This window comes from Streptomyces venezuelae (assembly GCF_008642315.1).
In the GTDB taxonomy this organism is placed as follows: Bacteria; Actinomycetota; Actinomycetes; order Streptomycetales; family Streptomycetaceae; genus Streptomyces; species Streptomyces venezuelae_D.
The window spans coordinates 561,184-618,854 of record NZ_CP029192.1 but is presented as its reverse complement, the minus strand read 5'-3'; the positions used below and the strand labels follow the sequence as shown (position 1 = coordinate 618,854).

The window sequence follows — 57,671 nt, the reverse complement described above, 5'->3', positions numbered from 1 at the left end:
GCTGGGAGACCGGCCTGATCGAAACCGCACGCGACGCGGGCGCCAGCTGGGCCGACCTGGCCTCCCCCCTAGGCGTGGCCAGCCGCCAGGCCGCCGAACGGCGCTACCTGCGCGGCCGCCCCGGCGCCGCGGGCACCACCGGCGAACAGCGCGTGGCGGCCACCCGCCAGGCCAGGGCCGCCGATCGCGCCACGGCCACCTGGGCCCGGACCCACGCCGCCGACCTGCGCCGCCTCGCCGGGCAGATCACCGCACTCGACGGTCTCGCGCCCCGAGCGCGCTCGGCCCAGACCGCCCTGCACGCCGCTCTCGGCGCCACGGACGCCGCCGAGCTCGTCGGGGCCCTGGCCGACATGCGCCCCTACCTCGATGCCCGCCATGCCGGCCTGGCGGCCTCCCTGGACGCCCTCGAAGACCGACGCACGACTACAGCCCCCGACGACGGACAGTGATCCGTCCCGGCCCCCAGTCCCACCCGTTCATGACCGCCTTACAGATAAAAGCAGCGACACAGTTACACGGTCACACAGGCTTGAAGGAGAAAGAGAACCCCATGGCTAACAGTGTCGAGACGATGGAATTCCAGGCCGAGACCCGCCAGTTGCTGCGACTGGTGATTCACTCGATCTACTCGAACAAGGACATCTTCCTGCGCGAGCTGATCTCGAACGCCTCCGACGCCCTGGACAAACTTCGGCTGGCATCGCTGACCGAAGACGGTCTCGCCGATATCGACACCACCGACCTGCACATCGCGCTGGAGGTCGACACCGACGCCCGCACGCTGACCGTCCGGGACAACGGGATCGGCATGACCCGGGACGAACTCGTGGAGCTGATCGGCACGATCGCCAAGTCCGGCACCGCCGGCCTGCTGGAGAAGATGAAGGAGGCCAAGGACGCCAAGGACGCGGTCACCGCCGAGAGCCTGATCGGGCAGTTCGGCGTCGGCTTCTACTCGGCGTTCATGGTCGCCGACAAGGTCACCCTGCGTACCCGACGTGCGGGCACCGAGTCCGGCACCCAGTGGGAGTCCGACGGCGAGGGCACCTACGACCTCCAGACCGTCGACGGCCTGCCCACGGGCACCTCGGTGATCCTGCACCTCAAGCCCGCCGACAGCGAGGACGGGCTCGCCGACTACCTGTCCGAGCCGAAAATCCGCCAGATCGTCAAGCGGTACTCGGACTTCATCCGCTGGCCGATCCGGATGGCCACCGAGCGCACCGATGCAGAGGGCGCCACCACCCGCGACATCGACACGCTCAACTCGATGAAGGCCCTGTGGGCCCGTCCGCGTACCGAGGTCACCGAGGACGAGTACAGCGAGTTCTACCAGCAGATCAGCCACGACTGGCAGGCTCCGGCCGAGACGATCCACATGCGTGCCGAAGGCACCTTCGAGTACGAGGCGCTGCTGTTCATCCCCTCGCAGGCACCCTTCGACCTGTTCTCCCGCGAGACCAAGCGCGGCGTACAGCTGTACGTCAAGCGGGTGTTCATCATGGACGACTGCGAAGCGCTCATGCCCAACTACCTGCGCTTCGTCAAGGGAGTCGTGGACGCGCACGACCTGTCGCTCAACGTCTCCCGCGAAATCCTTCAGCACGACCGCCAGATCCGCGGCGTCCGCAGGCGCCTGATCAAGAAGGTCCTCGGCGCCCTCAAGTCCGTGCAGTCCAAGGACGCCGAGCGCTACGCGAAGCTGTGGGAGCAGTTCGGCCGCGCGCTCAAGGAAGGCCTGCTCGAGGACACCGACAACACCGAGACGCTGCTGGAGCTGGTGTCGGCCGCCTCCACCCACGACCCGGAGAAGACCACCACCCTGCGCGAGTACGTCGAGCGCATGAAGGACGGCCAGGACGCCATCTACTACCTGACCGGCGAGAACCGCGCGATGGTGGAGAACTCCCCGCACATGGAGGCCTTCGCCGCCAAGGGCTACGAGGTACTGATCCTCACCGACCCCATCGACGAGGTGTGGGTGGACCAGGTCCCCGCCTTCGACGGCCACCGCCTGCAGTCCATCGCCAAGGGTCAGGTCGACCTCGACGACGACGCCGACGGCGAGAAGGAAACCGACGCCGACAAGGCCCAGCGGGAGCAGGACTTCGCCACGCTGCTGCCCTGGCTGACCACCACCCTGTCCGAACACGTCAAGCAGGTCCGCCTGTCCTCACGCCTGACCACCTCGGCGGCCTGCATCGTCGGCGACGCCCACGACGTGACCCCGACCCTGGAGAAGATGTACCGGGCCATGGGCCAGGAGATGCCCCCGGTCAAGCGGATCCTGGAACTCAACCCCGCACACCCGCTCGTCACTGCCCTGCGCACCGCGCACGCCGCGAACGCCGACGACCCCGCGCTGGCGGAGATCGCCGAGCTGGTCTACGGAGGCGCGCTGCTCGCGGAAGGCGGCGAACTGCCCGACCCGGCCCGCTTCACCCGACTGCTCACCGACCGTCTGACCGGCACGCTGTAACGACGATCGCGGCCCGGTAGAGCCCCAGCGCTCTCGGCTCCTATGCCTGCCTCGGCTCATGTGTCTGCCTGCTCCGGCGCCCTGCACGGGCCGACGGAAGCAGGCAGACGCATGCGGGCTGCTCACCTCCGCTTGCCACACCCTCGATGTGGGGGTGCGTCTCATGAGCGGAGTCGGTCTTCCGGGCCAGAAGGGCCGGAGCCCCCGGCTCGCGCGGTGGCTGCCGCCTGCAGCAGGGTCCAGCCGTCGATCTCCACCGCTTGCCGCCCCTCGGTCTGCCATCCGCGGGTTGATGCCGCGTCGAGCAGTGCTCGGACGGCGCCGGGTTCGTGCAGGTTCAGGGAGGCGCCCCGTACGTATCCCACATCTCCGGAGCCCAGGGGCGCCCCGCCCGGGACGTACCGGCCTTGGCCTTCGGCGAAGACGATACGCAGTGGCCCGCCCGTGCCGGTCGGCTGCGGGTACAGCGTGAGGGTCTCGCAGCATGACCGGTCGCCGCCCGCCACGCTGTGGCTGTGACGGAGCGTCCACAGATACGCGCGCCCGTCGGCGACCAGGCGACGAGCCTTCCTCGGATGGCGGGGCACGGAGCCGAGGGTACCCGGCCTGGTTCAGAAGCCCCCAGCGGCGCCCAGACCGGGTGATGCGGGCTGGGCCGTCAACTCCGTCGCCTACAGGGTCGGGAGAGCCCCGGCAGGGGCAGGGACCAGCGCGTCAGCACGGGATGAAATTGATGGCCAGACCGCCGCGCGAGGTCTCGCGGTACTTGGCCGGCATATCGGCTCCCGTCTGCTTCATCGTGGCCATGGCCTCGTCGAAACCGATGCGGTGCTCTCCGGTGCCCCGCAGAGCCAGACGCGCGGCCGTGATCGCCTTGACCGCGGCCATGGCGTTGCGTTCGATGCACGGGATCTGGACGAGACCCCCCACAGGGTCGCACGTCAGGCCCAGATGGTGTTCGAGGCCGATCTCGGCGGCGTTCTCCACCTGCTCCGGACTGCCGCCGAGGACCTCGGCCAGGCCAGCCGCCGCCATGGCGCAGGCCGAGCCGACCTCGCCCTGGCAGCCGACCTCGGCACCGGACAGTGAGGCGTTCTCCTTCAGCAGGAGGCCGAAGGCGCCCGCCGTCAGAAGGAAGCAGGCCATGACGTCCTGCCGTTCGTCGGCGCTCAGCCCGTCGGCGGCGAAGGTCAGGAAGTAGCGGCCCACAGCCGGCAGGATGCCCGCGGCGCCGTTGGTGGGAGCGGTGACCACTCGGCCGCCGGTGGCGTTCTCCTCGCTGACGGCCATGGCGTACGCCGTCGCCCACTCCATGGCGTGGGTGTTCTGGTCCCCCTCGGCGCGCAGCTTGCGGGCGATGGAGGCCGCCCGGCGCCGGACGTTCAGACCACCGGGCAGGATGCCGTCGTGGGCCAGACCGCGGTCGATGCCGTCCTCCATGACCTGCCAGATCCGCGCGAGGCGGTCGCGGAGCTCGGGCTCGCTGCACCGCGTCAGCTCGTTGCCGAGCATCAGCGACGAGACGGGCAGTCCGGTGCGCCGTGCCGTCTCCAGCAACTGGCGCCCGGTGTGGAAGGGATACGGCAGGGTCTCGGGGGCGGGCCGGTGGTCGGGGTCGGCGCACGCCTCGTCCTCGTCCAGGACGAACCCGCCACCGACCGAGTAATACGTCCTCTCCCACAGCAGTACGTCCCCGTCACCATGGGCGAAGAACCTCATCCCGTTGGCGTGGAACGGAAGGGACCGGTCCTGATGCAGCACCAGAGCTTCCGCGGGAAAGTCGATCTCCCGAGTGCCCTGGAGGAGAAGACGGCCGGTGTCGTGCACCTTCTGTTCCCGCTCGCGCGCGGCCTGCGGGTCGACGGTCTCGGGCAGGTGCCCCATCAGACCCCACAGGACCGCGCTGGGGGTGTGGTGCCCGCGCCCCGTGGCGCCCAGGGAGCCGAAGAGCTCGACACGGACATGTGTCGTACGGCTCAACAGTCCCTGATATTTGAGCTGTTGGACGAATATCCCGGCGGCGCGCATCGGCCCCACGGTGTGGGAACTGGAGGGGCCGACGCCGATGGAGAACAGATCGAGGACAGAGACAGACATGGGGACCCCTGTACGTGGGAGGAAGTGGCTGGGCGGCCGTCAGTGGGCGGCCCGTCAGCGCGCGGTCGTCAGCGCGCGGCCGTGCCGACCGTCGGCGGGGCCGCAGGCTGTGCTTCCTCGGGCGTATCCGCCTCCACCAGCCCCCTCCGGTGTGCCGCTCGCCCCGCCCGCTGGGCCCAGGCGTAGAAGCCGAGTGCGGAGAGCGCCACGAGCGCGATGTCCAAGCCCCCGGCGATCACACCCGCGCCGCCGAAGTCCTCGCTGCCCAGCGCGGACACGACCGTCATCCAGATCAGGAAGCACACCATCCACCAGGCGGGGGCGAGCTGCGCCCGCAGATCGGTCCTGGTGCGGCGGCGCAGCACGACCGCGGCGACGGGAGCGGCGATCAGCGTGAGCAGCACGCACAGCCCGGTGTTGGGCCACTTCGACCAGTACAGGGCGCAGGCGGCGCAGGCGAAAGTGATGGGGCACAGCACCTTGGCCGCCGGGAGGCGGAACGGGCGTGCCATGTCCGGCCGGGTCTCCCTGAACAGGCCCACCGCGATCGGCCCGATGAGGTAGGAGATGACCATCGCGGCCGAGACCACCGCGGACAGCGCGTTCCAACTGCGCCCGGCGGCCAGCAGCAAGGCCACGGCGAAGACGAGGTTGAGCCACATCGCCGGGCGGGCGGTGCCGTACACCGGGTGGACCTGGCGCAGCCTCTTGGGGAAGAAGCCGGTCTCGGCCAGGCTCTGCACCATGTACGAGGCGGAGGCGACATTGGCGATGTTGGAGCCGGCGGGCGAGACGAAGGCGCCGAACTGCAGCATCGTGACCACCCAGTGCAACGCCAGGACCTTGGCGAGGTCGACGAACGGCGAGTCGTAGTTGATGCCCTGCCAGCCGGTCTCGGCCAGCTGCTCGGGGGGTACCGCGCCGATGAAGGCGATCTGCAGCGCGAGGTAGATGACGAGGCCCAGCCCCAGGGCGCCGACCAGAGCCAGCGGGATCGACCGCCCCGGGTTCCGGGTGGAGCCGCCGAGGTTGACGATGGCCTGGAAGCCGTTGAAGGCGAAGACCACTCCGCTGGTGCTGATGGCGGTCAGCACAGCGGTCCACCCCTCGGGCGCGAAGCCCCCGGCGCTGGTGAAGTTCGAGCCGTGGAACCCGGAGGCCATCAACGCGGCGACGGTCAGCAGAGGAATCAGGAATTTGAACAGCGTGAGCGCGATGTTGATGCGTGCGAGCAGTTGCACGGACCAGTAGCAGACCAGCCAGAGCGCCACGGTCAGCAGCAGCGCGACCGCGGTGCCGGAAAGGGTGAGTTGGTGCGACTGGGTGTCGAAGAGCCCAGAGGCCCAGCCGAAGTTCCAGGACGCCATGTACTGCGTGGCGGCGATGGATTCGATGGGGATCAGCGCGGCCACCGCGATCCATACGGCCCAGCCGGTCATGAAGCCGAGCACCGGCCCGTGCGAGAGGTGTCCGAAGCGGGCCATGCTGCCGCGGGACGGAAGCGCCGCACCGACCTCCGCGTACGACATCGCGATGAGGCCCATGAAGATCGCGCCCAACACCCAGGCGACGACAGATGCCGGACCCGCGACCTGAGCCGCGGACCCGGCACCGAACAGCCAGCCCGAACCGAAGATCGAACCGATACCGATCATGATGAGGGCGAAGAGGCTGATCTGCCCCTTGCCGCTCGGTCCCATATCCATTTGCATCCCATTCGCCTTTGAACCGGAAGTTGATCTAGGTCAACATTCGCGGTGGACGCACGGAACTCTTAGCGGGGAAAGGCCTTTTCTGGGGGTATGGAGGGCCTCGATCCGAGGGGGACGAAGGGCCCGGGAGCGGTCAGGTCGGGGTTGTGCTCGACGAAGTCCTCCGGGGGCGTGATGGTTCTGTCCGTGCGCGGGCGGCTACCCGGCTTGAACCCGGACCACGAACCCGCCGCACCGGCCGGTCACACCAGCCCGCCTGGAGCACGGCCGAGTGCTGCTGTTGATCACCGACGGCCTGACGGGACGCCCCCTCCGGGACGGCACGACCGAAAGTGAAAAGTACCTCGATCGGATCGATAAGTGACATGACGCCACAACCAACGGTGCATACGCTGGTTCCGCCGCACGCATCCCACTCGCACGTCACGGACGCCCAAGCGACCCCACGTACCTCGGGAGCTTCCAGTGAGAAGTGCAAGAATTGCGCTTTGCGCTCTGCTCGTCAGCGGGGCCGTCGGCCTTTCGCCGACCACGGCTTCGTCGAACTCGCCGACGCCGTCGGCAACCCGGAGCGCGTTCGCCCTCTCCAGTACCGCGTTCGCCGACGGTGGCGCCATCCCCAAGGTCCACGAGTGCACCAGCGGAGGCGGAAGCGACCCCGGCAAGAGGAACGAATCCCCTCCTCTGACCTGGTCGGGGGCTCCGGCTGCCACCAAGAGCTACGCGATCGTCATGCGCGATCTCGACAACTCCAACCTCATCCACTGGGTCATCTACGACATCGCGGCGAGCACGACCTCACTCCCTCAAAATGTCGACCACGCATACCGGCCCTCGACCCCGGCGGGAGCCAGGCAGGTCTACTACCGTGGCAGTGCGAACCTCTACGGCTACCAGGGGCCGTGCTCGCCCTCGACCGTGAACACGTACGAGTTCGTCGTCTACGCGCTCAACAAGGCATCGCTGGCCAACCTGAACTCCAACTCGTCTACGCGGACCGCCGCCAGGGAGATCGGCGCGGCGGCGATCGGATCGGCCAGAGTCACCGGCGAGTCGTAGCGCTGCGGCGCCGGAACGCTCGCCGCCCTGCCAATGGCAATCCGCCTCCGCGCGGGCACGGCGGATCGTGCGGGTTCGGCGACTGTCCCGGCTTTGGGCCCGGCCGGCCTGCTCGACGCCTCGGGCACCGCCAGGTCTGCGGCCTGGCACCAGGACTCGACCGGCGCCCGGGCGCGGCGGAAGTCAGCGACGAGTTCGGCTCGGCGCTGGCCCTGGGGGACTATGGCGGAGACGGGAACGGCGATGTCACCGTCGGCGTCTACAACGAGGACGGCCCCGGAGTACGACCAGAACCGGAGCACGGGTGGCGTGTGGCCCCCCCCGAACGGTGCCGGCACGGGGTCCAAGGCGCTGACGGCACGGTCGCTCGGCCTGCGCGGCGCGCTGTACTACGGGCGGATACCGGGCCGGTGAGTGGTCGTTGACGCGGAGTCGAGCTGACGGTGAGGGAGCGCGCCATGGATGGTGCCCGGGTGTTCCGCGAGGCGTGGATCACTGCTGTGAAAACGCATCATCCGGGGGAGCCGGAGGCGTCTTTCGTGGCGCCGTGGGCCGAGACTCCGGAGTGGGAGCGCGAGGCTGCCGGTGCCGTGTACGAGCAGATCGTTCAGTTCGTTACCGTCTCGGACGGCGCCACTCTGTGGCTGACGAAGGAGGAGAAGAGCCGGTTCGTCGACATCGCGTGGACCGCGCAGTTGTACAAGTACTTCGGCGCGCCCGAGCCTGCCGACGTCTTGGACTACGACGATCTGCCCCCGTGGCAGCGCGAGATGTACACGGACATCTTCGAGGTCATCGAGCACTGACCGCTCACCGAGCACAGACCGCTCACTGAACACTGCGCTTTTACCGGCACCGGCCGCTCATCGAGCGCCGAGCAATCACCGTGGGTTCCGGGGGTCTGCTGACGCAGGCCGGCGCGGTCCGGACCGTTTACCCGCCGCCTGTTCACTCGGCGGTGCCTGCCCCACGGGTAGCAGTTCCAGGCCGAGCGGTGTGCAGGAGTGCCAGACGGTCTTGCCGTCGCGATGGGTGCCGATGAGTCCGTGGCCTGGCTGATGGACCTAGCATTGCGCGACGTCACGGGGGCCCTCGACCCGCGCACGCCGAAAGGCCCCGAGGAGTAGGGCGCACCGTCACACGCCCACGCACCGCTCCGGCCTGTCGGGGGGAAAGGCGACCGCGGGCTCTCACCTCTTGTGCGACTCCACTCGGGTCACGATCAGGTTCGCCACGATCCCGAGTACGGTTGCCGCTGCCGCCGGGAGCCATGGGTTGGTGGCGTGCAACCCCGGAGTGAATGCAAGGACGAAGAGGGCGGCCAGGAACGTCGTCAGGCACGAAGTGACTTCCTCCGCTGCGCGTTTGGTCCGCTCCGCGAGCGTGCTGAGCCGTAGGAGAAGGCGCACCGGAGCGGTGAAGAGACCGGCGAGGATCCTTGCCATCATCTGGCCGACGTTCGTCGCTCATGGTTGGCCTTCCTTGCGCAAGTCGGCAGTTCCGGAGGCAGGCCGCGCCCTCGCAGGTCAAGCAGGACAAGGTGGCGCGGCCCGACGCTCATGGGAATGGCTCAGATCGCGACGAGCATGAGTGTCGGAGCGCGACTCCGCAGGTGACGCCGACTGTGGCGGCTATGCGCAGTCCCTTGCGGTTCACGCAGGCTCCTTGAACCAAGGTGAAGTGGATGTGGGCGTCAAGAGTGCATCTGGGCTTGCTAAACCTGGGTCACGCTGTCCCGGCGGGACGGCCTTCACTTGTCTCGCCTTCCGTCTGTGCTCCCGCGCGCTCAGTTCGGCCGCTCGTATTCGTCGACGGTCCCGTCTCCGTTGTCGTCGTACATGTAGTCGTATGCGTCGCCGTAGTTGTGTCGGTAGCGCATGCACGTGCCCTCGGCGCGGAGTTCGGGTTCGCCGTCGTAGTAGTCGAGGTGGAGGGTGACCCGGATGCCGTCGTCGAGGGTGGTGGTGATGCCGTTGTCGACTTTCTCGACGGTGTGGCCGTCCTTGCGCCAGGCGGTCCGGAGGGATGCCAGTGCGGCGCGGAAGTCGTCGTCGCGGGCGAAGTCCAGGTCCCAGGTGAGGATCGGCTCGTCCCGGCTGACGCCGGTGTCGTCGAAGCCGAAGTCGTCCACGCATGAGGAACTGCCCTCCCGGGAGGCGTACGGCTCCTTGGCCGGTGCGGGGGACAGTGAGCGGTAGGTGTCCTCACCGGCCCGGTTGGTGGCCCGGACGTGGTCACGGAACTCCTCGGTGCTGTGAACGGGCCCGCCTTGTACCGTCTCGCATGCCTTGGCCGCCAGCCCGAGGAGAGCGACCAGGGTGACACCGAGCGCGGGGACCACGATCTTCGACTTCATGTCGTCGATCAAAGCCGCGGGGGCGGTAGGCGGACCAGCGCTCTGCTACTCAGCCGGTCTGAGCACCAGCACCCAGACTGGGCTGCCCGGACACGGCGACGCGCGTTTCTGGAGAGGTCGAGACGGGATTCAATCGGAAACCCGGGGGGGGGGCACTCTGAACCCCCATGACCCGGGACGGGAAGACGTACCTCTACGTCACCTACGCGCTCGGCTCCGTGTTCGCGTTCGCGTTCGAGCCCGGGCAGAAGGTCAATACGTACCCCTATAAGGGCCTGGTGCAGGTGGCGAAATTCTTGGCGCGGTGGGTGGCTGGTGATGCAGGCAGTCACCCACCGAAGCAGGAAGGAAGGCTGTAGTGAGCATCCCCATACAGGCAATCGTACCTTGGGACCCGCTCATGCTCTCGCCGTTCACTTACGGTGTCGCTGGCGGTACCGGCGCACGCCAGCGAGGCGAGGAAACGCAGGTGCCATCTGCACCCCTCACGGTGCCTACTGCTCCCTCCTGCGCCGCAGATAGTTGCGAAAGCTCGCCGACTGCATCCAGCCGCCCAGAATCACCACCGCAACAAAGGCCACAACAACCGGGGAAGATCTCCTCGATGTGCTCCCCGAGCTCCCGGTCCTTCTCGTAGTTGTCCTTGCCGCCCACTCATCGTTCGCCGGACGGGCTGCATCGTGGGAGTTCCGTTTCTCAGGCATCGACAGCCAACTATCTGCTTGTCGCAACAAGTACCCGAGGCGTACCGTCCTGGACACCTTGATCAGCACCATGCCCGGGGGGCCTTGATGAGCAGTGCCGCGGTGAACGGCGCCACGCTTCAGTACGACGACATCGGCCCGAAGACCGGTCTTCCCGTCCTCCTGATCCACGGCCACCCCTTTTACCGGTCCCTGTGGTCACCGCAGGCGGCGGCGCTCGCCGATGCCGGGTACCGGGTCATCACGCCTGACCTGCGCGGCTACGGGGACAGCTCGGTGGTCGACGGCCCGGTGTATCTGTGCGACTTCGCCGACGACCTCGCCGGGGTCCTGGACCACCTCGGCATCGAACGGGCTGTGGTCGGTGGCGTGTCCATGGGCGGGCAGATCGCCATGGAGATGCAGCGCAGCCATGCCGGACGCGTGCAGGCCCTCCTCCTGTCGGACACCTCAGCGCCAGCCGAGACGACCGAGGGCAAGGCATTCCGTAACCGGCTGGCCGACCGTCTCCTGGCCGAGGGCATGGAAGGCTACGCGGACGAGGTGATCGACAAGATGCTCGCCGCCTACAACGTCACCGCTATGCCCGAAGTCGCCGCCCGGGTCCTGCGCATGATGCGGGCCACCGACCCGCGCGGCGCCGCCGCGGCCCTGCGCGGCCGTGCCGAACGCCCCGATTACCGGGACACCCTGGCTGCCACACGCTGTCCGGTCCTCATCGTCGTCGGCGCCGACGACGTCTACACCCCGCTCGCCGACGCCGAAGCCCTCCGCCAGCTCGTCCCGCACGCCACTTTGCACGTCATCGAGCAGGCCGGGCACCTCCCGGGCGCCGAGCAGCCCGCGCACTTCAACGCGGCCCTGTTGGACTTTCTCCGTACGCAGGTGTCCCCTTCCACGACCGGCTTGGCGGGCTGACGCAGGAGCAGCGCGTCGGCAAGGTCTGCCCGGTGTCGGGGGTACCGGGAAACGGTCCTTCATCGGGTTACCGGGCTGCGTGAAAGCGCCAGCCAGGCACAGCAATCGCACCTAGTCATCTGAACTGCTGGCCGCCTGAAACGGGTCGTCCGCTCGAAGGAATGGCTCCGTACGGTGACCCTCGAGTGTGGCGGGCCTGCGAGGAGGAGCCCCGGGAATGGCAGCCGCCTGCGCGTGGGGCCCCGGCCCGGCCCCGGTAGATCGCCGGGAAGGATCGCCGCTCTAGAGGCCCTCGCGGTCCTCAGAGGTCCTCCTCCCGCTCCGGCCGCCCCATGAACCAGTACGAACCAGCCACAAGCAGCCCGCCACCGATCACATTCCCCGGCACCGTGAAGAGGAGGTTACGCCCGAGATCGGTGAGACCCGCGCCGCCGTCGAGGATCGCCAAGGAGAAGAGCGCCATGTTCGCGACGCAATGTTCGAAGCCGACCGCGACGAAAACCAGGACCGGTATCCACAACACGAAGATCTTCGCGCCGTCGCCCTTGGCCCGGTAGAACATCCAAATCGCCAGGCAGACGAGGAAGTTGCAGAGCACCGCGCGCCAGAAGAGCTGACCGCCGTCCAGCGCCTCCTTGCTCCGCACCATGCCGGTGAGCATCTCCCGCGCGGCCGGCGCCGACGCCACGCCCGAGGCCTGCACCATGGCGCCGAAGACGAAAGCACCGACGAGGTTCCCCGTCAGCGACAGCCCCCAGCTGCCCACCAGGTCTCGTGGGCCTGTGCGCCCCGTCAGTGCCCCGATCAGCATCACCATGACATTGCTGGTGAAGAGCTGCGCGCCCGCGAACATCACGATCGTCAGCGCGATCGGGAAGACCGCTCCCTCCAGTAGTTTGACCGCCGGCGAGCCCGCCGCCACGAACGGCGACACGGCCACCAGGAGCAGCACCTCGCCCACTCCGATGTACGCGCCCGCAAGCACCGCCGAGACGAAATAGCGCGGGGCGCTTCTGAGGGCGTGCGCCTTGTGCACCGCCTGCTCGGATGTCTCCTCAACGTTTTCCGCAATGCTGGTCACGCGTCGACGCTAATTCCCCTTACATGTCTCTACCCCCGGAAAAGGTCCCTCAGGAGGGGACCGCCGCCCCGCCCGGCCAGGACCTTCTACCTGGCTCTTGCTCTGGCTCGGCAACTGAGCGGTAGGTCCTGTAGTGGGGGATCTGGTTCCGCAGGGGCAGGATTCGCGCCAGTCGGGGGTGGTTTCGCCGGTGAGGCGGCGGGTCATGAGGTCGATCGTCGCCAGGTGGATGGGCAGGCCGTCCCGCCCACGGCGTCGCTGACCGGCGGTATGCGCTGCCGACCGACCGCGGTACGACCCCAACATCCACCGGCGTCGGCGCCGGCTCTGACAACGCGGTACTCGGATGACGCGGCCCCTCGTACGGGGAGTCGTCAGCGTACGAGGGCCGGTGTGATCAGCACGGCGGGGTCAGCCTTCCGCGGCTACGGACACGTCAGGACGGAGACCCCACGGGCGACGACGGCCCGAACCTGCACACCGAGACCCCGCGTAAGCGCGGTAACGGGTTGCCGGCCCTCCAGTCTTCCTGTCCGCCGACAGCCGGACGAAGACATCACGCACCGCGGTGGGGGACGGCTGGCGTCGCACCAAGGTCGAGCGGACCACCACGACGTACGCCCGCAACACCAAGACCAACCTGGTGATGCGGCCCGGCCTCGGATTTGGCGTCGGCTGCCTGCGGCAGGACATTCGCGGCTTCATCGCCCGCGCCGGCGGGTTCGGCTGCGACCAGGCCGCGGCGATCCTGCACGACGGCTACCAGCCCCACACCCGAACTCCTGCCCCCTCGGGTACGCGGTCGGCGCTCAGCCCCAGCGGACCGGCAGGCGGCGCGGGCCGCGGATGAGCATGCCGGTGCGCCACGACAGGGCCCCGGCATCGGGGTCCAGGGCCAGAGCGGGGCAGCGTTCCAGGAGGGCGCGGACGGCGATACGGGCCTCCAGCCGGGCCAGCGGGGCGCCCAGACAGTAGTGGATGCCATGGCCGAAGGCGATATGGCCGCGGGCGTCGCGGGCGATGTCGAAGCGGTCCGGGCCGGGGAAGCGGGCGGGGTCACGGGCTGCGGAGGCGAGGGAGATCAGCACGAACTGCCGATCGGGGACGAGCGTGCCGGCGATGTCCACAGGACCGTCCGTGAAGCGCCAGGTGGCTGCCTCGATCGGCCCGTCATAGCGCAACACCTCCTCCACGGCCCCTTCCAGGAGGCCGAAGTCGGCTCGCAGGGCCGCCATTTGGTCAGGATGGGCGAGCAGCGCCCGGATTCCGTTGGCGATGAGGCTGACCGTCGTCTCGTGGCCGGCGACCAGTAACAGGCCGGCCATGCCGATCAGTTCCTGCCGCGAGAGGCGGTCGGGGCCCCGGCCACTGCCGTCTCGGTCACCACTGCTGTCTCCGTGACCACTGCCGTCTCCGTGACCACTGCCGTCTCCGTCGCCACTGCCGTCTCCGACCCCCTCCCCGCTCCCGCCCCCGTCGCCACTTCCGTCCGCGATGTGGACCAGGGCGCTGAGGAGGTCGCCGCCCGGCTCCCGGCGCTTTCTCTCGATCAGGCCGTCGAGGTAGCCGGCCATGGCTCGGGCGGCGGTCTGCGCGGCCTCCTGGCCCGTCGGGGCGACGATCTCGTTGGACCAGCCGCGGAACACGGCCCGGTCCATGTCCGGGACGCCGAGCAGTTCGCAGATGACGATGAGCGGGAGCGGGAAGGCGAGTGCCTCGACGAGGTCGGCACGGCTGTCATCGGCGGCGAGCATCGTGTCCAGCAGCCCGTCGGTGATCTGCTGGACGCGGGGGCGCAGGGCCTCGACCCGTTGGGTGGTGAACTCCCGTGCCACCAGCTTGCGCAGGCGGGTGTGGTGCGGCGGGTCGAGCTCCAGCATGTTTCTGGACAGTGGGGTCTGTTCCTCGCGCACTTCCCACCTGCCGGTGCCACGCCAGTCCTTGGCGAGCCGTGGATCGGCGAGCGCGGCCCGCGCCGCATCGTGGTCGACCACCAGCCACGCCTCCCGTCCGTCGGGCAGCCGCACCTGGTGCACCGGGCCGCGGGCGCGCAGAGCGGCGTAGTAAGGATACGGATCGGCTGTGAAGTCCTCGCCGTACGCGCCCAGATCAACGATGTCGGCCATGGCTGCCCGCCCTTCCGGCCCGGCCTCCGTCGTGGTCCGGGGCCGCTGTTCGGTCTGACTCGACCGTAGTCGCCCCGCGCCCGGGGTAGAGGAACCGACGAGATACGGTCCGAGAGTCGACGGAAGTGCGCTATGTGGGGTCGGCCGAGCCGACGATCCGTTCCGTCATCGCCAGAGCCGACTTCGTGCCGGTCCACGTGGCGGGACGCGGGGGCAGGAGCGCTGGGCGGGCAGTCAGGAGCGGACGCGGCCTGACACGGAACGTGGCCCGAAGGAAATCTTCTCGGGCCGCAGTTCGGAATGTGTATACGCTTTCGCAACCGGTCTATGCGCCGGCCTCAAGCCGGGCCCGGCCCGGGACAAACAAGGGGGACGAGATGACCATTACGAAGACGTCAAGCGCGGCAATGTCAGGGCCCGGCCGTACGCCGGGCACCACCGGCGGTCTCTTCAGCGACGAGGCGTCCGTGGTGACGAGAGCCGTGCCCGGCACGGCCCGGAACCTGCCGCGGCCACTGGACACCCTGACCTGGCAGGAGCCCCCCGCCCTGGAGCATGCGGACGACGACGTGAGATGATCGCCTGGTCCGGGCACGTCGACTCTCGCAGTTCGCCTGATCCGGCCGGGCGCCCCACCGCGGTCGGTGGTCGTGCCAAGCAGGGTGATCCTCGTCCTACTGGTTCCGGGCCAGGGCTTGCTTCGCTTTTGAGCTCACACTTTCGGTGCGCGTATGAGTAGATGGCAGGGGTTGATGAGTAGTTGCGCTCATGTGGTCATCCGGTAGCTGGCTACAGGCTGGCATCCGTGAATGTCACCCGAAACGTCAAGCCTCGCGACCTGGCCGACTGGCCGGCCTGTCGGTACCTCGCGCTGTTCTTCTGGAGCTGGACGGCGCTGATCACGTTCGGGCATGTCTCTCTTGTGGCTGTGGTGGCCGTTGCCTGGGCGCAGCCTCTGACGTCGGTGGTCCCGGCAGTGGAAGTGACACTGATTCAGATCGGTCTCACCGTCGCCGTGCTGACACCTCTCCATTTCGCTCCTGGCGTCCGCCGTCTGGCTCGCTCTGCTCGTTACGCACTGCTGGGTCCGCTGGCCACGGTCATAGTCCTCGCTGTGTTCCTCTGTGTCGGCGGCGCGTGATGGGACCTTCGATGAGCCGTGACCCTGGTCGCCATGTCGGTTTCTGCGTGTGTTGTGAAGCTGAGGCTGCCGCCGGGCGACGGCGGACATCGGCGGGTTCTGGCTGTGCGGGCCGTGCCGGTCTGTCTGAACGCGGAGTGGCGGGGGGGCGTCGGGGGAGCGGCGCGTGCGGGGCGTGTGCCCACCGCGTGAGCGAAACGTGAGCGAAACGTGAGCGTCGAGACACAAGCTGGACCGTGTAACGCCCCGCTCTGGACAGGAGTCCCATGCTCGGCCCCACCCCCCGCGCCGGATCGCGCAGACGGCCCCGCCCGCTGGCACATCTGATGACGGTCTGCGTCGCGCTCGGCGCGGCGCTCCTGACCCCGACCGCCGCCGAGGCCGCCGGGTCGACCAATGATGACGCCTACCGCAACCTCGGCGCACCGGACCGGAACGAGTGGATGTGGGGCGTCGCGAGCGACACCAGGCTGTCGGACATGTCCATCCCGGGGACTCACGACACGCTGTCCATTCACGGTGGTAACTACGTGGAGACGCAGGAGAACTACGGCGACAGCGGGCAGACGCTGCGGGCGCAGTACGACAGCGGGATCCGCGCCATCGACATCCGGGTCCGCTCCATCGGTGGCAAGTTCACGATCCACCACGCGTCGTACTACCAGAAGGCCAACTTCGACGACGTACTCAGGAAGACGCGGGACTTCCTCAAGGCCAACCCGCACGAAACGATCGTCATGCGGCTGAAGGCCGAGTGCCTTTACCAGGGTGAGAAGGGCGCCCTGACCGACTGCAAGAACGAGCCGGACAACGTGACCAAGGAACAGATCCGGTCGACCTTCGACACTTACGTGAAGGAGTACCCCGGCCTCTTCTACGACGCGTCGGTGAAGGGGAACCGCAAGGCGGGCATTCCCGTGCTGGGGGACGTCCGCGGCAAGCTGGTCCTGGCCAGCTTCGACAACGCGGAAGCCGATGGATATGGCATCGAGGATTTCAACTCCAGAACGGAAGACACCTGGAACGCGGCGGACCTCGGCGTAAAGTGGGACTACGTCAAGAAGAACGTCAACAAGGCGATGGACAGCCCTTCGCCCCGTGACCTGTTCACGACCTACACGTCCGCATCCACCGTCCCCCTGGGCTTCGCCCCGTACGAGTACGCCGGCGGTCGTGTGTACTCGAACAAGCCCCAGACGGGGGGCGTCAACCTGTGGCTGATGCAGCACCTCAACGACCGCAAGGCCGGGCGGGTCGGCTTCGTCATGATGGACTACCCCGGCTGGGGTCTGGTGAACGCGATCATCGACCACAACGCGGACAAGTTCGTCTCAGGCGGCAACCGGATGTTCTGGACGGTCAGCAAGGACAAGACCTACGTCAACAGCCTGTACGGCCGCTGCATGGTGCGGGGCCCCGAGTTCGACGACTCCAAGACCGGCGGTCTGGTCACCCAGCGCGCGTGCCAGTCGGACGCGCCCAGCAGCCACCAGTGGGAAGCCTCGCAGCCGAAGTCGTTCGACCCCAAGGGCCACTTCTGGATCAGGGCGAGCAACGGCAAGTGCCTGACGGTCCCCTACAACAACGGCAACCCGCCCGGCTCCGGCACCCAGCTGTTCTGGTGGGACTGTGAGACCCGCTGGTTCTCCGGCAGCCAGATGTGGAACATCGTGCCGACCAAAATCGCCACCCCGACCGGCTCCATGGACGGCTTCAAGTTCATCAACAACTGGACGGGCATGTGCCTGTCGATGGACCCGGCCACCGCCGACAAGTCGGGCGGCAAGGTAACCCAGGAGACCTGCCCGAAGAAGTAACCCCCGGCACGCTCCCAACACTTCCGACGTCCAGGCCGCCCCTCCTTCCCGGAGAGGCGGCCTGGGCGCGTTCGACCCTGCGGCTCCGAGCCGTTCTCCTGTGCTGGCCACCCGCGCCGGTCAAGGGGATGGGGCGGGTCGAAATCGAGGGCGCTGTGCGACGGTGGCAGGAGAGCACCTCAGTCCACGCGGGACAGCGGCTGGGTGGAGCAGCGAAACGAGCCGCCGAAGCTGCGGGTGATGGCGAAGTCGACGTACTCGACACGTACGCCGTGGCGTTCGAGCTGGTCGCCGATCCGGGAGAACGCGGGGTCGGTCACGTACACGTCGGAGCTCAGCGGCAGGCCGTTGGTGGCCAGCGCTGCCGCCTCGTCCTCGCTCACGCTGATGCGGTCCCATGCGCGCAGCGCATCCGGCAGGCCCGCGACGAGCCGGTCCTCGCAGACGAGCAGCAGGCCCTGGCGGACGAGCCCGAGTGCGCAGTCCAGGTGCAGCACCTGCGGCTGGAGCGGCACCTGTTCGACGGTGAATCCCCGGGGCTCCAGGAACTTGCGCAGCCAGGCGAAGCCCGCGTCGTCGGAGGCCAGGCCGGAGCGGCCGACGAGGACGTGGGTGCCGAGGACCAGCACGTCGCCGCCCTCGATGAAGGGGCCGGGCCCGTCGGGGTTCGCGGCGTCGCCGAGTTCGGGGGTCGGCACGGCCACGTACGCCGCCGTGCCGGGCAGGACGTGTTCGCGCAGGACGGGGCGGCTCGGCAGTACTTCCAGGCGGCGGTGGGCGAAGCGCAGGGCCCCTTCGATCACGTTGGCGCCCACCGTGAACCAGGGGTCCCTGGTGAAGAAGTTGCTGTATCCGGCGGCGCCGGTGGCCCGCTTCTCCGCGTCGGTCAGCAGCCGGGGCCGCAGAACCTCGATGCCGTGGCGCTCCAGGAGTGCGCGGAAGGTGTCGCGCTCCTGTTCCCAGGCGCGCTGACGCCCGGGGTCCGCGTCGGCGAGGTTCTTGCCCTGAAGGGCGAGCGTGGCGTGGCGGTGCTGCGGGGTCAGGTGCCGCAGGACCGGGTCGTCGGGGTGGAGTACGTCGGGGGCACGGAACTCGCTCCGGGCCAGGACCACCGTCCTCAGACGCGCGAACTCGCTCTGTACCTGGACAGGGTGCCCGGCCATTCCCGTTTCCTCTCGCTGGACGTGCCTCGAAGTGTTCCGGTGGCGGCAGCACGCAAGAGAGCGCCATTCTGCTCATTTCGGTGCATTACGGCCGCCTCTCGGATTGTCACACGGGGCGGCCCTCGCACGCGTCCAAGCGGTGTCTCCTGGGGTCTTCCGGTCGGGGCGGTCAGTTGAGTCAGCCCTGTAACAGGGAGAACAACGTCTTGATGGCTCGTGCCCGCCCCGCTCCACCGTCCGGGCCGTCGCCCTGGTCGCGGCCTCCGGCGTCCTGGCGACGGGCTGCCCGCGCCAAGCGGTCGCAACCTGCGAACAGACCATCACTGCGTGCGCCGCCGGCATGCTCGCCGAAAAGGAGGCAGACGAACTGCGCATCGCTATCGCTCAGGACCGGGACTGCGCCGACATCGCCGCGGTCACCCGCCGCCGCGTCCTGATGCGAGGTGGTATAGGCATGCGGCGATGCAGCAATAAGGCGATGCAGCGATAAGGCGATGCGGCGAGCACAAACGGATGATCCCATTCTCTCCCGCTTCATGGTTTTTGCTTCTACGATCACAGTCGGTCTCCAGGGGGGAGATCCGTACGATCATGGAGGGGGAAGTTCGACATGTCCGGAGTTTCCAGACGAGCCCTGTTGGGTTATTCGGGCAGTGCCGCCGCGGGTGCGGCACTGGCCTCCGCGGGCACGGCCCAGGCCGCCGACCCCGCACCTGCCAAGGCGGACGGCGCGGACAAGTCCGCGGCGGGGGCGCAGACCGTAGAGACGGCAGACGGCACGCAGTTCACGGGGAGCACCAGCATCGGTGACATCGACGCGATGATGGACATCTCCTTCAGCATCAGGATCGAGAACGCTCCCGCGGCGAAGCAGATCAGCCCGCTGGAGATCGCGGAGGCGCTCAACAAACTCGCGGCTTCCCGCGGCTGGCCCAGGGTGACGTTCTACTACCAGACGTCCGCCGCGCTGAACTGATTCCGCCCGCCTGCCCGCCTGCCCCGGGCAGGTGGGCAGCAGGCTCTCACTCGGTGCCGGGCGGGAGCTTGCTGCTGCCTGGGCCAGCAAGCTGACATACGGGTTGCAGGTTGCAGGTTGCGGGTCGCGCGTTGCGGATAGCACCGGGTCGACATTCGCGAATCGTGCCACCATCGGGCCGCAGGTCGGGCCAGACTGTCAGCAGGGAGCGCGACCCGCGCGCACCGCGTTGAGGTTTCCGTGGTGAGACGGTGCCGGCGTGTGGCGTTGACGACGGGGTTCTTCTCCAGGCCAATATCCGCCCGCGACTGGGACGGCAGCCCGGATGTTCCAAGCACTCGGCGACTCGGCGACCCGGCGCGCCACTTGGGTTTACTACCGGACGGAGTCCTCTGTCCCTGCGGCCATGGGGCGGTTGCTGACCCTGAGCCCGGCGGCGTCCTGACCGCGACCACCTCTCCAGGAGCACACGGCAGTGAGCAGAAGTACGCCCGGCATGATGGTCGTGCCGATGGCAGCGGGGCACGCCACGCAGGTCCTGGCGATTTACCAGGCCGGTATCGATGAGGGGAACGCGACCTTCGAGACCGGCGCGCCGAGTTGGGAGGCCTTCGACGCAGCGAAGCTGCCCGGCCACCGCTTCGTCGCGCTGGACAGCGACAGCGACAGCGACGGCGACGGTGACAGCGACGGCACCGTACTGGGCTGGGTAGCCGCCTCGCAGGTCTCCGACCGATGCGCGTACGCCGGGGTCGTCGAGCACTCCGTCTACGTCCGTCCCGACGCCCGCGGGCGCGGGATCGCGGCAGCGCTGCTGGCGGCGCTGATCGACTCCACCGAGGCGGCCGGGATCTGGACCATCCAGTCCGGCATCTTCCCCGAGAACGCCGCCAGCCTTGCCCTCCACGAGCGGGCGGGCTTCCGTGTGCTCGGCACACGCGAGCGGATCGGCAAGCAGCTCGGCCGCTGGCGCGACGTGGTGCTCATCGAGCGCCGCAGCCCGACCGTCGACTGACTGGGCGCCGACTCGCACCGGGATTGTCAGTGGGGCACGGCACCATGGGGGGATGAGCATCGAAATGCCATGGGTGCGCGCCGAGTTGGCGAAGTCCATGGTGGGCGAGGGCGGGGACGGGAGTGAGGGCGGAATCCGGGAATCAGGCAGGCCTGACGGACTCGACGGAGCATGGCTTCGACTCTCCTGCGGAAAGCAGTGGGGATGGCAGCAGAGATGACAGAGGCGTTCGCCGCGACCGTGGCGGCGGTGGCACCCGTGGTGCTCCTGGTGGCAGTCGTAGAGGTCGGGGGACACGAGCGTCTCAGGCGTGAGAGGGCTCAACGTATGGCCGAGGCATGGGTGCAGGGAATGGAGGAACGTCCCGACTGGGATGAGACGGACCGGAGGATTGCTCGGCTGCGGTTCGTCCTGACCTGGGTGGAGCTGTATCCGTGGCTCGCAAGGCTGGCGGCGCGTCGGATGGGAGTGAAGGCGGGGTGGAGCACCGCCGGGCTGGACAACTGGGTGCGGCTGGCGTCTCTCTTGTTGTGGACGACCGTCATGGGGGCCCAAGTGGTGGCGATGGTGGTGGCTCTGTCCGCCTTGCGGGATCCCGGGTCGATGCATCCTCTGGCGGACGACATATGCATGCTCTGCGTCGTTCTCGGCGTCGCCTGGGTGGCTATGTGGCCGCTGATACGTGTCGTTGCCGCAGACGGCCGGGCGGTGCTCAGGGTTCTCGGCGAACGCGACCGCCGCAGCAACCCGGTTACGCGCAAGGTGCAGGAGGAGATCGACCGCCTGGAAGCGGAACGCCAGTAGCCGCACGGTCGTGTCCTTCTGCCGGATGCCGTTCACCTCCTCGCGCCTGCTGCGGAACCAGCCACTGCTGCGCCTGCTGCGGAACCAGCCACTGCTGCGCCTGCTGCGGAACCAGCCAGTGCTGCGACTGCTCCGCGACGGCCGCTGCGGCCGGAAAGGAGGAAAACCGGCGCCTCCTGGCCGGTGCTCGGCTTTCCCGGTGGGTACCCGGCCGCGAGCATCATTGAATGTCCATCATCAATGAGACGCGGCAGGCCGACGACGGCGCGGAAGGTCCCGTGGTCTCTGCGAACACCGATGGGGTCCCGGCGGCGGAGCGGTTCGGCTGGTGGTCCGACATGGTCGGCGACGAGGTCATGCCGGTGACGATCCGCAGCCCGCACGCGGCACGCTTCAGAGGCAGCGTGGAGGCCGTGGGGATGCCGCACAGCCAGGTGGCGACCTTCACCTTCTCCCCGATGACCGCACGCCGTTCACCCCTGCAGATCCGGCGCCACGATCCGGAGGAGTACTACCTGGTCCTCGTCCAGGGCAGCCCTGTTCGGCTGGAACAGGCCGACAGCGTGGCTTGCCTCGAGGCCGGTGACATGGCCCTGTTCTCGACTTCGGCGCCGCTCGTCAGCGACTTCCTCGACCAGGGCCGGCAGACCCGGCTGACGCTGCTGCGGCTGGCGCGGTCGGCGCTGCCGCTGGCCGGCGGCCGGGCGGACCGGCTCCTGGCCGAGTCGCTGTCCACCCGGCCCGGGTCCGGGTCGGCGGCACTGCTCGGGGCGTACCTCGGCGGGCTGCCGACGGCCGCCCACGCCTGCGATCCGGCGGAGTTGGCCCGGCTGGGCGCGATCGGGGTCGATCTGGCCGCCACCGTCCTCGCGGGGCGGCTCGGCGCCCAGGACACGCTGTCCCCGGAGACGCGCAAAGCCGTCCTGCGCGCCCGGATCAAGCTGTTCATCGAGCACAACCTGGGCGATCCCGAACTGGTCCCCGCGGCGATCGCCGCCCAGCACCACATCTCCGTGCGCAGCCTCCACCTGCTGTTCCGGCACGAGCCGGAGACCGTGGGCGCCATGATCAGGCGCCTGCGCCTGGAACGCTGCCACGCGGACCTGACCGATCCGGCACTGGGCCACCGCACCCTCGCCGCGACGGCCGCGCGCTGGGGCTTCCGCCATCCCGCGGACTTCGGCCGCGCCTTCCGCAAGGCGTACGGAGTCCCGCCGGGCGAGGTGCGGGCGGGGGCCCGGGCACGGGCGCGTGCGCTGGATGCCCAGGAAGCGTGCGCTCGTTGCCGACGATCCCCCGGCCGCCACGGTCCACAGTGAACGCACAGCGTTCCAGTGACTTCAGGACCCGTGACTTCAGGAGGGGACATGCGCAAGAGAATCGCGGCGACCGTCGCGGCGATGGCGGCGGCCTTCGCGCTCGCCGCACCGACGGCGGCGAGCGCCGAGGAGTCCAGCGTCACCGAGATGCCGGGCGTGGAAGGCCTGTACTGGGTCAGCGGCAAGGATTACGGCGCCCGGGCCTGGTCCGAGTGTGGCAGCGGCTCGTGCTTCTTCCAGAACTCCAATGGCGGCGGCTGGCTCTGGGTGGTGCCCAGTTGCGGCCACCACAAGGTGCCCTCCTGGTTCGAGGACCGGGCGAGCTCGGCCTGGAACCGCACGCCCACCCGGATCCACATCTACAAGCACAGTGACTACAGCGGGTACCTGGGCACCGTCCCCGGTTGGTTCCAGGGCAACCTCGCGTCCGGGCACAACGACGTGATGAGCGCCGTCTTCGCGGACTGCTGACAGCCCGACGCGCCGATGCGCGTGCCTGCCCGGTCCAGTTGAGGGAGGGAGGGGAGAAGAGAGGAGGAACGCCACGGAGGGGAGGGAGGGGGCAGTGGGCGGACCGCCCGCCGTCCCCTCCCGGCCCGTATCGAGGGGATGTTCGGCGAGCGGTCGCGGCGCCCGTCGTCCGTGCGACGAGCAGTTCGAACCGTACCGGCGCGAGATCTGCTCGACGCCCGTCGTCACGCGTCACGGCTGCGCATACGCATCAACGCTTCGGGGCTCTACGTTGACGTACGCCCTCGGGTTGGTGTGCCTCACGCAGTGGACACGGACCCAGCGCGCACGGTCGTACAGCACACCTACGCCAAACCGTGTGTGACCGAACCCACTATACAAGACGATACGTACCGTCTTGCGTCATCGAGTGTCACTGCGTACCGTCCTCCCCATGGGTTCCCTGTGAGATCACCGGCGCCGACCGCGTAGAGCAACGAGAAATGCTCCGCCGTCGACGCGCCCCGCCGTGCAGCCATCCGCCCTCGATCCGGCCCGGGTTCAATCCCGTGTGGCCAGGAGGACCCTGCTCTTGCACACCCCACAAGTCACTCTCTGTCATGTCACCAAGCACTACCCCGGCCGCGTCGTTCTCGATCAGGTTTCCTTCACGCTGAAGCCTGGCGAGAAGGCCGGTCTGATCGGGGACAACGGAGCGGGCAAATCCACGCTTCTCCAACTCGTCGCAGGGCAGCAGCGCCCGGACAACGGCGAAGTGACCGTGACCGCCCCCGGCGGCGTCGGATATCTGCCCCAGGCCATCCCCCTGCCTGCGACCGCCACCGTCCAGGACGCCGTCAACCTGGCCCTCGCCGACCTGCGCGCTTTGGAGGTCGAACTGCGCCGAGCCGAGCAGGCACTCGGTGACGGTGACAACCCCGAGGCACTTGCCTCCTACGGAGCGCTCCTGGGGCGTTTCGAGGCGCGGGGCGGATACGACGCCGACCACCGGGTGAACGTCGCGTTGTACCACCTCGGGTTGCCGGCGCTGCGTCGCGACCGTCGGCTGGGCACCCTCTCCGGCGGCGAGCGCTCACGTCTTGCCCTGGCCGGCGCTCTCGCGGGCCGACCCGAGTTGCTGCTGTTGGACGAGCCGACCAACGATCTGGACGATCAGGCCCTCGAGTGGCTGGAGGCACAACTGAGGCAACATAAAGGAACGGTGCTCGCAATCACCCATGACCGCGTCTTCCTGGAACGCTGGACGACCACGGTCCTGGAAGTCGAGGAAGGAGAGGTCACCCGTTACGGCGACGGCTACACCGGCTACCGCACGGCGAAGGCAGCGCAGCGCCGCCGCCGGCTTCAGGAGTACGAGGAGTGGCGGTCGGAGCTGGCCCGCAACGAGCGGCTGGCGACTGGTCACGCCGCTCGACTCGAGGCCATCCCGCGAAAGGCGCCACTCGCCAACTTCGGACACGGCGGCTTCCGCGCCCGCGGCCGGGCGCACGGTGCAGTGGCCCGCATCCGCAACGCCCGCGAGCGCCTTGAGCGGCTGACCGCGAACCCTGTGGCGCCGCCGCCGGATCCGCTGGCCTTCACGGCGCAGATCGGGACGCTGGGAACCGCCCAGGACAGTACCGAGACCGCCCTGGCGAAGCCAGGCGCCGTACAGCTGTCGGACGTACGCGTAGGGAACCGCCTGCGCCTGGGCTCCCTGTCCCTCGGCCGCCGCGGCCGGCTTCTCGTCACCGGCCCCAACGGCGCCGGCAAGACGACGCTGCTCAAGCTGCTCGCCGGTGAGTTGCGGCCCGACGCGGGCTCGGTACAGGTGCCGGGCCGGGTGGGCCACTTGCGTCAGGACCAGACGCCGTGGCCGCCGGACCTGACGGTGACCGAGGCGTTCGGACTGGGCCGCGTGGGTTCTGCCGACGAGCACGCCGATGCGCTCCTCGCCCTTGGACTCTTCCGGCCTGCACAACTGCGGCTGCGTATGGGTGAGATCTCCTACGGCCAGCGCCGCCGCGTGGACCTGGCCCGACTGGTCTCACAGCCCACCGACCTCCTGCTGCTCGACGAGCCGACGAACCACCTGTCACCGGCGCTGGTCGAAGAACTGGAAGAGGCGCTTGCCGGATACCCGGGGGCCATCGTGCTGGTCACACATGATCGAGCACTACGAGCACGGTTCCAGGGTGAGCGTCTGGGACTGTCGAAGGGGGTCGGGCATGCGGTGGGATGACAGTCGGCGGCCTCGATCGGTCACCGAAGCTCAGCGGCTCCGCGGTCGCCTATACCGGTATCAACCCCAAGTCCACTGACACCGACGGCGGCGCCGAGTTCGAGAGCGTCATCATCGCCCTGACCGAGGACGACTCCAGCCCGACCGAACTGAAGCTGCCCGAGGCCGCCACCGTCGACAAGCCCATCGTCACCAACTGGTCGACCAACAGCGCCGAGACGGTGCCGGTCATCCCCTGACCCGACAGCACGGGGCTCGCAGAGCCGGCGGGAGGCGGGTGCGACGGCGGTGGCCGCGAACACCGCCCCGGGGAAGGGAGGATGGCACCCATGGGACTGCATACCGCATACGGACTCAGCCGGATCATCAACGCACGAGGGCCCTACACGCCCCTTGGTGTCTCACGCAGTGGGGACGGCGTGGCCGCCGCGGTCGCCGGGGCGCTGTCGGAGTTCTTCGTGATGGACGAATTGCAAGAGGCGGCCGACCGGGCCCTCGCCCGGTTCACCGGCGCGGAGGCGGGGACCGTCGTGCACTGTACGGCCTCGGCGATCACTCTTGCGGTCGCCGCCACGATGACGGGGGAGTCCCCGGAGCGCGTCGAGGCGCTGCCGGATACGACCGGTATGCCCAGCGCGGTCGTCCTTCCCGCGGGACACGCGGTCAACTACGGACACTCCATCGTGCAGGCCGTCCGGCTGGCGGGTGCGGTTCCGGTTCCCGTGGGGACGGAGGCCGGGTTCACGCTGGACGATCTGGAGACGGGTCTCGCGCGAGAGGACGTCGCATGTCTGCTGCTGGTGTCGTCCCGTCTCGTGCGCGGGGCCGGCGCCGAGCCGGCCGACGCCGTGGCGGCCGCTCATCGTCGCGGGGTTCCCGTCGTCGTCGACGGTGCCGCGCAAGACCTCAGGGTCGGTGAACTGCTGGCCACCGGTGCGGACTTGGTGGCCATCAGTGGTCAGAAGTACCTGGGTTCCCCGACCGCGGGTCTGGTGGTGGGGCGGTCTGCTCCGGTGGCGGCGGTGCGGGCGCAGGAACGGGGTATCGGCCGTGCGATGAAGGCGAGCAAGGAGGCGGTGATCGGCGTCCTCGCCGCGCTCGAGGCGCGCCAGGAGCTGGACATGGCGGTGTGGCAGCAGCAACAGGCGGACAAGGTGGCGGACTTCGTCGAGCGGGCGGGTGCCGTCCGGGGCATCACCGCGTCGTCCGTCCCCGACCCGACCGGCCTGCCCTTCGCCCGCGCCCGGCTGGTGGTGGATCCCGCCGTGTCGGCCATGGACTCGGCCGCTCTGGACGAAGCGCTGCGAGCGGGGTCACCGTCGATCTGGGCCATGCCCGGTCGGCGGGATGCGGAGGAGCTGCTGTTCGAACTCGTACCCCTCACACCGGATGAGATCGACGCCATCCTCGCCCGCTTGGCTGAACTGCTGCTGCAGTGAAGGCCGTTGACGCGGGCGAGGGGCGAAGGGGTGTGAGGAGGGCGAGGAGTGCGGGGGCGAGAGGTGTGGGGGTGTGACGAGGGGCGGTGACTCGAGTCGACGGGCGCCCCTCGGTTGATCGCCGGCAGCCGAATGGTGGCGCGCCCGCCGCGGGGCTGGCCCGCCCGCCGCCGGGCCCTCAGGTGCGGTGCGCGGGGAGCCAGCCGTTCTGGACCGCGTGGACGCCCGCCTCGAAGCGGCTGCGTGCCTGGAGTGCCTCCATGAGTTCGGCCGCGAAGCGGCGCGCGGTGCGCGTGGAGACGCCGAGGCGCTTGGCGATCGCATCGTCCTTCAGCCCCTGGGAGAGCAGCCGCAGAGCCTCGCGGTGCTGCGGGGTGAGGCCTTCGGCGTCCCGTTCCACCGTGGGCACCAAGGGGTTCGCGGCCTGCCAGGTGGTGTCGAACAGCTCGCACAGGGCCGTGATGACGCCCGGCCCCGTGAGGACCACGGCGCCGAAGCTCGCGTCCGTGGGGTCCAGGGGGAGGACGGCCTCGGTCCGGTCCGCGATGATCATGCGGATCGGCAGGCTGGGAGCGGTGCGGACGTGGCCGCCGCGCTCGTGGAGCCACTGGACGTGCCGGAGTGTGGGCTGGTGGTTGCGGACGCTGTCGAGGTAGATGGTCCGTACGGTGACACCGCGGTCCAGCAGGGTCGCGTTCGGCTTGCGGCTGGCCTGCAGGTCGCTCTCCGCATGGGCGCCGCCCGGAGCGAGGGTCATGATCTCGTGGCGGACCTCGGAGGCGAGTCGGGCGAGCCGGTCGCGTATCTCCTCCGCGCCGGTCAGCTCCTCGGTGTGTAAGCCGGCCGAGGGTCTGTACAAGGAGGCGCACTCCGCGACGAGTTGCGCGGCCGCGACCCTCGCGGTCTCCAAACGTTCCTGATGGGCGGCGAGTTCGGCCTGCTGGCGGGCGAGCAGCAGCTTCATGGCCTGTTCCGGGCCCAGTACCCGGAAGGTGCTGTCGGCCTTGGCGGCCGGTCGGACGAGTGCGAGGGAATGGAGCCGGTCGAGGCAGTTGCGTAACCGGTCCTCCGGCAGTGCGAGTCGCTGGGACAGGGCGGATATCCCGTCGTCACGATGGTCCAGCATGGCGCGGTAGACGCGTTCGGTGTCCGTGTCGAGTCCGAGTGCGGCCAGCATGAGGTGTGTCTCCCGATCGGTGAACGTGTCCGGAAAGGCGTGGGGGAGGGGAGCGCGGTGGTTTCCGCGACAGTCGGGGCAACCGGGCGATCAGCCTGTGGGTGGTCGTGCGGACACGGTGCGTCGACTTTTGGTGTGTGCATGGAGCATGGAATGAACTTCCGATGCGTGAGTGATCTTGTCAAGGTCGCCTTTCGGCCCACAAACCCATCCGTACGGGGCGGCCGAACCCGGCCGTCACTGTGCGGGAGCGGCCTCGTGCAGGCGGCTCCGCCGTTCGGCCGACAGATCGTCCGGGACGTACTGACTCCGTTCGGCGCCATGGAGGGCCGGGCTGACCATGACGGATGCCGAACCGTCGGCGGCCCGCGACGACTTCGCGGGCCGCGGGCGCGCGGCCTCCGGCTCGCTCGTGCCCGTCATGTCGTGCCAGGCGCGGGGCTGTAATCGAACCTGCCCGCGAAGGCGCATTCTTTACGACGGCTTGGCCATCGGCGGGCGCTGCGCGGGCGAGTGGGAGAGGTGACGCCGTCGGTCAGGGCGCCTTGGCCGTCCCGTCGGCCTCCGGCACCGGTGTGACGGACGACGCCCCGGACGCGGTGGGCCCCTGTTCCGTGCCGGGCGCGGAGTGCGACCCGGTCCGCAGGCCCAGTGCCCAGGCGGCCGCGGTCGTCAGGACGCTGAGGAGACCGGCCGCCAGGAACACCGGGCGGGGATCGCCGTGATTGAGCGTGGTGAGCGCACCGCCCGCGAGGGCTCCGACCGGGCTCGCCGCCAGCGCGGCCACCTTGGCCGTGGCGGTGACCCGGCCCAACAGGGCGCGTGGCACCAGACGTTGGCGCAGCGTGCGAATGAGTACCACCGCTGTCACCGTGGAACCCCCGAGCAGCAAATTCAGCACCAGCAGCGGGACCAGGGAGGTCGCCACCCCCAGGGACGCCAGGGTGGTCCCCAGACAGGCCGCGCTGAGCGCGATGAGGGTCTCGTGCCGCATGCGTCGGCCGAGACGGAGGGCCACCGCGGTGCCGAGCACTCCACCCACGCCGCCTGCCGCGACGACGGCACTCGCCTCGGAGGCGCTGAGGTGGAGGGTGTCGCGCAGGTAGAAGACCAGGAGGTAACCGACGGCGAGGAAGAGATTGGCGCTTGCCTGCAGGCAGGTCACCACGAGCACGACACGCAGGGACCGCAGACAGCGGAAGCCTTCGACCAGGTCGCCCCGCACTCCGCGCAGGGCCTCGCGCAGCGGCGGGGAGGGGGTCCTGCTCGCGCGGCTCTTGCCGCGCAGTACGTGCAGGACGGAAACGAAGGACACCGCGAAGGTGCAGGCGTTGACGAGGAGGGCGACCTGAAGGCCCCAGAGAGCCGACAGCACGCCGACCAGTCCCGGGCCGACGATCTGCGCGCTCTGATTCGCGGCCTCCAGGAGCGAGTTCGTACGGACCAGGCGTTCCTCCTCGACCAGGTCCCGCACCGCCACGGTCAGCGCGGTCTCGAAGAACACGCCGGCCCCCGCCGCGACGAACGCGAGGGCGACGATCACCGGGACGGTCAGCTGCGAGGTGGCCGCGAGTACGGCGAGGGTGAGGAAAACCCCGAACCGTACGACGTCCATGGTCAGCATGACGTTACGCGGGTTCAGCCGGTCGACCAGCGCACCGGCGGGCAGACCGACCAGCAGATAGCCGACGGTCCGCGGGATGGCGGCCAGCACCGCCGCGTACGGGGATCCGCTGACCTCGAGGACGAGCAGAGGAATCGCGAGGATCGCGAGGCCGTCGCCGATCAGCGAGACGCTCTGCCCGGCGAGGAAGACGCGGAACGCCAGGGGCGAAGGGCGGCCGGGCGCTGCTGAGGTCAAGGCATTCGTCATGAAGGCTACGTCTCCACCGGTCGTTCAGAGCTCTCTACGGGCTGCGAAGGCACGAGTCGCGTCAAGGGAAGCGGTAGAGGATGACGGCATCGACCCGCCCTGAATTCCCGGTCTCCATGGAATTCCTGGCGTCGCACGCTCAGAACACGATGCGATCGGCGAACGGCCCCCAGCAACCCCTTCGGCCTGGACGGTATCGGCCACTGCATTCATCGGCCAGCCACGGAACCATCCGGCAGCGGCCCGGGGAAAGGGCACCGCGGCTTTACGGGTGGTGTATCAATAGTGCGTCGGATGACGGACGGACGGCTTGGGTGTCAACCGCCGGTGAACCGGAGGCCGCTCTGTGAGGGGTGATGGGGGAAGGGGGAGCCATGTATCTCGTGCATGTCCGTCTGGACGGGCCCGCTGATGTGCCGCTGCCGGCGGGGACGAGGGCCGCCCTGACCTCCTGCGCTGAGCCGGGAGACGGCCTGGAACACGTCAGCGTGGACCCGGACGGGCCCGGCGGGCCCGTGGTCGGCCTCTTCCTGACCGCGCCGAGCCTGGCCGTCGCGGAACGGAGGGCCGCGGCCCTTTGCTCGCGATCACTCGCCGCGCATTTCCCCTTGGCGCCCTTCCGGATGGCGTCCTGCGGAGTGGTGCTGATTCCGGAGTTCTGGGATCGCATGGCGTCCCCGTCACCCGTGGACGGGATAGGACACAACATGTTCCGTCCACCGGATCCCCCTTCCGAAGGGGACGGCGAGTTGTCAGAGTAGGGGCACCGGCGAGGCGGGGAGAGCCAAAAGCACTCCGCGCGGTTTCCGGGATTTCGCCGAAAAGCAGAACGCAATTCACCGAAAGGCCGTTCCGTGAGACTCACCCCGACTTTCAGGACCGTCGCAGCCGGCTGCATCGCGCTCGGCGCCCTCCTCATGGCTCAGGCGGTCTCCCCGGACAGTGCTCAGGCATCCGCCCAGGTACGTTCCGAAAGCACGTCCGCCGCCACCGCGTCGGCGGGCGACCTGTCCCAGCTCATCCCAGGCGTGATGCACAGCGCCGATGTGACCTGGGGCAGTTGAGCCCCGGCGCTCCCTCCATCCCCGCCCCGCGGGCCGGGTGAGCGCGGCGCCCTCGTCGTACGCGACCACGCTCCGGCCCGCTACCGCGACACTCCGCACGGGTGAGCGGCGCGCACGGACGTGCGGGCCCACGCCAACCACGGGGTGACGTGCGGCCCAGGCCGATCACCGTGACGTAGCGCCGCGTCCCCGGCCGCAGTGGTCTCCCCTGGCCGGCGCCGAGCCGCCCGGCACCCGCATTGCCCCGGGACGTGTTCGCCGAGCACGCCCCTCGGCCGTGCGCCGCACATCCCTACCTCAGCGGAACCCTCAGAGGACCCCTCAGCGGAACCCGCCCCCGGCGCGGCGGCGGCGGCTTCGCGCGCCGCCGCCGCGCCCGGCCCATGCCTCCCCATCCCAGGAACTGACTGGAGCAACGCAGACCATGACCACTGTCGTCACCCCGCGTACCCAGGAACTCCTCGACCAGGGCTACACCCTGCTCGACGGCATCACCACCGACGAACAGGCCGCCGCGGCCCTGCAGGATCTCGGTGCCCTCATACCGCAGTACGACGGGCAGTTGCGCTACCAGGTGAAGGCCGCCCCCGGCTTCGAGGACCGGCGCTACTCCAAGAGCACCAACACCATCCTCGTGCATACCGAGGCACCCGGCTGGAGCCCGCCGCCCCGTTACCTCGCTCTCCACTGCCGGGTCCAGGCACAGTGCGGCAGCGGACAGACCGAACTCGCCGACGCGTACGCCTTCATCGCCTCCCTCAGCGAGGAGGAGCGTCGCACGGTGCAGGGCGAAGCCATCGACTGGGTCGGCCACAACACCGGTGGCACCGGCACCGCCGGAGTGCGCCGCCCCGTGGTGGAGAGCACTCCCGAGGGCCGTGACATCGTCCGGTTCAGCTACAACCTGCTGACAGCCGGCCACTACGACCCTCCGGTGGACGCCGACGTACCCGCCGACGAACTGCCGTTGGGCTCCCTGGGACGCGAACTGGCCGTGCGGGCCGAGACGTTCTTCCGGGACAACAAGGTGTCCGTCCTCATTCCGGAGGACTCCATTCTCGTCTGGGACAACCAGCGGATGCTGCACGCCCGTTCCTCCTACAGCGACGCGCGACGCCACCTGACGCGCTACTGGCTCCAGGAGTCCTGAGCCCCGACCACCCGCGGTGCCGGCAGGCACCGCTCCCCGTGAGGAATGTGATGAACAGCGACACCCCGATCCTTGAAGGCGGCCCCGACGACGCGGTCGGGCAGGAGATCCCGGGCCCCCCGCTCCCCGAGGGCATCCCGACCTTCGACCCGAACGACCCGGTGGAGAACGCGGTGATCCGCCGACTCGTCGGCAACTGGCACCGCCGTGCCACCGTCAAGCGGGAAGAGCCCGACCTCGACGAACTGTTCGACCTGTCACTGGCGGACTACCCCGAACGGATCCTGCCCTTCCGTGACCACCCGACCTTCCGCGGCCTGGACCCGGAGAAGCGGGCCGAACTGCTGAGCTGGGCGTGGATCGCGTACAACCGGCACACCGTCATGGCCGAGCAGAAGGTGGCCAACCCCGCGTTCGCGCTGGTCATGGAGGGGGAGTACCCGGGCCTCACCGGGGAGGCGCTCAACCTGTCGCTGGCCCAGGCGATGGTCGATGAGCAGTACCACACGCTCATGCACCTCAACGCGAGCGCGGTGACCCGCAGGAAGCGGGGGCACGCCATGCCGGACAACGCGCTGCCGCTCTCCCACACCGCGCGCGTCCACCAGGAACTGCGGGACCGGGCGGGAGAGCGCTGGGAGAAGTCCCTGACGACGCTGGCCTTCGCGACGGTCTCGGAGATCTCCATCAACGCGTACCTCGACCTGCTCGCCGAGGACACGACGATCCAGCCCATCAACAGCACGACCGCGAAGCTGCACAACCGCGACGAGTACTGTCACGCGTCCATCTCGCACGTGCTCGCCGAGATGGTCTACCACCACCTCGACACCCGCCAGCGCAGGTACTTCCTGGACATGCTGATGCAGGGTCTCGACGCCTTCGTGGCCAACGACTACACGACCTGGCACCGGATCGTCGACCTCGTCGGCATTGACGGCGGACACGAGATGCTCGCGGACTGCCAGGCCGACGCGGGCCGTGCGCGGCTGGTCCGCGACTACACCGGACTGCACAAGCTGGTGGAGCAGATGGACGTGGCCGACCAGGTGGACTTCGACTGGTCCCGCTCCCACATCGCCCACTGACGCTGCCCCGGCACGCGACCGGTGGCGGGTGCCCCGCCACCGAGGACCCATGAGGATTCCGTGTGAAGACCTACTCCCACGAACGCCTTGCGGCGCTCGCCCGCGACCGCGGGATGTCCGAGGAGTACCTGCGCGACCTGCGGGTCGTCTCCTCCGTCCTGCCCTTCAAGGTGAACGAGTACGTCGCCGACCAGCTCATCGACTGGTCTGCGGCGCCCGACGACCCGATCTTCCGGCTCACCTTCCCGCATCGTGACATGCTCCCGCCGGACGTCTTCGAGAACATCGCGGCCCTCCATGACAGCGAGGCGCCGCGCGACGTCGTGCGCAAGGCCGCCGCCGACGCCCAGGAACTGCTCAACCCCCACCCCGGCGACCAGCTCGAGGCGAATGTGCCGATGCTGGACGGACGCAGGCTCGACGGGCTCCAGCACAAGTACGACGAGACCCTGCTGGTCTTCCCCTCCCAGGGCCAGACCTGCCACGCGTACTGCGGTTACTGCTTCCGCTGGGCCCAGTTCGTGGGGGTGGCCGAACTCCGGCAGGCGCTGCGCTCACCCCAGGACCTCACCGGCTATCTGGCGAACCACCGCGAGGTCACCGACGTCCTCTTCACCGGCGGCGACCCCATGATCATGAAGACCGCGGTGCTGAAGCGCTGGATCGAGCCGCTCCTCGACCCGGCCATGGAGAGCGTGCGCACGCTGCGCTTCGGGACCAAAGCGCTCTCCTACTGGCCGGCCCGCTTCACCAGCGACGCCGACGCGGACGAGCTGCTGCGGCTGCTCGAACGCTGTGTCGCGGCCGGCCGGCACGTCGCGGTCATGGCGCACTTCTCCCACCCGAGGGAGCTGGAGACCCCGGTGGTGCGGGAGGCCATCGCCCGTGTGCGGTCGACCGGTGCGGTGATCCGCGCTCAAGCACCGCTGATCGCTCACGTCAACGACCGCGCGGACGCCTGGTCACGGATGTGGCAGCAGCTCGTGGAGCTCGGCGTGGTGCCGTACTACATGTTCGTCGAGCGGGACACCGGCGCCCGCAGCTACTTCGGTGTGCCGCTCGCCGAGGCGCTGGACATCTACAACAACGCCATCCGCGGCGTCTCCGGGCTTGCCCGCTCCGCCCGGGGCCCGGTGATGTCGGCCTCGCCGGGGAAGGTCCTGCTGGACTCGGTGACCGACGTCGCGGGGGAGCGGGTCTTCTCGCTGCGGCTGCTCCAGGCCCGTGACGCCCGGCTCGTGGGGCGGCAGTTCTTCGCGCGGTACGACCCGAAGGCGGAGTGGTTCGACGACCTCCGCCCCGCGCTGGGCTCCTGGTTCCCCGGGCAGGCGGAACCCGAAGCGTCCCAGCCGCCACCGGCGGGTGGCCGGTGAGGGTCACCGCGCACGAGACCAGCCTGACCCAACGTCACCTCTGGCGCTCCGCGCGGGAGGCCATCCCGGTCACGCGCACGGTCATCGTCGAGGCGGAGCAGGACGGCGTGTCCGGCTACGGCGAGGCGTCCTGCTTCATGACGGACCACTACAACTCCGGCCTGGAGCGCATGCACGCCGACTTGCGGCGAACAGCGCCCCTGCTGACGACGCTCGACGTCTGCGGGCCGGACGGCGACGCCGACATCGTCTGGCAGCGGCTGGCCGCCGAGCTGCCCGACTCCCCGTTCGTGCTCGCGGCACTCGACTCCGCCCTCCACGACCTGCGGGCCCGCCTGCTCGGCGTACCGCTGTGGAAGTCCCTGGGCCTGGACCGGCCGCACGACCTGCGCTCCAGTTACAGCATCGGCCTCGACACCCCCGAGGCGATGGCCGGGAAACTGCGCGAGCGGCCGGGCTGGTGCGCGTACAAGGTCAAGCTCGCGGACCCCGGCGACCTCGGCATCCTGCGCGAACTGCGCCGCCAGACCGACGCACCCTTCCTCATCGACGGCAACTGCGGCTGGGGCCCGGGCCGGCTCGTCCCCGCCCTGCCTCAGCTGCACGACCTGGGAGTGCGGCTGATCGAACAGCCCTACCCCCGCGCGGCCTGGGACGATGCCCGCAGCCTCAAGGAGATCAGCCCGATCCCCGTCATCGCCGACGAGAGCATCACCTCCCCGGCCGACCTGGACGCCTGCGCGGACGCGTTCCACGGCATCAACGTCAAGCCGATGAAGGCGGGTGGCCTCACCCCGGCCCTGGCCATGCTGCGCGCCGCACGGGAACGCGGCCTGATCACCATGCTCGGCTGCATGCCCGAGTCCGCCGCGGGCGTCACGGCCACCGCCCACCTCGGCGGTCTGGTCGACCACCTCGACGTCGACGTGGTCGACCTCCTCGCGGTGGACACCGGACAGGGGCTCGGCCTCGACGCCACCGGCCACGTCGCACTGCCCGACCGCCCGGGCTCCGGATACCTCCCGGACGCCACGGCCCACGGCTGGTACGTGCACCACGTCCCGGCCGAGCGTGCGCACCTCGTACGCCGTCAGGTGCCGGGCTGCGCACCGGCCATGCCGGGCGCCGGCCACCCGCGGGACGAACACCCGCAGGACGCACACCCCGCCACCCGGCACCTCGCGGTGCTGCTCCAGGGCCGTGAGGCGGGCGCCGTCTCCCTGTACGCCGAGGACCCACCGGCCGGCCACGACCTGCCGAACCCGCGCCCCGGCCGCGCCCGGCGCCTGCACGGCATGGCCACCCTCGGCGAGGTCCGCGGCACGGGTGCGGGCAGTGCGCTGCTGCGCACCGCCCTGACCGTCGCGGCCCTGGACGGCGCCGAAACGGTCTGGGGCCACGTCCCCGACGCGGCCCTCGGCTTCTACCGCAAGCACCGTTTCGACGTCCTCGGCCGGCCCCTGGACCTGCCGGGGGCCGGTCCCCATCACTTCGTGCACAGGAGCACCCGTTGACCACCGAAGCCCCGGCCGGGACACCCCGAGCCGAGCCCGCGCCGCCCGCCACGCGCCGCACCATCCACTCACGACAGGCACGAGAACTGGCCCGCGAGGCACTCATCGCGGCGGACCTGCCCCCGGAGCAGGCCGACCAGGTGGCCGAGGCGCTGGTCACCACCTCGCTGCGCGGCATCGACACGCACGGCCTGCGCCTGCTTCCGCAGTACCTCACCGAACTGTCCACCGAAGTGGCCCGCGCGGCGGCCGAGCCGACCGTGGTGCGGGACAAGGGCGCCGGACTGCTTTTGGACGCCGACGGCTCGCTCGGTGTCCTTGCCGGACTGAGGGCCGCACGCCTCGCGGCGGAGCGGGCCGCCCGGTACGGGGTGGCCGCCGTCGGCGTGCGCAACTCCAACCACTTCGGGGCCGCCTCGGTCTACACGCGCACCCTGGCCCGAACGGGCCTGGTGGGCATCGCCGTCACCTCGGCCGCCTCCCGGGTGGCACCGTACGGGGGCGTCGAGCCGCTGTTCGGCACCAACCCCATCAGCGTCGCCGCGGGCGGCGGCGACGAGGAATTCGCCCTGGACATGGCCACCAGCCAGGTCTGCTTCGGCGAGGTGAAGCAGCGCAGGGCCGAAGGGCGCGGCCTGGACGACGGCTGGGCCACCGACAGCGCGGGGCGGCCCACCACGCACCCCGATGAGGCGTACGCGCTCTCGCCGCTCGGCGGATACAAGGGGCAGGGCCTGGCCATGGCCGTCACCCTGCTCGGCGCCGTGCTCACCGGCACCGCACCCGACTGGCGGCTCTCCCAGGTCGGCGAGGGCGGCGCCGGATCGAGCCGCGGCATCGGACACCTCGTACTCGCCCTCGACCCGGGCGCGTTCACCGGCGCGGACGGCTTCGCCACCGGCCTGACGGACCTGCTGACCACGGTGCGCACCGCGACCGCCGCGACGGACCGGCCCGTGCTGGCTCCCGGTGACCCGCAACGCGCCCACGAGCGGCACCGGGAGACCCACGGCATCCCCCTGGACGCGGGCACCGCCGCCGCCCTGGACGAGCTCGCCGCGCGGCTCGGCCTCCCCGGGACCGAGGAGGCGTCCGCGTGATCCTCGTCCTCATCAGCCCCCGCCAGGCCGGGCTCCCGTTCGCCCAGTGGCTGCCGGAGGAGGCGGGCAGGCTCGTCGCGCTCACCGCCGACGGTGCCCCCGTGGGCGAGGGCTTCACGGAGGTCGTCACCGTCCCCGACTACACCGACGACGACGCCGTGCTCACCGCCGCCCGTGAGATGGCCCGCAGACACCGCCCCCGTGCCGTACTGGCGCTGGCCGAGGCCGACGTCGAGCGTGCCGCCCTGCTGCGCCGCGAGCTGGCCCTGCCCGGCCTCGACAGCACCGCGGCCGCCGCGTACCGCGACAAGGTCCTGATGAAGCGGTACGCGAGCGCCGCGGGCCTGCCCGTCCCCGCCTTCGCGCCCGTCGCAGGCGTGGACGACATCACGGACTTCATGGCCGCTCACCCCGGCCGGGTCGTGGTCAAGCCGAGGAGCGGCTCCGGATCGACGGGCGTGCACGTGCTCGACGCACCCGGCCAGGCGGACGCACTGGCCGAGCAGGTGGCGGGCGGCTCGTACGAGGTCGAGGAGTTCATCGACGGGACCCTGCACCACGTGGACGTCTTCCGGGCCGAGGGCGAGCCCGTCGCGGCCGTCGCCTCCCGGTACACCGGTGCCGGGTGTCTGACCCACTGGGAGGACGCCCCGCTCGGCTCGCGCAACCTCGACCCCGCCGACCCGCTCCACGAGCGCCTGGTCCGCGAGACATGGCGACTGATCGACGCGCTGCCGTCGCCGGACACCCTCTGCGCGCACGCGGAGTTCTTCGTCACCGACAGCGGGCGGATCGTGCTGTGCGAAGTGGCCGCCCGGATCGGCGGCGGTCCGATCCCCGCCATGCTCCGCCACATCCTGGGCACCGACCCGCGAGAGCTGTGGGCCCGCGTCGAGTGCGGGCTGCCCGTCGCGCTCGACGCCGTACGCGACCATGCGCGCACCGCCCCCCGCGCCGCCTTCTGCGGCATCCCGCCGAAGCACGGCCGGGTCCTGCGGCTGCCCGAACCGCCGCCCGGCACCACGGACTTCGTCCTCAACACCCGGGTCGGCGACGACTGGAGCGGGGAGCGCTACCGGCTGCGCAAGTCCGGCGACTTCCTCGCCACCTGGGTGCTCACCGACCCCGACCCTGCCGTCCTGGACAGCAGACTCGCCGCCACCGCACGACTGGTCGGCGCGGGCTTCGGCTGGGACGACACCGACTCCGGCCGGTACGACACCGACTCCGGCCGGTACGACAGCGAGCCCGGCCGGTACGACACCGACCCGCCCGCGCCGGTCCCCGCCACCTCGGGCCGCACCGCGGGAGGGGCGCGATGACCACGACGGCGGCCACCGCGCACCACGGTTCGTTCACGGCCCGGCTGCTCCCGCCCAGCCATCACCCGGCACACCACGACGGCACCGGGCACGACGCCACCGAGCAGAACGGTGCCGAGCAGAACGCCACCGGGCAAGGCGGCACCGATCTGATCTGGGACGACGCCCGCTGGCTGCGCTTCACCGCGCGCACCGACCTCCACGAGACGCACTGCCTCCAAGTGCTCGAAGAGGACCGACCGGTGGCCCTGGCCACGCTGCTCGTCACCCACAAGCCCGGCGGGCTGCTCTTCTACGACGCCCCGAGGCTGGCAGGCACCGCCTCACCCATGGCCGAGCCCGAACTCCTCGACGAGGCCGAGCGCGAACAGTGGGACCGCCTCACCGCCTCCCTGCCCGAGGGCCGCGCCGACCACTACCCCTCCCTGGCCCTCGCCACCTTCGGCAACCATCACGGCGTGGCCCACACCCACGGGCGCTCTCCGGAGCAGCGCCGGTCGGTCATGACGGCGCTCCCCGTCCTCCTCCAGCTGATCGCGGACCAACTCGGCTGCCGCAGCACGGCGTTGCTCTACGTGGGTGAGCCCGAGGCAGAGGCGGTGGACGCCGCCGCCATCCACGCCGGCTACCACGCGACGCTCCTCGGCGCCGACGCCGTGCACGAGTTGGGCGCCGACGACTGGGAGCAGTACGTGGCCGGGCTCAGCAGCCGCCGCCGCAGAGGACTGCGCAAAGAGGTCACCGCCTACGAGAACAGCGGCTTCCGCACCGTGGCCACCACCGGACCGGAAGCCCTCGACGACACGGTGACCGCCCTCCAGGTGGCCCACCGGGCGAAGTACGGACTGCCCGGCGGACACGACCGCGTCCGCCGCGACTTCGACGCCCTGCGCGAGGAGATCGGCGACTCGTGCGTCGTCCTCGGCGCCGTCCACGAGGACCGCGTGCTCGGTTTCGCGCTGTACCTCAGGGCGGGCGACGCCCTCTTCCTGCGCACCGTGGGCTTCGCCCCGGAGGCCTCCGGCTGCTACCTCGCCCTCACCTACCACGAGACCGCCCGCTGGGCACTGGAGAACGGCATCCGCCGCATCCACTACGGACTCGCCACCTACGAGGCCAAGTTCCAGCGCGGCTGCGCGCTGCGCCCCCGCTGGGGCTGGTTCGCCTTCCACGGGCCGGACGCCGACGTCTTCCGCCGGCTGCTGGACCTCCAGTCCCGCAGCATCGAACGCCGGCTGGAGCACGTCGGCAGCCCGGCCACCCCGGTCCCCTCCCGAACCCTCCCGCCCTCATCCATCTCTCACGGAGCCGCACGATGAAGCTCACGCCCACCAGCGACATCTGGATGGACGGCAAGTTCGTCCCCTGGGACCAGGCACAGGTTCACGTCCTCACCCCCAGCCTGCACTACGGCTGGGGCGTCTACGAAGGCATCCGCGCCTACCCGACGGAGCGGGGCCCGGCCGTCTTCCGGCTGCGCGAACACCTCCAGCGGCTGCACGACTCGGCGCGCGTCTACCTGATGGACCCCGGCCACAGCGTCGACGAACTCACCGAGGCATGCCTGGAACTGCTGCGCTGCACCGGCCTGGAGAGCGGCTACCTGCGCCCCCTGGTCTACCTCGAATACGGCACCATGGGCGTCGCTCCGCGCCTGGACAGCGCCAGGGTCGCCATCGCGGCCTGGCCCTGGGGCTCGTACCTGGGGGAGAAGGCCGAGCAGGAGGGCTGCCGGCTGATGGTCAGCAGCTGGCAGCGCAACGGCGTGCACGCGGTGCCGCCGCTGGCCAAGGCCACCGGCGCGTACGTCAACTCCGCGCTCGCCAAGGTCGCCGCGATCCGTGCGGGCTACGACGACGCCCTCATGCTCACCCCCGGCGGCCACGTGGCCGAGGCGTCCGCCGCCAACGTCTTCGCCGTACGCGACGGGGTGATCACCACCCCGCCGGTCAGCGACAACATCCTGCCCGGCATCACCAGGGACACCGCCATCACCCTCGCCCGCGACCTCGGCCACGAGGTGCGCGAGCAGAGCCTGACCCGCAGCGAGCTCTACGTCGCCGACGAGGCGTTCCTCACCGGCACCGCCGCCGAGATCGTCCCCATCGCCTCGGTCGACGACCGCCCTGTCACCGAAGCGGGCAGCGGACCGATCACGCGGCAACTGCGCCAGGCGTTCCAGGACGTGGTCCACGGCCGGACGGCCGACCCCCACGGCTGGCTCACCCACCTCTGACCACCCCCGTACGCCTGCTCCCAGCTACTCCCAGCGAGGTCGACCAACATGCCCGAGCACGTCCTGGTCATCGGCAGCGGCCGAGACCTGCCCACCCGGCTGCGCCGCGCCAGGGCCGGCACCCGCACCACCGTCATCTGCCGGCTGGACTACCTCTCCAAACTCCGTGAGACGACGGAACACACCCGGATCGTCGGGGTGAGCCCCGACGCGCCGGACGACGAGTGGATCGCGTTCGCAGAGGCCGTGCACGCCCGGCACCCGTTCACCCGGATCGTGGCCTTCGGCGAGCGGGACCAGGACAAGTGCGCACTCGTCGGCCAGGCGCTGGGCCTGGCCGCGCACTCCCCGCAAACCACCACTCTGGTCTACGACAAACACGCCATGCGGGCCCGGCTGCGCGAAGCCGGCATCGACACCACGGCCTGCGCCCAGGTCTTCGACGTGGAGGAACTTCGGGCGTTCCTCGCCGCGCACGACACCCCCTGCATCGTGAAACCGGGCAACGGCTCCTTCAGCAAGGGCATCTCCCTGGTCCGTGCCGCCGAGGAGGCCGCCGACGCCTTCGCACGGGCCGGCGGCGGACCCGGGGACGCCGACGCCACGCCGGTCCTGGTGGAACAGTTCCATGAGGGCCCGCAGTTCAGCGTCGAGGCGTTCTCCGAGGACGGGGACCACCAGATCGTCGCGATCACCCGCAAGTACTCCGACCCGCTGAACTTCGTCGAACTGGGCCACGTCAGCCCCGCACCCCTCACCCCCGCCCAGGAAAAGCAGATCCACCACTACGTGGAACGAATCCTGGACGCCCTCGGCATCGGGGCCGGCGCCACCCACACCGAAGTCGTCCTCACCGAGAGCGGACCGCAGTTGATCGAGACGCACGTCCGCATGGGCGGCGACGAGATCCCGGCCCTCGCTCACGACGTGACCGGCGTCGACATCGCCGACTGCCTCATCCGCCACACCCTCGGCGAGAAGGTCCTGCCCGGCATCCGCGCCGCCCTGGCCGCACCGCGCACGCCCCGCAGTTCGGCGATCTGGTTCGCCGCGCTGCCCGCCCCCGGAGTGCTCGCGGAGACCACGGGAGTGGACGAGGCCCGCGCGATACCCGGGGTGACCGAAGTGCAGCTGCTGGTTCCGCCGAACGCCACCGTCGACACGCTCCAGTCCTCCACCTCCCGGGTCGCCCACGCCCGCGCGACAGCGCCCAGCGCCGACGAGGCCCTGGCCGCAGCCCGAGAGGCGATCCACCGCCTCACCTTCCACCTGCGCGTGCACGCCGCCGACCAGGGAGCACTGTGACGACCTCACTGCCGCGCCCCGCCACCACCCCCCACCCCCAACGCATCACCCTGGCCGACTTCCACGACGCGGCCCGGGACGTACTGCCCGCCCCCGCCTACGACTACTTGCAGGGCGGCGCGGCGGACGAACGGACCGTGCGCTGGAACGCCGAGGCCTACGAGCGGCTGGCCCTGCTGCCCCGGGTCCTCACCGGCACCGCGGGCGTGGACACGCGCTGCACCCTCTACGGCACGGAACTCCCCGCCCCCGTCCTCCTCGCGCCGACCGCCTCGCACGGCCTGTTCCACCCCGACGCGGAAGCGGCGACCGTGCGGGGCGCCGCCGCGGCGGGAACCCTCACCACGGTGAGCACCTTCTCGACACTGACGCTGGAGGAGATAGGCGCAGCCGCCACCGGACCCTGGTGGTTCCAGCTCTACGTACAAAGGGACAGGGCCCTCACCAAGGACCTGGTGCTCCGGGCCCGCGCGGCAGGCGCCACGGCCTGCGTCGTCACGGTCGACACCCCGGTGACCGGCCTTCGGGAAAGGGACCTGCGCAACGGATTCGCCCTGCCCTCCCACGGCACGCCCGCCAACCTGACCGGCCACGCCGCGAACCCGCCCCGGCACACGGCCGACCCCTCCCACCGCACCATCCACGACCCGCGGATCGACCCCGCCGTCGCCTGGTCCGACCTCGAATGGCTGCGCTCGGTCTCCGGGCTGCCGGTCCTGGCCAAGGGCATCGTGCGCCCCGACGACGCCCGCCGAGCCGCGGAGTCGGGCATCGGCGTCTGGATGTCCAACCACGGGGGCCGCAACCTGGACACCGCGATCGCCCCGCTCGTCACCTTGCCCGCCGTCGCCGAAGCCGTGGCAGGCCGGGTCCCGGTCCTCGTCGACGGAGGCATCCGCCGGGGCACCGACGTGGTGAAGGCACTGGCGCTCGGCGCGGACGCCGTGGCGATCGGCCGCCCGTACGTCTGGAGCCTGGCCGCGGCCGGCGCCGAAGGAGTCGCCGCCGCCCTGGCCGCCCTGCACCGAGAGACCGAACTGGCCCTCACCCTCCTCGGCGCCCCCGACCTGGCGGCCCTGACCCCGGACCTGGTACGCCCGTCCTGGTGATCCGGACGGTACGGCCCGGACCACGCGGTACCGGGCCGTTCGGGTATCCGGCACGGAGGGGGAACCTCGTCGGGGCACGGCGCGGCGCGGACGTGCGTGGCTGTGACAGACCGTCCGCTCGGACTTGCCCAGCACCTGGGCACCAACCGCATACGACCGGAGGCCAGGTGGCGCCGGCGCTCCAGTTCAAGTAGACGCTGGACCGCCGCCGCCCTCTTCGTGTCTCTGGAACCAGGCGACGTGGACCTCGTCATCCAGCACACCATGGATCGATCGGCGATGGCTCCAGCACTCCCTCAACGCGCATATCAACGGACGCGATTCCTACGTACCGATGAAACAGGCTCCGCGTGGACGCACCGCGGGCTGTCCTTCGGGGACGTCAGCCAAACGTGAGCGCGACGTGAGCGGCGACCAACAGGGTGAGGGTCATCAGCGGGGAGCAGCCGCGGTGATGTACCGCGGTCGGTCGCTTCCTCACTCCTCTTTCTCGAAGGCGTGCCCATGGGTGAAAAGGAACTGTCTTGTAGGTCGTTAGCGACGCTCGGGGCTGCGGTGTCGGCGAGCGTTCGGCAACGGGCGTCCCGGCGTTCCAACCTCCCGTTCCACGCCCACGACTTCTGTGCTGGTCAGAGCATGTGTCGGCGTTCCAGCGTCCCGTAGTGGTCGTCATCTGTGGCGGACAGGACGGATCACTGAACAAGCTGCGGTCATCCCAGCCACCCGCTGGACGAACCACTTCCGCACCCTTCAGCACCACGGAGATCCAGTTGCGTTCGAGCCTTGTCGCCCGTTCCGCCTGCTTCGCCCTCACCGCAGTCGCCGCGCCGGCCCTCACCGGCGCCGCGACGGCCGCCGCCACGGCCGACAGCCGCAGCACCGCCGCACCGGCCCGCGTGCCCGACGACCTGACCCCCAGGGGCACCGAGGAGACGCAGGCGGGCGGCCACCTCTTCCTCAACGCCAAGGCCGAGCCCGGCATCTCCAGCTGACGCCTTTTCCGGCTGACCAGCTGTACGGTCTGACCTCTTTCACCAGTTGACCCGCTTCTCCTGTCGGCCTCGGTGAACGCTGCCCTCCCCATAAGCGCTCGGCGGATCGCCCTGCCGTAAATCCCCTCCCTCTGCCTTCCCAGACCCACGCAAGGAACAACACGTGACCATTACGTGGCGAGACCAGACCAGTCAGAAAATCGTTGTGGAAGAGAAAGTCGCTGGACACGACAGCGGCACCTGGACATACCAATTGTCGGATCAATGGTTCGGCATCGTCACGCCAATACGAGGTGTGTGCCAGGTCGAACGTCGCGACGACAACGGTTGGCGACGTACCACGCTCAAACCTGGAGAGGTCTGCTTGGTCGCACCCAACAACCTGATCCGGCTCAGTAAGACACCGCCCAGACTTCTCCCGTTCGAAGTCGTTTACATCCAGCTTTCCACTGAATTCCTTCAGCGGGCACTGGACAGACACACCACCGCTCCTGTCCGTGATGTTTCGGAATTACAGTCACTGCGCGCCTTCGATCCGCATGTCGCATCCATGGCGCAAACACTGCTTCACGCCCGGAAGACAGGTGCAGGAGAGGGCTACGCCCTGAGTGCCGCCCACTACCTGGCCGAATACCTGCTCCATCCCTTCCGTTCCGCATCACCGAGCACGGGAGGTCTCAGCCCGGAACAACTGCTCACACTGCGGGCCTACATGGAGATGCACCTGTCCGAGAACATCACACTCGACCAGTTGGCCAAGGAAGCACGTCTCAGCCGGTACCACTTCCTGCGCCGATTCTCTGCCACCACGGGGAAGACGCCCATGCGGTACTTGACCGGGTTGCGCATCGACGCTGCCCGCCACTTGCTCACAGCGGGCAGCGACCCCATATCCCAGGTCGGCAGGCTCTGTGGTTTCCCGAATCCGGAGAACTTCGCTCGGGTGTTCAGGAAGAACATGGGCTGCTCGCCCTCTGAGTACCGGCAGAGAGGACAACATCCGCCCTCTCCTTGAACGCTCAGGCGATTGCCTCAAAAGTAATCGGAAGGGATGCAAGGAAGCGGAAGTTGATGCTTTCCAGCCACTCGGGCTGGGCCACCTCGCACTTCCAGTTCGTGGTCCGACGCAGCAGCGCCTGCAGTGCGACGTCGATCTCGGTGAGGGCCAGTGAGGCGCCCAGGCAATAGTGGATGCCGTGCCCGAACGACAGGTGATCAGCGGCCGGTCGAGAGACATCCAATGTGTCAGGGTCGGTGTATCGGCGGGGGTCGCGATTCCCTGAACCAAGAACCAGGGTCACCGACTGGCCGGCTCGGATCAGGTGGTCACCGAGGTCGATGTCGGCGAGCGCCTTCCGAGTGGTGAACTGGACCGAACTGTCGTATCTCATCAGTTCGTTCGTGGCAGGGGTGATCAGCTCAGGATCTCTGCGCAGCCGCTGAGTCTGCTCGTCGTTGTTCAACAGGGCGAGGACCGCGTTCCCGATCAGATGCGTGGTGGTCGCCTGCCCCGCGTCGATGAGCAGCAGGAAGTTGGCGAAGACTTCGTCCTCGGTGTAGTCGGCTGCGCGGAGTTGGGGACTGATCATCCGGCTGAAGAAGTCGTCGGCCGTGCCGTTCCGGCGAGCGGTGGCAGTGCGGTCGAAGGACTCCCTCAGCGCCTGTATCCGCGCGTTCTGGGCGTCGGACTGGGTGAAGAACTCATGCAGCAGCCCCTGCCAGCTCTCCAGGAGGTGGGTGGCGTCGGCGGATACACCTGCCAGTTTCGCGATGACGCCACGGCTGAGCGGTTCCGAGAAGTCGTGAATGATGTCCATGCGTCCGCTCGGCAGGACCTTGTCGAGCAGTTCGTCGGCCAACTCCTGGACATGAAAGCGTAGTTCCCGGGTGAGGCGGGGAGAAAGGCTGGGCCTGATCAGTCGGCGCAGCCGGGTGTGATGCGGCGGATCATTGAACAGCATCATGTCCGACAGCGTGCGAGCCAGCAGTTCAATGTCCCCACGGGCCTGTTCGGGGAGGCTCTCGTGGAAATCCGATATTTTGGCTACAGAAAGACGCTTGTCCTTCGAGAGATCGACGATTTCCGGATGGCCGAGCACCGCCCAGGTCTGCATCCAGTCATCCCACTGCACCGGTGATTCGGTACGCAACTCGGTGTAGAACGAGTATGGCTCCGCCGCATGTCCGGGATCGAGGAGGTGGGAAAGATTCGTCGTATGGGGAGTGCGCATGGAAGGTCCCCCAGCATCGGCCTGACAGATTATGAGTAATCTACGGGGTTTAAGTGCTGCACCCGTGATGGGAATATCGAGCAGGCTAGCGATGCCCGCGAGCTGGCGTCAAGTGTCGTCGGCAAAGCGCGGCAGGCGGTTATTGCGCTCTTCTGGACACATGTTGCGCGCCGTCTCGCCAGCCCTTCTTGTGGCGTTGACGCTGAGGTGAGCGGATGTCAGAGTGCATTCTCTCCGGTCTGAGCGGAGTTCAGTGACCGTCCGATGAGCGTGTACTGCTCATGGTGGCCCGCCACTTCTGCCCGTGGGAATGCAGTCTGTTTTCGGGAGTTGAATCGGGCGGCATCAGTCGAGAATTAGTGTGGGAATTTTGATGACCTTGTCAGAACAGAGCTTTGTGTCGAACGCTCCACACGACGAGCTCAGCCCAGTCCATGCAGAAGTGGCCCGGATGGCCGGCAGTGATCCGCAGAGGGTCGCCGTTCGGAGCGGGGGCACCGAGCTGAGCTACGGCGAGCTCGATGCCTGGGCCAGGCGCCTCGCAGCGTTGGTCCGTGCGGCAGGTGCGGGCAGAGGCGAGCGAATCGGTGTGCTCGTCGAACCGTCACACGCGATGATCGCCGCCGTGCTCGGCATCCTGTACGCCGGTGCCGCGTACGTCCCGGCAGACCCGGCCCACCCCGATCAGCGGATCGCCGATGTGTTCGCCGACGCGGGTGTGTCCGCCGTGATCGTCGCAGACGGCACGTCTGACCGACTGACCACGCTCACGTACCCGGTCATTCGAGCGGAGGATGCCCGAGAAGGAGAAGGAGAGGAGATCACTGCGGCGGCAGTCGCCGTGACACTCGATGACGCCGCTTACGTCATCTACACCTCGGGCAGCACCGGCGAACCCAAAGGCGTCCTGGTCGAGCACCGGCAGCTGTCCGCTTCCACTCGGGCACGCCGCGAGGTGTACCCCGGCGCTCCCGTCTTCTTGCTTGTGTCCCCCCTGGCCTTCGATTCCTCGATTGCCGGGGTGTGGGGGACCTTGACCGCGGGCGGATGCCTGGTCGTAGCTGCATCCGACGAGATCCGCGATCCCGAGCGGCTGGCCGACCTGGTGGAACGACGGCAGGTCACCCGGCTGCTCTGTGTGCCGCTGCTCTACAACGCACTGCTGGACGCGGCGGCACGGCAGGGCACGCGGCTGGACGCGCTGGATACGGTGATCGTGGCCGGCGAGGCGCTGACCGAGGCATTGATGGAACGCCATTTCGCGTTGCTCGGCCGCACCGTCGCCCTGGTCAATGAGTACGGCCCGACCGAAGCCACTGTGTGGGCCAGCTTCCGCCGCTATGAGGCCCCTGGGCCGGTATCCATCGGCGGGCCGGTGCCTGGTGTCCGCCTCTACCTGCTGAATGAGCAGCTGGAGCCGGTCCCACGCGGTGTGAGTGGCGAGTTGTTCATCGGCGGGACTGGTGTGGCGCGAGGCTACTTCGGCCGCCCTGAAGCGACTGCCCAGGCCTTCATCGGCGACCCTTTCACCGACGTCGAGGGCGCCAAGATGTACCGCACGGGGGACCTCGCCCGCTGGAACGACGATGGTGAGGTGGAATTCCTCGGCCGCCGCGATCAGCAGGTCAAGATCCGTGGTCATCGGATAGAGCTCGGCGCGGTCGAGGCTCATCTGCGTACCGCACCAGGGGTCAGCGACGCCGTCGTGGTGACGAACACGGAGCGGACCCAGCTCGTCGGGTTCGTCCTGTCGCCTCCTGACAGCTCTCCAGAACTCATCCGCGAGCATGTGGCCCGCAGGCTGCCGCAAGCCATGGTTCCGAACTGGATTCACGTGCTCGATCGGTTTCCTGTGACTGCCAACGGAAAAATCGACCGAAAAAGCCTCAGTGCGCTGGCAGAAACCCATCCGGAATCCCGGACAGAGGATGGAGCCGCCGCCCCCACGGACGACACGACCGGACGGGTGTCCGCCGCGTGGGCCGAGGTACTGAAGCGGAAAGACGTGCCGGTCGAGGTGAACTTCTTCGATCTGGGCGGCCACTCGGTCAAGCTCTTCGAGCTTCAGAACGCCCTCGAGCGACATGCGGGAGTTCGGCTCTCGGTTGTCGCTCTGTTCTCGCACACCACGGTGGCGGCGCAGGCAACGCTGATCCGTGACGGCGTTCCCTCGGACGAGGGTTCGGCTGTGGTCGCGCAAGCGGCATCAACGAGGCGCTCTCGTGCGCTGCGCGCACGGCGCCAGCGTCTTGAGGGAGGGGAGCGGCGGTGACACCCGGAGTACCAGGATCTCATCACCCCGACCCACCTGTTCCGGCACCCGAAGCTCCGTTCCAAGAAGGGCACGACACGATGACGACCGAGGAAGCCGCACAGCACGACCTTGAACAAGCGGTGGCTGTCGTGGGGATGAGCGGACGCTTCCCCGGCGCCCCCGACCTCGACGCCTACTGGGCCAACCTGCGCGACGGCGTCTGCTCGCTGTCCGAGTTCACCGAGAAGGAACTGCTCGCCGACGGGACGGACCTGGCCGAGCTGCGCAATCCCGCGTTCGTCCCGGTACAGGGGTACCTCGCTGACGCGGACCGCTTCGAGGCCGAGCTCTTCGGCTTCAACCGTACCGAGGCGGCCGCCCTGGACCCGCAGCACCGGGTGCTCCTGGAGACCGCCTGGTCGGCGCTGGAGGACGCCGGGTACGCCCCGCTGAGCGCACCGTCCCGCACCGGCGTCTACATGGGCGGCAGTTCGACGGAGCACGCCCTGGCCGCCGAGACGGCCCCGGCGCTCGCCGCGTCGATCGGCGAGATCCAGGTGCGTCTCCTCACCGACCGCGAGTTCCTGGCGCCCTGGATCTCCTACCGGTTGGGTCTGGACGGGCCGAGCATGATGGTCCAGACGGCCTGCTCGTCCTCGCTGACGGCGGTCCATGTCGCCGTCCAGGCCCTGCTGCTCGGCGAGTGCGACACCGCGCTCGCGGGCGGCGTCTCCATCGGCGCCCCGCGCAAGGAGGGCTACGTCTACTACCAGGGCGGGACCTCTTCCCCCGACGGCCGCTGCCGCCCCTTCGACGAGAAGGCGGCCGGCACGGTACCGGGCAGCGGCGTGGGCGTGCTGGTGCTGCGGCGGCTGGAGGACGCGCTCGCCGACGGCGACCCGGTGCGCGCGGTGATCCGGGGCACGGCCGTCACCAACGACGGGGCCGGCAAGGTCGGCTTCACCGCCCCGGGCGTGGACCGGCAGACGGCGGCGATCACCGAGGCGTGGGCCGCGGCGGGGCTGGAGCCTTCGGCGGCGCAGTACGTGGAGGCGCACGGGACCGGGACCGAGCTCGGCGACCGGATCGAACTGGCGGCGGCGAGCGCGGCGTTCACCCCCCGCGCCGGTCTCGACGCCCGCGCCGGTCTCGACGCCCGCGTCGGCATCGACGGCGGCGTCGGCATCGCGCTCGGTTCGGTGAAGTCGAACATCGGGCACGCCGACGCGGCGGCCGGCGTGGCGGCGCTGATCAAGACGGTCCTGATGCTGGAGCACGCCACTCTGGCCCCGACGGTGAACGTCACGAGCCCGATGGCCGCCCTGCGGGACTCGCCGCTGCGGCTGGTGACCGAGACCCGTCCATGGCCGCGCAGGCCGGACCTGCCCCGGCTGGCCGGCGTGACGTCGGTCGGCATGGGCGGCACGAACGTGCACGCGGTGGTTCAGGAGGCACCGGTACGCGAGCCGCACGCGAAAGTCAACGCCCGTCCCACGGTCCTGCCGCTGTCGGCCCGCACTGACCATCAACTCGCCCTCGTGGCAGCACGGTTGGCGGCGCGTCTGCGCGAGGCCGACACACCCGCCCTCGCCGATGTCGCGCACACCCTGCGCACCGGCCGGGTCGGGATGCCCGTGCGTGCCTACGTGGTCGCCGCCGGCGTGCGGGAGGCGTCGGACAAGCTCATGGCGCTGGCCGAGGGCCAACCGGATCCGGTGCGGGACCCGTCGGGGGAGGCGTGGCTGCGCGGGGAGGAGGTGGCATGGCCGGCGCTCGACGGCGAGGTGCGCCGGGTACGGCTCCCGTCGTACCCGTTCGCGGGCGAGAGGTACGGCGCGCTGACGCTGCGCGGCACGGCCGCTCAAGTGCCGGTCGCCCAGGCGTCGGCCGGGAGCGCGGCGCCCGCACTGAGAAGTGAACTGGAGGACAGAGTCACTGAGTTGGTGACCGAGGCGTTGGATCTCGACGGGCCCGCCGGTCTGGAGAAGACGTACCTCGACGCGGGCGGCGACTCGCTGACGTCCGTGCATCTGGCCGGACGGCTCCGCGACGAGCTGGGCATCGACGTACCGATCGAGCTGTTCCTGGAACCGGTCACGCTCAAGGAAATGACGATCCGCATCGTGGAGTTCAAGGAAGGCGGCGAGGGCGTCGGGCACCCTGCTCGCCGAGTTGCGGCCGCGCGGCGGCCCACCTTCGCCTCGGTGCACGGGGAGGGCGCGACCGAGGTCCACGCGAAGGACCTCACCCTCGACAAGTTCCTCGACGCGCACCTCCTCGCCGATGCCCCCGCGCTGCCCCGTGTCGAGCGTGAGCCGCGCACCGTGCTGCTGACCGGCGCGAACGGCTACCTCGGCCGCTTCCTCGCCCTGGAATGGCTGCGCACCCTGGCGCCGGCCGGCGGCCGACTGATCGCCCTGGTGCGCGGCAAGGACGCCGCCGCGGCCCGGCAGCGGCTGGACGCGGCCTTCGACAGCGGCGACCCGGAGCTGGTGCGGACGTACGAGGAACTGGCCGCGGGCCATCTCGACGTCGTGGCGGGTGACATGGCGGAACCGCGACTCGGCCTCGACGAGGCGGCCTGGGACCGGCTGGCCGACGAGGTCGACCTGATCGTCCACGCCGGAGCGTCGGTGAACCACCTCCTGCCCTACCCGTACCTCTTCGACGCCAACGTCGTCGGCACCGCCGAACTCGTCCGACTGGCCCTCACCCGCCGGACGAAGCCGGTCACCTACATCTCCAGCGTCGGGGTCGCCGACTCCTGCCGACCGGCCCTCGACGAGGACACCGACGTCCGCGTCGCCCTACCTGCCCTCAGCGTCGACGACGGCTACGCCAACGGGTACGCGACCAGCAAATGGGCCGGCGAAGTGCTGCTGCATGAGGCGCACGACCTGTGCGGACTGCCGGTCACGGCCTTCCGGTCCAGCATGATCCTGGCGCACAGCCGGTACGGCGGACAGCTCAACGTCACCGACGTGTTCAGCCGCCTCCTGTTCAGCGTGCTCGCCACCGGGATCGCGCCGCGCAGCTTCTACCGCGCGGACGGCGAACGCGCCCACTACGACGGCCTGCCGGTCGACTTCACGGCCGCCGCCATGGTGGCGCTGGGGGGCGGCGGAACCTCTGGAATCCCCTCCGGATATCGGACGTTCAGCCTCGTGAACCCCAACGACGACGGCGTCTCCCTCGACGCCATCGTCGACTGGCTCGCCCAGGACGGCCACGCCATCGAGCGGGTGGACGACTACGCCGAGTGGTACCTGCGGCTCGAGGCTGCGATGCGCGCCCTGCCCCAGGCACAGCGGCAGTACGCGGCGTTGCCCATCCTGCACGGCTACAAGGAGCCCGAGGACCCGGTGACCGGATCCGTCATCCCCTCCGACCGGTTCCGCGCCGCCGTCCGGGCCGGCGCGATCGCCGGGCACGGGGACATCCCGAGCGTCACGCGCGACCTCGTCGCCAAGTACGCCCGGGACCTGAAGAACCTGATGACAGCGGGGCGCCCCTTGGACGGCGGCCACGTCAACCCCTGACGTGCCGCCAGGGACGCGGGGCCGGGGTCGTCCCCCGTCCCCGGCCCCGCGTCAGGACCGGGTCTCCGGTGCGCTCATCGGCCGGGCGTGAACCGTATCGGCAGAGCCTTGATCCCGTATACGGGGGTCAGATCCGGAAACCACTCGATCGCGGTGTCATCGGCGACGGTGTAGTCCGGCATCCGGTCGAACACTTCCTCCAGCATCGCCGTGAACATCTCGCGCACCATGGCCGCGCCCACGCAATAGTGCTGGCCGGCACCGAAAGCGAGGTGGCGGCCGGCGTCGCGGTCGAGGTCGATCCGGTCCGCGTGCGGGAAGACGGAGTCGTCGCGGTTCGCCGCGGCCCACCCGAGCAGCATCTGCTCACCCCGGGCGATGCGCTGCCCGCCGAGCTCGACGTCCTCGGCGGCAATCCGGCCCGTGCCTTGAACGGGCGAGACCCACCGCAGGAACTCGTCCACGGCGGTGCGGATCATCGAGCGGTCGGACATCAGCCGGGACCGCATTTCGGGTTGCTGGGCGAGGGTACGGAGCGCGATCGCCGTCACACTCGACGTCGGATGGATGCCGAGCAGCAGCAAATACATCATCGAGATGATGTCGTCGTCCGGTATCGGTGCTCCGTCCACCTCACTGGCCGCCAGGTGCCCGAGCAACCCCCGCTTGTCGCCGTCCCGTTGGGTGTCGAGTGCCTCCACCAGTTCCAGGCAGATCAGTTGCGCGCATTCGCGGGCCGTAGCCGGATCATGGGGAGCGGCGAAAAGCGCCCGGTAGAGCAGCGAGTCGATGTCGAACCACCGCTCCTCCGGCAGTCCGATGTCCCGCATGGTCAGAATGCTGGGCAGCTTCTCGGTCATCGCCAGAACGATGTCGCACTCGCCGCGCTCGATCACCTCGTCGATACAGGCCGCCGCCAACTGCCGGACCTCGCCGGCACGTGCGGCGACCTGCTTCGGGGAATAGAAAACGGAGATCAGCTTGCGGTACTTCAGGCACTCCGGCGAGTCAAGTTCCAGCGGTATCATCCGGTTGCTCTGCCCGAGTGAGGGAATGGTCACCCCCTGCACCGTGCCGTCCGCCCTGTCCTGCGCGGTCTGGAAGGTCCGGGCCTCGCGGGCCGCCGAGGAGACCTCCTGGTGGCCGGTCGTGACCCAATATCCGTCCCAGGCGCGGCTCCACTGCACCGGGCAGGATTCGCGGAGTTTCGCGTAGGTCGGAAACGGGTCGACGGCTATCGCCGGGTCGTGGCTGTCGTAGTCGAAACCTGCTCGCATGTCCACCAAGGAAATCACCTTCGCTGTCACGGAGTTTGCTCGGAATAGCGCTCCGAAACCCTAACAGTCGAATCGGCGACGGCAGATGACGCAGCAATATTGATCGAACATCGGGCAACGATCGACAACAGCCTATTCTGGGCCTCCGGAATTAGCCTCGATTCTTCGGCGGGGTTTGGTGGTTGGCCTTTGGTAGTTGGGTTTGGTAGTTGGGGCTTGCCGGAGGTGAGTCGTGGCTTCGCTGGGGCCCGTCAGGCCGTGGTGGGCAGCGCGTTCTCCAGGAGGGTCTCTGCCGCTGTCCGCGCGTGCCGGCCGTAGTTCGACTCGCCCAGCACCATGGCGCGGCTGGCGGCCCCGTCCGCGAGGGTCACGAGTTGCTCGGCGAGGACGGCGGGCTCGCGGCAGCCCAGTTCCGTCACCAGGTCGGTCACCAGCCGCACCATCAGCAGTTTCTGTTCGCGCGCGTAGGAGTGGACCGCATTTCGTGGGTCGGGGAACTCCGCGGCGGCGTCGATGAACGGGCATCCGCGCACGGGATCCGTGCCGGTCGGGGGCGGGTCGAACAGCGCGAGGATCCGCTCCTTGGCGGGGATGTCCTCGCGTGCCAGCACGCCCTCCAGGGTGCGTCCCGTCGAGGAGAGGTCCTTGAGATGAGCGAGGACCAGCTCGTCCTTGGTCCTGAAGTGCGCGTAGAGGGTGCGCTTGGACACCGGCGCCCGCTCCGCGATCTGCTCCATGCCGGTCGCGTTGATCCCCTGCGCCGCGAACAGTCCGGCCGCGGCGGCCAGGATGCGCTCCCGCCCTCCGCGCCCCGGCCGTCGAGACGCCGTCGTCGTCGTGGTCATGACGTAAGTATACGTTCCCGTTTACTTCGGAGGAGTCGGCTGGCTATAGTGCCGCCTCAAGTAAACGATCACGTTTACTTTGCCGATCCTGAGGAGAGTTCCATGAGCGGACCGGTCCGCACCCGGACACGCATGAGTGAGGCACCCACCGGCGGGACACAGTCGAGCGGGACACAGCCGGGCGGGACGCGAACGTCGGAGTACGCAGAGCAGCTGATCCGCGGGCGCCGCGCGACCCGCGCATTCCGTCCCGACCCGGTACCCGAGGACATCCTGCGCGAGGTCTTCTCCCTGGCCGGCGCCGCGCCGTCCAATTCCAACGCGCAGCCGTGGCGGGTCGAGGTGGTCGGTGGCGCACGGCGAGACCGTCTCGCCGACGCCCTGCGCACGGCCCACGCCGAGCGACGCGTCACGGCCGACTACCCGTACTCCGAGGAGATGTACGGCCCCGTACACCGGGAACGGCGGGCCGCGTTCGGTGCCGGTCTGTACGGAGCGCTGGGCATCGGCCCCGACGACCACCCGGCTCGAGCGGCCTACGACGCGGAGAGCCTGGGCTTCTACGGAGCGCCCCATGCCGCGTTCCTGTTCGTCACCGGCGACGGCGGGCCGCGACTTGCCGCCGACGCCGGCGCCTACCTGCAGACGCTGCTGCTGGCCATGACCGGCTACGGCGTGGCCAGTTGCCCGCAGGGCCTGCTCAGCTTCTATGCCGACACCGTCCGCGACCAACTCGGAGTGGACGAGGGGAAGCTGCTCGTGGGGATCTCCTTCGGCTACGCCGACGAGAGCGCGCCGGTGAATCGGGTCGCGGCCGGCCGGGCGGACCTGGCGGCGACCACCACATTCCACGCCTAGAGTCCACCCGACGCATGGGCAGCAACGCAGATCCCGCAGCGGGCAATATCTGTCAACTCCCCATATCGGGGAGGACATACATTGCTCCGCAGAAGACCTCACCCCCTCGATCTGTTCGGCCCGGGAGTTTGAGGAATCACAGTCATTGGACCAGAAACGCGAGATCGGCATTTCTGCCGAACTGAATCTACTTACCTCTTGTGATCTCTGTATGGGGTCGCGGTTGCAGGGTCGCGAGGACAAGGTTCTGGAGAACGATGAATTTTGATGGGGCATTGCTCGAAGACTGGATGCGCGACCACTATCATGACGCTGCGATAGACATCGGGTCGAGTGGAGTTCTTGACTACTCCCTCGGACAGGTGCGAGAACTCGCCGGCATCGAGCCCGGTGATCTGGACGAGATCGTCTTCCGGGACAGCCCGTGCCTGGGCCGGGACGACCTGCGCGAGGCCATCGCCTCGCGCTGGGGGGACGGCGACGCGCACAAGGTGATGCTCACGCACGGCGGCAGCGAGGCCATCTACGTCGCGCTCCAGACCCTCCTCGAACCAGGCGACCAAGTCGTCGCCCTGCACCCGGCCTACCACTCGCACGTTTCCGTCGCGGAGTCCATGGGGTGCGAAGTCCTGCGCTGGCAGCTGCGCGAGGAGGACAAGTTCCGGCCTGACGTGGAGGAACTCGCGAGGATCGTCACCGCGCGCACCAAGGTTATTGTGGTCAACTTTCCGCACAACCCGACCGGCGCGACACTCGACCTTCCTGGTTTCCGGCGACTGCTGGAGATTGCTGACAGTGTTGACGCCCATCTCCTGTGGGACGGCGCTTTCACGGACCTGGTCTACGACGACGCACCGCTGCCGGACCCCGGACTGACCTATCCGCGCACCGTGTCGATCGGAACCTTTTCAAAGGCCTTTGGTCTGCCCGGCATGCGATTCGGATGGTGCATGGCCGACCCGGAGCTGCTGCGGGCGATGACCAACCTGCGCGACCGCATCACCCTCAGCCTCTCCCCGCTTCTCGAGTACATAGCGCTGCGCGTCGTACAGCGTGCGGACGTGTTCATCGCTCCCCGGCTGCAGAACGCCAAGGCAAATCGGCGCCTGTTGGCCGATTGGGCCGCGCGGCACGAGGACCATGTCGACCTTCCGCTGCCCCTGGGCGGAGTGACGGCGTTCCCGCGACTGCGCCCGTGGCGGGACACGACCGAGCTGTGCCGGCGGCTGGGGGAGACCAGCAACGTACTGCTCGTCCCCGGCCGGGCATTCGACCACCCGTGCCGCGTCCGGCTCGGTTTCGGCGGCGATCGCGGCCAACTGAGCAAAGGCCTGGACATTTTGGGCGCTGAGTTCGCCGCAAGTCTCCAACCGTGAGCCAAGTCTCCAACCCTGAGGCGAGCCTCCAACCCTGAGGCGGAAAGGAACCCTGACGAACATGCAGAGCATCGAACTCTCAGACATCGAGCTGAAGACAGTCAACGAAGTACTCACTTCGCTCACGGCCAAGTTCCAGTCGGTCAGTGACCCGGAGTTCGTCCGGCAGTGCGCGGTGTACGCACACGAACTGCCGCAGCGACTGCGGGCCGAGTTGAACGCGTTCCGCCTGGAGGCGTCCGGTGGCGTGCTGTCCATCCGCGGCTTCCGGATCGACGACGTCGCCGTCGGGCCCACTCCCGAGCACTGGCGCACCCATGTCGGCCGGGCGTCCACGCTCCCCGCGGAGGTGTACTTCATGCTCTGCGCGTCCCTGTTGGGCGACCCCATCGCCTGGGCGACACAGCAGGACGGCCGGATCATGCACGACATCTTCCCGATCAAGGGTCACGAGAACGAGCAGCTCGGCTCGGGCAGCGAAGAACTGCTGACCTGGCACACCGAGGAGGCCTTCCACCCCCTGCGGGCCGACTACCTCGGCCTGGCCTGCCTGCGCAACCACGACCGGGTGGCGACGACCTTCGCCTCGGTCGACGACCTCGAGCTCACTGATGAGATCAGGGACCTGCTCGGTCAGGAGCGGTACCCGATCAAGCCCGACCGCTCGCATCTGCCGCACCACGACGAAGACAGCCGGGAGATGTCGACGCGCGAACGCGAGCTGCTCTCGCGCAGCTACGAATGGATCATGGCCAAGGACAGCGTGCCCGACCGCGTCGCCATCCTCTTCGGCGACCGCGACGCACCCTACCTGCGCATCGATCCATTCTTCATGGAGGACGCATACGCCGACCCGGACAGCGCCCGCGCAATGAAGGCCATCGTCGCGGAAGTCGACCGCAACATACGGGATTACGTGCTCGAACCGGGTGAACTGATCTTCCTGGACAACTACAAGATCGTGCACGGCAGGGTGCCGTTCACGGCCCGCTTCGACGGCACGGACCGCTGGCTCAAGAGGCTGAACGTGGCGCGCGACCTGCGCAAGTCGCGCGATCGCAGAACCAGCCACGACGCGCGAGTGATC

The 57,671-nt window shown here is 69.3% G+C and carries 48 protein-coding genes and 1 pseudogene (2 of these 49 only partly in view); 35 read left to right on the top strand and 14 right to left on the bottom strand.

The genetic code is table 11. From position 1 onward, the window contains the following. Both DEJ48_RS02820 and htpG read left to right on the top strand, forming a co-directional pair. On the top strand, positions 1-452 hold the 3' portion of the coding sequence (locus tag DEJ48_RS02820) for a type III effector protein (RefSeq protein ID WP_150214149.1). 208 nt of this gene lie to the left of the window's left edge; the window shows 452 of its 660 coding nt (coding positions 209-660); its start codon lies beyond the left edge, outside the window; the stop codon is at positions 450-452. A 101-nt stretch (positions 453-553) separates the two neighbouring features. Continuing rightward, positions 554-2,482 carry a molecular chaperone HtpG gene (gene htpG / locus DEJ48_RS02815; RefSeq protein ID WP_150214147.1) on the top strand — a complete coding sequence of 643 codons (1,929 nt, stop codon included), beginning with the start codon at positions 554-556 and terminating at the stop codon, positions 2,480-2,482. Between the two features lie 161 nt (positions 2,483-2,643). Here the strand turns inward: htpG and DEJ48_RS02810 are convergent, their stop codons facing one another. From DEJ48_RS02810 to DEJ48_RS02800, 3 genes are all read right to left on the bottom strand, one after another. Further along, complete coding sequence (locus DEJ48_RS02810) at positions 2,644-3,069, bottom strand: hypothetical protein (protein ID WP_150214145.1); 426 nt, start codon at positions 3,067-3,069, stop codon at positions 2,644-2,646. A 127-nt stretch (positions 3,070-3,196) separates the two neighbouring features. Beyond that, positions 3,197-4,579 carry an L-serine ammonia-lyase gene (locus DEJ48_RS02805; RefSeq protein WP_150214143.1) on the bottom strand — a complete coding sequence of 461 codons (1,383 nt, stop codon included), beginning with the start codon at positions 4,577-4,579 and terminating at the stop codon, positions 3,197-3,199. Positions 4,580-4,647: 68 nt separating this feature from the next. Then, positions 4,648-6,285, bottom strand: a complete 1,638-nt coding sequence (locus tag DEJ48_RS02800; RefSeq protein ID WP_150214141.1) for an APC family permease — start codon at positions 6,283-6,285, stop codon at positions 4,648-4,650. 471 nt (positions 6,286-6,756) lie between these two features. Between DEJ48_RS02800 and DEJ48_RS02795 the strand changes: the two genes are divergently transcribed. Both DEJ48_RS02795 and DEJ48_RS02790 read left to right on the top strand, forming a co-directional pair. Next, complete coding sequence (locus tag DEJ48_RS02795; protein ID WP_150214139.1) at positions 6,757-7,350, top strand: YbhB/YbcL family Raf kinase inhibitor-like protein; 594 nt, start codon at positions 6,757-6,759, stop codon at positions 7,348-7,350. A gap of 458 nt (positions 7,351-7,808) precedes the next feature. Then, on the top strand, positions 7,809-8,156 hold the full coding sequence (locus DEJ48_RS02790; RefSeq protein WP_150214137.1) for a hypothetical protein: 348 nt from the start codon (positions 7,809-7,811) through the stop codon (positions 8,154-8,156). Positions 8,157-9,136: 980 nt separating this feature from the next. On the opposite strand, the gene DEJ48_RS02785 is transcribed toward DEJ48_RS02790, so the two are convergent. Further along, the gene (locus DEJ48_RS02785) at positions 9,137-9,706 is read right to left on the bottom strand and encodes a hypothetical protein (RefSeq protein WP_150214135.1); all 570 of its coding nucleotides are present in this window, start codon (positions 9,704-9,706) and stop codon (positions 9,137-9,139) included. A 791-nt stretch (positions 9,707-10,497) separates the two neighbouring features. Between DEJ48_RS02785 and DEJ48_RS02775 the strand changes: the two genes are divergently transcribed. Then, complete coding sequence (locus tag DEJ48_RS02775; protein WP_150214131.1) at positions 10,498-11,328, top strand: alpha/beta fold hydrolase; 831 nt, start codon at positions 10,498-10,500, stop codon at positions 11,326-11,328. A gap of 301 nt (positions 11,329-11,629) precedes the next feature. On the opposite strand, the gene DEJ48_RS02770 is transcribed toward DEJ48_RS02775, so the two are convergent. Then, positions 11,630-12,409: a formate/nitrite transporter family protein gene (locus DEJ48_RS02770; protein WP_150214129.1), complete on the bottom strand. Its 780-nt coding sequence runs from the start codon at positions 12,407-12,409 to the stop codon at positions 11,630-11,632. A gap of 568 nt (positions 12,410-12,977) precedes the next feature. Here DEJ48_RS02770 and DEJ48_RS02765 point away from each other — a divergent pair. Further along, complete coding sequence (locus tag DEJ48_RS02765; protein WP_150214127.1) at positions 12,978-13,259, top strand: hypothetical protein; 282 nt, start codon at positions 12,978-12,980, stop codon at positions 13,257-13,259. Here DEJ48_RS02765 and DEJ48_RS02760 read toward each other — a convergent pair. Next, positions 13,219-14,535 carry a cytochrome P450 family protein gene (locus tag DEJ48_RS02760; protein WP_150214125.1) on the bottom strand — a complete coding sequence of 439 codons (1,317 nt, stop codon included), beginning with the start codon at positions 14,533-14,535 and terminating at the stop codon, positions 13,219-13,221. The genes DEJ48_RS02765 and DEJ48_RS02760 overlap by 41 nt on opposite strands. 377 nt (positions 14,536-14,912) lie before the next feature. Here DEJ48_RS02760 and DEJ48_RS02755 point away from each other — a divergent pair, with 377 nt between their 5' ends. The 3 genes from DEJ48_RS02755 to DEJ48_RS02745 all read left to right on the top strand — a co-directional run bounded on the left by DEJ48_RS02755 (position 14,913) and on the right by DEJ48_RS02745 (position 17,493). After that, a complete protein-coding gene (locus tag DEJ48_RS02755; RefSeq protein WP_150214123.1) occupies positions 14,913-15,113 on the top strand; it encodes a hypothetical protein in 201 nt (66 codons plus the stop codon). Between the two features lie 227 nt (positions 15,114-15,340). Further along, positions 15,341-15,676, top strand: a complete 336-nt coding sequence (locus tag DEJ48_RS02750; protein ID WP_150214121.1) for a hypothetical protein — start codon at positions 15,341-15,343, stop codon at positions 15,674-15,676. 266 nt (positions 15,677-15,942) lie between these two features. Beyond that, positions 15,943-17,493: a phosphatidylinositol-specific phospholipase C domain-containing protein gene (locus DEJ48_RS02745; protein WP_150214119.1), complete on the top strand. Its 1,551-nt coding sequence runs from the start codon at positions 15,943-15,945 to the stop codon at positions 17,491-17,493. Positions 17,494-17,672: 179 nt separating this feature from the next. Here the strand turns inward: DEJ48_RS02745 and DEJ48_RS02740 are convergent, their stop codons facing one another. After that, entirely contained in the window at positions 17,673-18,656 is a 984-nt protein-coding gene (locus DEJ48_RS02740) for a dimethylarginine dimethylaminohydrolase family protein (protein WP_150214118.1), read from the bottom strand. A 178-nt stretch (positions 18,657-18,834) separates the two neighbouring features. Continuing rightward, a complete protein-coding gene (locus DEJ48_RS02735) occupies positions 18,835-19,215 on the bottom strand; it encodes a hypothetical protein (protein WP_150214116.1) in 381 nt (126 codons plus the stop codon). A gap of 51 nt (positions 19,216-19,266) precedes the next feature. Here DEJ48_RS02735 and DEJ48_RS02730 point away from each other — a divergent pair, with 51 nt between their 5' ends. From DEJ48_RS02730 to DEJ48_RS02690, 8 genes and pseudogenes are all read left to right on the top strand, one after another. Further along, positions 19,267-19,632: a hypothetical protein gene (locus DEJ48_RS02730; protein WP_150214114.1), complete on the top strand. Its 366-nt coding sequence runs from the start codon at positions 19,267-19,269 to the stop codon at positions 19,630-19,632. Positions 19,633-20,131: 499 nt separating this feature from the next. Continuing rightward, positions 20,132-20,647, top strand: a complete 516-nt coding sequence (locus DEJ48_RS02720; protein WP_150220906.1) for a GNAT family N-acetyltransferase — start codon at positions 20,132-20,134, stop codon at positions 20,645-20,647. 204 nt (positions 20,648-20,851) lie between these two features. Beyond that, positions 20,852-21,451: a hypothetical protein gene (locus tag DEJ48_RS02715; protein ID WP_150214112.1), complete on the top strand. Its 600-nt coding sequence runs from the start codon at positions 20,852-20,854 to the stop codon at positions 21,449-21,451. 227 nt (positions 21,452-21,678) lie between these two features. Then, positions 21,679-22,770 carry a helix-turn-helix domain-containing protein gene (locus tag DEJ48_RS02710; protein ID WP_150214110.1) on the top strand — a complete coding sequence of 364 codons (1,092 nt, stop codon included), beginning with the start codon at positions 21,679-21,681 and terminating at the stop codon, positions 22,768-22,770. Between the two features lie 48 nt (positions 22,771-22,818). Further along, positions 22,819-23,241, top strand: a complete 423-nt coding sequence (locus DEJ48_RS02705; protein ID WP_150214109.1) for a peptidase inhibitor family I36 protein — start codon at positions 22,819-22,821, stop codon at positions 23,239-23,241. Positions 23,242-23,812: 571 nt separating this feature from the next. Then, positions 23,813-25,462, top strand: coding sequence for a TlrC/CarA/OleB/SrmB family ABC-F type ribosomal protection protein (locus DEJ48_RS02700; protein WP_150220905.1), 1,650 nt, complete (start codon positions 23,813-23,815; stop codon positions 25,460-25,462). 26 nt (positions 25,463-25,488) lie between these two features. Further along, positions 25,489-25,701: pseudogene (locus DEJ48_RS02695) on the top strand (hypothetical protein); the annotation flags it as partial. Between the two features lie 90 nt (positions 25,702-25,791). Further along, entirely contained in the window at positions 25,792-26,901 is a 1,110-nt protein-coding gene (locus DEJ48_RS02690; RefSeq protein ID WP_150214107.1) for an aminotransferase class V-fold PLP-dependent enzyme, read from the top strand. Positions 26,902-27,079: 178 nt separating this feature from the next. Here the strand turns inward: DEJ48_RS02690 and DEJ48_RS02685 are convergent, their stop codons facing one another. From DEJ48_RS02685 to DEJ48_RS02675, 3 genes are all read right to left on the bottom strand, one after another. Next, positions 27,080-28,078: a LuxR C-terminal-related transcriptional regulator gene (locus DEJ48_RS02685; protein ID WP_150214105.1), complete on the bottom strand. Its 999-nt coding sequence runs from the start codon at positions 28,076-28,078 to the stop codon at positions 27,080-27,082. A gap of 237 nt (positions 28,079-28,315) precedes the next feature. Continuing rightward, positions 28,316-28,501 carry a hypothetical protein gene (locus DEJ48_RS02680; protein WP_150214103.1) on the bottom strand — a complete coding sequence of 62 codons (186 nt, stop codon included), beginning with the start codon at positions 28,499-28,501 and terminating at the stop codon, positions 28,316-28,318. Positions 28,502-28,613: 112 nt separating this feature from the next. Further along, positions 28,614-29,951, bottom strand: coding sequence for an MFS transporter (locus DEJ48_RS02675; RefSeq protein WP_150214101.1), 1,338 nt, complete (start codon positions 29,949-29,951; stop codon positions 28,614-28,616). A gap of 854 nt (positions 29,952-30,805) precedes the next feature. Here DEJ48_RS02675 and DEJ48_RS02670 point away from each other — a divergent pair. From DEJ48_RS02670 to DEJ48_RS02610, 13 genes are all read left to right on the top strand, one after another. Further along, on the top strand, positions 30,806-31,015 hold the full coding sequence (locus tag DEJ48_RS02670) for a hypothetical protein (protein WP_150214099.1): 210 nt from the start codon (positions 30,806-30,808) through the stop codon (positions 31,013-31,015). A 424-nt stretch (positions 31,016-31,439) separates the two neighbouring features. Then, positions 31,440-32,165, top strand: a complete 726-nt coding sequence (locus DEJ48_RS02665) for a TauD/TfdA family dioxygenase (RefSeq protein ID WP_150214098.1) — start codon at positions 31,440-31,442, stop codon at positions 32,163-32,165. Positions 32,166-32,215: 50 nt separating this feature from the next. Further along, positions 32,216-33,253 carry an AurF N-oxygenase family protein gene (locus DEJ48_RS02660; RefSeq protein ID WP_150214096.1) on the top strand — a complete coding sequence of 346 codons (1,038 nt, stop codon included), beginning with the start codon at positions 32,216-32,218 and terminating at the stop codon, positions 33,251-33,253. Between the two features lie 62 nt (positions 33,254-33,315). Further along, the gene (locus tag DEJ48_RS02655) at positions 33,316-34,626 is read left to right on the top strand and encodes a KamA family radical SAM protein (RefSeq protein WP_223831852.1); all 1,311 of its coding nucleotides are present in this window, start codon (positions 33,316-33,318) and stop codon (positions 34,624-34,626) included. Then, entirely contained in the window at positions 34,623-36,140 is a 1,518-nt protein-coding gene (locus DEJ48_RS02650; protein ID WP_150214094.1) for a GNAT family N-acetyltransferase, read from the top strand. Before DEJ48_RS02655 ends, DEJ48_RS02650 begins: the two co-directional genes overlap by 4 nt. After that, positions 36,137-37,240, top strand: coding sequence for an Ldh family oxidoreductase (locus DEJ48_RS02645; protein WP_223831851.1), 1,104 nt, complete (start codon positions 36,137-36,139; stop codon positions 37,238-37,240). Before DEJ48_RS02650 ends, DEJ48_RS02645 begins: the two co-directional genes overlap by 4 nt. Further along, positions 37,237-38,562 carry an acetyl-CoA carboxylase biotin carboxylase subunit family protein gene (locus DEJ48_RS02640; RefSeq protein WP_223831850.1) on the top strand — a complete coding sequence of 442 codons (1,326 nt, stop codon included), beginning with the start codon at positions 37,237-37,239 and terminating at the stop codon, positions 38,560-38,562. The genes DEJ48_RS02645 and DEJ48_RS02640 overlap by 4 nt, the downstream gene beginning before the upstream one ends. Next, positions 38,559-39,881 carry a GNAT family N-acetyltransferase gene (locus DEJ48_RS02635; protein ID WP_150214092.1) on the top strand — a complete coding sequence of 441 codons (1,323 nt, stop codon included), beginning with the start codon at positions 38,559-38,561 and terminating at the stop codon, positions 39,879-39,881. Before DEJ48_RS02640 ends, DEJ48_RS02635 begins: the two co-directional genes overlap by 4 nt. Further along, positions 39,878-40,798, top strand: a complete 921-nt coding sequence (locus DEJ48_RS02630) for a branched-chain amino acid transaminase (RefSeq protein WP_150214090.1) — start codon at positions 39,878-39,880, stop codon at positions 40,796-40,798. The genes DEJ48_RS02635 and DEJ48_RS02630 overlap by 4 nt, the downstream gene beginning before the upstream one ends. A gap of 48 nt (positions 40,799-40,846) precedes the next feature. Then, positions 40,847-42,103 carry an ATP-grasp domain-containing protein gene (locus tag DEJ48_RS02625; RefSeq protein ID WP_150214088.1) on the top strand — a complete coding sequence of 419 codons (1,257 nt, stop codon included), beginning with the start codon at positions 40,847-40,849 and terminating at the stop codon, positions 42,101-42,103. Beyond that, positions 42,100-43,212, top strand: a complete 1,113-nt coding sequence (locus tag DEJ48_RS02620) for an alpha-hydroxy acid oxidase (RefSeq protein WP_223831849.1) — start codon at positions 42,100-42,102, stop codon at positions 43,210-43,212. The genes DEJ48_RS02625 and DEJ48_RS02620 overlap by 4 nt, the downstream gene beginning before the upstream one ends. Positions 43,213-43,982: 770 nt before the next feature. Continuing rightward, positions 43,983-44,204, top strand: a complete 222-nt coding sequence (locus tag DEJ48_RS02615) for a hypothetical protein (RefSeq protein WP_150214086.1) — start codon at positions 43,983-43,985, stop codon at positions 44,202-44,204. A gap of 163 nt (positions 44,205-44,367) precedes the next feature. Continuing rightward, a complete protein-coding gene (locus tag DEJ48_RS02610; protein ID WP_150214084.1) occupies positions 44,368-45,219 on the top strand; it encodes a helix-turn-helix domain-containing protein in 852 nt (283 codons plus the stop codon). Between the two features lie 4 nt (positions 45,220-45,223). On the opposite strand, the gene DEJ48_RS02605 is transcribed toward DEJ48_RS02610, so the two are convergent. Beyond that, positions 45,224-46,435 carry a cytochrome P450 gene (locus tag DEJ48_RS02605; RefSeq protein ID WP_150214081.1) on the bottom strand — a complete coding sequence of 404 codons (1,212 nt, stop codon included), beginning with the start codon at positions 46,433-46,435 and terminating at the stop codon, positions 45,224-45,226. Between the two features lie 373 nt (positions 46,436-46,808). On the opposite strand from DEJ48_RS02605, the gene DEJ48_RS02600 reads away from it, so the two are divergent. Beyond that, entirely contained in the window at positions 46,809-48,707 is a 1,899-nt protein-coding gene (locus tag DEJ48_RS02600) for a non-ribosomal peptide synthetase (protein WP_150214079.1), read from the top strand. Positions 48,708-48,787: 80 nt separating this feature from the next. Further along, a complete protein-coding gene (locus DEJ48_RS40135; protein ID WP_223831848.1) occupies positions 48,788-52,228 on the top strand; it encodes a thioester reductase domain-containing protein in 3,441 nt (1,146 codons plus the stop codon). Between the two features lie 74 nt (positions 52,229-52,302). Here DEJ48_RS40135 and DEJ48_RS02580 read toward each other — a convergent pair whose 3' ends face one another. Further along, the gene (locus DEJ48_RS02580) at positions 52,303-53,535 is read right to left on the bottom strand and encodes a cytochrome P450 (protein ID WP_150214077.1); all 1,233 of its coding nucleotides are present in this window, start codon (positions 53,533-53,535) and stop codon (positions 52,303-52,305) included. Positions 53,536-53,756: 221 nt separating this feature from the next. Then, on the bottom strand, positions 53,757-54,350 hold the full coding sequence (locus DEJ48_RS02575; protein WP_150214075.1) for a TetR/AcrR family transcriptional regulator: 594 nt from the start codon (positions 54,348-54,350) through the stop codon (positions 53,757-53,759). Between the two features lie 132 nt (positions 54,351-54,482). On the opposite strand from DEJ48_RS02575, the gene DEJ48_RS02570 reads away from it, so the two are divergent. The 3 genes from DEJ48_RS02570 to gntD form a co-directional block, all read left to right on the top strand. Then, on the top strand, positions 54,483-55,208 hold the full coding sequence (locus DEJ48_RS02570; protein WP_150220901.1) for a nitroreductase: 726 nt from the start codon (positions 54,483-54,485) through the stop codon (positions 55,206-55,208). A gap of 257 nt (positions 55,209-55,465) precedes the next feature. Continuing rightward, positions 55,466-56,584 (top strand): capreomycidine synthase, encoded by a 1,119-nt coding sequence (gene vioD, locus DEJ48_RS02565; protein WP_150214073.1) that lies wholly within the window; start codon positions 55,466-55,468, stop codon positions 56,582-56,584. Between the two features lie 61 nt (positions 56,585-56,645). Continuing rightward, positions 56,646-57,671: the 5' portion of a guanitoxin biosynthesis L-enduracididine beta-hydroxylase GntD gene (gntD, locus tag DEJ48_RS02560; RefSeq protein WP_150214071.1), read on the top strand. Its footprint extends 6 nt past the window's final position; only the first 1,026 of its 1,032 coding nucleotides appear in the window; its start codon is at positions 56,646-56,648; the stop codon falls past the right edge of the window.

What these genes read in the sequence shown, in the direction of transcription:
- DEJ48_RS02665 (WP_150214098.1), top strand. Translation starts at nt 31,440, where the DNA reads ATGACCACTGTCGTCACCCCGCGTACCCAGGAACTCCTCGACCAGGGC.
- DEJ48_RS02685 (WP_150214105.1), bottom strand. Translation starts at nt 28,078, where the DNA reads ATGCTGGCCGCACTCGGACTCGACACGGACACCGAACGCGTCTACCGC.
- DEJ48_RS02715 (WP_150214112.1), top strand. Translation starts at nt 20,852, where the DNA reads ATGGCAGCAGAGATGACAGAGGCGTTCGCCGCGACCGTGGCGGCGGTG.
- DEJ48_RS02710 (WP_150214110.1), top strand. Translation starts at nt 21,679, where the DNA reads ATGTCCATCATCAATGAGACGCGGCAGGCCGACGACGGCGCGGAAGGT.
- DEJ48_RS40135 (WP_223831848.1), top strand. Translation starts at nt 48,788, where the DNA reads ATGACGACCGAGGAAGCCGCACAGCACGACCTTGAACAAGCGGTGGCT.
- DEJ48_RS02635 (WP_150214092.1), top strand. Translation starts at nt 38,559, where the DNA reads ATGACCACGACGGCGGCCACCGCGCACCACGGTTCGTTCACGGCCCGG.
- DEJ48_RS02605 (WP_150214081.1), bottom strand. Translation starts at nt 46,435, where the DNA reads ATGCGCACTCCCCATACGACGAATCTTTCCCACCTCCTCGATCCCGGA.
- DEJ48_RS02600 (WP_150214079.1), top strand. Translation starts at nt 46,809, where the DNA reads ATGACCTTGTCAGAACAGAGCTTTGTGTCGAACGCTCCACACGACGAG.
- DEJ48_RS02680 (WP_150214103.1), bottom strand. Translation starts at nt 28,501, where the DNA reads ATGACGGGCACGAGCGAGCCGGAGGCCGCGCGCCCGCGGCCCGCGAAG.
- DEJ48_RS02720 (WP_150220906.1), top strand. Translation starts at nt 20,132, where the DNA reads ATGGTCGTGCCGATGGCAGCGGGGCACGCCACGCAGGTCCTGGCGATT.
- DEJ48_RS02760 (WP_150214125.1), bottom strand. Translation starts at nt 14,535, where the DNA reads ATGGCCGACATCGTTGATCTGGGCGCGTACGGCGAGGACTTCACAGCC.
- DEJ48_RS02575 (WP_150214075.1), bottom strand. Translation starts at nt 54,350, where the DNA reads ATGACCACGACGACGACGGCGTCTCGACGGCCGGGGCGCGGAGGGCGG.
- DEJ48_RS02745 (WP_150214119.1), top strand. Translation starts at nt 15,943, where the DNA reads ATGCTCGGCCCCACCCCCCGCGCCGGATCGCGCAGACGGCCCCGCCCG.
- DEJ48_RS02660 (WP_150214096.1), top strand. Translation starts at nt 32,216, where the DNA reads ATGAACAGCGACACCCCGATCCTTGAAGGCGGCCCCGACGACGCGGTC.
- DEJ48_RS02805 (WP_150214143.1), bottom strand. Translation starts at nt 4,579, where the DNA reads ATGTCTGTCTCTGTCCTCGATCTGTTCTCCATCGGCGTCGGCCCCTCC.
- DEJ48_RS02675 (WP_150214101.1), bottom strand. Translation starts at nt 29,951, where the DNA reads ATGACGAATGCCTTGACCTCAGCAGCGCCCGGCCGCCCTTCGCCCCTG.
- DEJ48_RS02740 (WP_150214118.1), bottom strand. Translation starts at nt 18,656, where the DNA reads ATGGCCGGGCACCCTGTCCAGGTACAGAGCGAGTTCGCGCGTCTGAGG.
- DEJ48_RS02705 (WP_150214109.1), top strand. Translation starts at nt 22,819, where the DNA reads ATGCGCAAGAGAATCGCGGCGACCGTCGCGGCGATGGCGGCGGCCTTC.
- vioD (WP_150214073.1), top strand. Translation starts at nt 55,466, where the DNA reads ATGAATTTTGATGGGGCATTGCTCGAAGACTGGATGCGCGACCACTAT.
- DEJ48_RS02785 (WP_150214135.1), bottom strand. Translation starts at nt 9,706, where the DNA reads ATGAAGTCGAAGATCGTGGTCCCCGCGCTCGGTGTCACCCTGGTCGCT.
- DEJ48_RS02730 (WP_150214114.1), top strand. Translation starts at nt 19,267, where the DNA reads ATGTCCGGAGTTTCCAGACGAGCCCTGTTGGGTTATTCGGGCAGTGCC.
- DEJ48_RS02790 (WP_150214137.1), top strand. Translation starts at nt 7,809, where the DNA reads ATGGATGGTGCCCGGGTGTTCCGCGAGGCGTGGATCACTGCTGTGAAA.
- DEJ48_RS02690 (WP_150214107.1), top strand. Translation starts at nt 25,792, where the DNA reads ATGGGACTGCATACCGCATACGGACTCAGCCGGATCATCAACGCACGA.
- DEJ48_RS02625 (WP_150214088.1), top strand. Translation starts at nt 40,847, where the DNA reads ATGCCCGAGCACGTCCTGGTCATCGGCAGCGGCCGAGACCTGCCCACC.
- DEJ48_RS02800 (WP_150214141.1), bottom strand. Translation starts at nt 6,285, where the DNA reads ATGGATATGGGACCGAGCGGCAAGGGGCAGATCAGCCTCTTCGCCCTC.
- DEJ48_RS02775 (WP_150214131.1), top strand. Translation starts at nt 10,498, where the DNA reads ATGAGCAGTGCCGCGGTGAACGGCGCCACGCTTCAGTACGACGACATC.
- DEJ48_RS02630 (WP_150214090.1), top strand. Translation starts at nt 39,878, where the DNA reads ATGAAGCTCACGCCCACCAGCGACATCTGGATGGACGGCAAGTTCGTC.
- DEJ48_RS02570 (WP_150220901.1), top strand. Translation starts at nt 54,483, where the DNA reads ATGAGTGAGGCACCCACCGGCGGGACACAGTCGAGCGGGACACAGCCG.
- DEJ48_RS02755 (WP_150214123.1), top strand. Translation starts at nt 14,913, where the DNA reads ATGACCATTACGAAGACGTCAAGCGCGGCAATGTCAGGGCCCGGCCGT.
- htpG (WP_150214147.1), top strand. Translation starts at nt 554, where the DNA reads ATGGCTAACAGTGTCGAGACGATGGAATTCCAGGCCGAGACCCGCCAG.